The following is a 57,671-nucleotide window of genomic DNA, read 5'->3' on the forward strand; positions in this document are numbered from 1 at the left end:
TTAATGAAAGACATTTGTCCGTTCGCCTGCATGATTCGTGAGTTCTCGGCAACATTACCCAACTCGATGGTCTCATCGGTAATTGTTCCCGCCGTCCAGTCAAACATGGCCTGATAACGCCCTGTTGCAGTCACCCAATTAAACAACGGAAATTTATTAAGCGGCACCTGGTAGGTTGCATTAAAGCTATGGTGATACAAAATTGGACGCCCCAGGTCGAAGAGGTTTTTAAGGATTGAATCCTTTTTCATTTGATAGTCGTCATCATTGCGGTTCATCCGGCCCAAAGGCTCATCAATACGTGCCGTACCCTGCGATGAGAAATCGATTTTCAACGATCGGGTCAGGTTATAGCGAAGATCGAAATTCCGTCGCCAAATAAAGTCCTTCTCAACTGTCAGCGGAATCTTGAGGTCCGGATTTGAAACATTCCGTGTTTGAACTTCTTTGTAGTACCGATACAACTCGTTCCGGTACGAAATCTGCGTTGGCATCAGATAGAAGTTGAAGTCCCGCACCAACCTCAAGGCATCGCCCCGAAGAAGCTTCGATCGTTTGAACGGCTCATAAAGTGTCGGTCGATTATTGAAGTTATAGTTGAGTGCAACGCGATAACTCTTTTCAATGCTGTATGCGGTGTTCACATCACGCTCCCGTTGCTTATTCAGGGCAAATGAAGCTGAAAAGTTAGTTGGATCATACAGGCGTGGCTTGCCCGATTTATTCATTTTATCGACCTTCACATTGTTCAGCACAACGCTCGTTCGTTTGGTGAGATCCTGCGCCATATTTTTGATGGAATCCCGTTCTGCCTTTGAGCCGGCATTGGCCAATGACTGTTCCATGGTAATGTCCGGATCGAGCGGATTATATTTCGGATTGCTGACACTTTTTGAAACGCCAACATACAATGGAATCCGTACCTGTGCTTGTTTAGGGAAAAAACGCCCCAACTCAAAATTGGAAGAAATATCGTATTCAGTCAGGTCATCCATTGAGCGCTCGTTAGCACTTTGGTCAATACTACCAAAGCCAACTGAGCGGTGTCGACCAGCGACCACCACTGAACCGAAATCGGCCAACCGTGCCGAAACGCGCATATTGGCTGCCCAACCTCCTTCATTTTCAAGCTCGCTCAACCGCAGTTCATTCGCCCAAACCTCTACAGACATGGGAAGCTCTGTCAGATCGCCCGACTTATGCCGAATCCCCATCATCATCACCTCCACATCCCCCAGGTTGGGATTACCTTTTATTTTCACCCGGTTTTTATCGTCATTCCATCCTTCGTGAGCAAGCTCATAAATATCCGAAAATTGAATGGCCGATCCGGCTTGACGCATCTCTTCATTTCGCGCCAGTTTGGCCTCAGTAAACAGTGAAAGGGGGATATTAATTCTGTTCGCATCCGGCCAGACAGCCAGACGGTCGGCCTCAATATTACCGTTGTAAATGCCAGGATCAGTTAAGCTAAGCGGCAACTCGTATTCGTAATAATTGTAGTTGTAATCGGAACCAATGCGGATAAAGAACGACAGATCGTCGTCGCGCAGATCCGAACCTTCGATTGCTTCCGCGTGAACTTCGAGTTTCAGTCGTTTGTAACGACGGAAGTCCATATTGATTGATTTGTAGGAAGCACGAGCATCTCCTTGTTCCAGTTCCGATACTTTCAATGTCATCGACTGTTCATTCAACTGCAACAACTGCGCATTGGCCGGATCAATAACCCGATCAATCCCCGGAGGAAGCACGTAGTTAACTGGCTTCCGATCGCTGTTTTCTTCAATATTGACAGCCGAAATATCGAAGGTCGTATTCGTTCCCAGGTTATTGCTGTTCTCCTCCAAATCATCGGTATACCTGCGCCAGTCGGCCCGGACCAAATCCAACGTCGCAAAACGCAACACAACCGGATCCTTAAAACTACGCAGAAACATCCGCATAAAACGAATGGAGCTAAAGTCAGAAATATTACCAACTGCTTTCTGCGGCTGTTTGACCGGCACTTTAAATTGGTACCATTTAACTTCACCTACAGTTCCGTTGGCCAATGTAACACTCGCAGTACGAACATCCGAAATATTATTCTGCCCTAACTGCATATCTTCGGGGCGAATGCTGACGCGATACTGGTAATAGCGTTCGTATTCACTCAGCGTATTGTCATTATTAATGTCTTCTCCATCGGGTAAGGTTGACGATGAAGTCGTATACGATTCGGGGGAAAGGGATGCCGGTCTCGAGTTCCCTTCGGGGCCATTGTACTTTTTATACCGATCCAGGATACTGACTTCATTCTGATCGTAATCTGTTCCCCTGTAATAATGATAATCATCACCGGCTGGGTCTTCCAGAAAGCCATTAAAGGTTTCCGGATCCAATATGTTCTTGACTGCCGCCAGATACCCGTCGTAAAAGCTCTGCTCATCAGAACTCGACAATCCGTCAAAACCGACATCTTGCCGAAGAATTGCATCGGGATCCGTCACAAAACTGTTCGTAATTTGTGTTTTCGTTGAAACGCGTCCCCAAATGGTTGAATCCACATCTGTTATCAGGTCGGTTTCCGGCAAACCATTCTCAAACGATTTCCTTGAATCTTTCAACACATCTTCAGAAACATCACCAAGGTTGAAATATAAATCACCTCCGGCCATCTCATTCAAGGTATCATTTACAAATGGGTCCATCACCCAGAACTCGATATACTCAATATTGGCTGCTTCAAAATCGGTGGTTTCAATCTTCCGCATGATACCTCCCCAGCGAGACTCCGGATCAGCCAGACTACCGTCCAAATTGATCCCGGCAGAATAAAAGGAAGGATTTGTATCGAAATTATAAGGCCCTCTTTCTGACGGATGAAACTGCAAATCCAACACCGAAATATTTGTAGGCACACCAATCTCAACATCCTTATCAGGCCATATTTCCTGTTGATAAACCTCCCGCACTAAATGATTGGATTGCTGATCCTTATCTTGCTTAATATGACCTGGTGTTTGAGCGGTATTTCGCAAGAAAAGCGGATCAATGACATACCAGGAAAAGTTTGCCCGGTTATAGCCATAGGCTAAATCGTCATCCAAATCGCCTTCGGGAAACAAATCTGTCTGATTTTGAGGGGTACTGGCCAACATCCAGGCTTGCCGTGCCCGCAAATCGATTGACGTTTGAGTCGATTCAAAATCATCAATATATACCGTTCCATCTGTCACACTAGAGTTTCCAACAATCAACTTAGCAACTTCAGCCTCAACCGCAACTGTCGATTTTTCCTTGGTTTCAATAAATGGTAGCTTATCGACTAAGCGGGTCAGCAACTGCGATTCGGTATTATAACTCAAATCCATTCCGAGCATCGTATTCGAAATGGGATCTTCCCCATAGTTCACTTTTTGGGTCAATGGGCGTTCGCTCATGTGCAAGATCGTTCCACCCAGGTTGAAGTTATCCGAAAAGGCATAATTCGCATGGGTTCCCAATAACGTCTTTCGCTGCACCGAGAACAAATCTTCACTTTCGGTTGACACCTGCAAGGAAGTTCCCGATTCGAGATAAGTTGGGTTGATGATTTTCACCCGCCCCAACGTATAATCGACTGTGTAATCCAGCCCTTCTGTCAGCGTAATTCCACCGGCGGTGACGTTAACCGATCCTTGCGCCAGGTTAACTGTACCCAATGAGATTTCGGAACTTGAAGCCCCGCTATAGCTTCCCTGAAGCACATATTTGTTGTGCTCAGCATCTTGCTGAGCGTATGTTTTTGTTGAGTCGTACAAACTTTGGTAAACGAACTTGTCCTTGTAAACCTGGTCGGTGATTGAGTCGGCCAGGAAGGAACCAAAGGGCTCCACCGAAGGGAAAATAACGCGCCCCGTTGACGACTGCACCGTTACGCCTTCAATAAAGTCGAACAAACCGTTACTGCCGGGATCAAGCTGCGAATTCAGATTATCAAGATTCAGCACATTCAGTAAGATGTGTCCTTCCAGATTCGACGCTGGCAAATAATTCACCAAGGTACCGGTTGATTCATTTTGGTAAAGCACGTGCAATTCAAAATCTTCACTATTCAGGGAATAAGCATTCAGATTATACACGTTTTTCATCATCAGTTTCCAGGTCGGCAACTTCGGAGAAAGGTTGGTTCCCTTTAGCAATTTCAACACCAAAGTTTCAGGAGCATCAATTCCGTCGTTTGAAAATTCCCCAACCTGGTATGTTTTCCCATTAGCGGTATAGTTGTACGCAACCGCTAAAACCTCATCCGTATTTAAGGCCGAATTCAGCGAGATGTATCCCAATTGCAGGTTGACAGTATATTCAGAAGCACTCAACTTGCGAGCCTGTTCAATCTTTTCAAAATCCTGACCACCAACAAAGCCATCGGACGAAAAACTATTCATTGTCCGGGTAATTTTCGACACATCCCGAATATCAGAATAATTATCAATCAACTCCTTGTACATTTTATTCGCTTCACTGAATGGATAAATATTGTCAGGATAAGGCAAGCCGGTTTCACCCGCGAATGCCGGAACCCTATTGTAAATATTTTTCGTGTGTTCTGCCAGGTCCATTAACGCCAGAATATTCCGGGATTCGCTGTAATTTCCAGACTTATTGGTCACCCAAACTTCAATTTTATTGATGGTGATAGCCGATTGAACTACCGGTAAGTTTCTTAGCGCCTGGTCGTAGGTGTCGTGGAAATATTGAGAAAGGAAAAAATGTCGGTTGCCATCGTATTCTGAAGCTTTAAGCTCGAAAGAAGTTTTTTGTGCTCCACCTTCGATGTCCACGACTTTTGTTTCCCCTTTGTTTTGCGAGAAAACAGTTGAAACAAAAAGTTTCCCGAATTGCATATCGGTTTTAACCCCGAATAAATTGGTAGCCCCCGTTATTAAAGATCCGTTTAGCGGCAAAGAAACGTTTCCGGCATCAATCTTTTTAATGATCTCATCCTCATCGCCTGAGTACTCGAGGTTCATTTTATTCTCGTAGTCGAAGGTCGCCTCGGTGTTGTAATTCACCCTCATTTTCATCTTCTCGCCAATGCTACCATTGACATTCATCTGAATTTTCTGGTTGAAATCGAACGATGGAACTTTGCGCAATCGCTCCGGAATGGACGGGTTTTCAGTTGAATTCATTTGATAACCAAAACTCACTTCAACAAAACCCTGTGGGGTAATATCAATGTTGTTCCCGCCGAATATCCGGTTAAAAGCCTCGCCACCAACAGACAGTCGCGGAATTAATCCTTCGCGAATTTCCTGATCCTGATCGCTGGTCCGTTTTCGCCAGTAGTTTTGAATCGAATTTTGAAAGTCGTAACGAACGTATTCTTCCAGCGACATTGCTTTGGGGAGCCGATAATTGAGATCACCGATTTTCTCCGTCAAAATATACTGTCCGGTAACCGGATCGTATTCTACTTCAGTACGAATATTGGAAGGTTGTTTCAGAAAGAGGCCTGATTTTTTATCGGCATCGGAGTAATCAAATTCCTTTCGGTCTTCAAAAGGATAAACCAATACTCCGGTCGTATCAATATCGAGCGTGTCAACCCAACTAGTATCTGCAGGTACTGACGAGAATTCTCTTAATCGATCAGCGGGGTCAATATTAGGCACCGAAGTCCAGCCCATAGCCAGAACCCCTGAAAAAATGACCGTGATCAATGAATTTCTCAGAAATGTTTTCAATACCGCGTCTTATCAAAGTTACAGGCTCTTTAGGGCCGTTTTAATCATCTGCTCAACGGTTACTCCAGGATTTGATTTCAAAATTTTATCGATTTCCTTTTCCACATTCTTGCGAGTAAAACCGAGCATGACTAAAGCAGATAACGCTTCATCGCGGATAGTATTGTCTGCGCCGGTCATTAAAATTTGATCGCTGGCCGGCAGTTTGCCTATTTTATCTTTCAGATCGATGATCACTCTCTGAGCGGTCTTTGCGCCAATCCCCTTGATACTTTTCAGCAAATTGACATTTTCTTCTAAAATGGCTTTTCGGATTTCATCAGGAGTTAGCGACGAAAGCATCATCAGCGCGGTACTAGAACCAATTCCACTGACAGAAATTAATAGCCGGAACAACTCCCGCTCATCGTGATCGGCAAAGCCATAGAGCAAGTGAGCGTCTTCGCGAACGACCTGGTGAAGAAATAATTTAACGGTCTGCTGCCCGTTGACAGCAGAATAGGTATTGAGAGAAATATGGAGAAAATAGCCGATTGAGCCAGCCTCAATAATGGCAGTAGCCGGAGTCAAACCGGCTATTTTCCCGGAGATATATTCATACATAACAGAGCATTATTGTTGGAAGTAGCGAACTACTTCCATTATCGATTCATACGAATGAATGGTCGTGAAGAATTACTTCCACAGGAACCAACTAAAGCGTTGGTTCTTCATCCACGAAATCAACACTTTCGTCTACCTGATTCGGGTTAATTTCGTATCTTTTCAAGGGATTCTTGCTGATCTCACGATACAGTTCACGGCTTTTGTGAACATCGATTGCCAAGTACATCGCTTCGCGGAACGATTCCGGAGATGCTTTTCCTTCACCGGCAATATCGAAAGCAGTTCCGTGTGCAGGAGATGTCCGAATCACGGGCAACCCAGCAGTGAAGTTAACTCCCCGTTCAAATGAAATGACCTTGAACGGCGTTAAGCCCTGGTCGTGATACATGGCCAAAATCGCATCAAACTTCGTATAATCACCTGATCCGAAGAAACCATCACAAGGATATGGTCCAATAGCCAAAATACCTTCTTCTTTAGCTTGTTCGATAGCCGGAATGATAATCTCTTTTTCTTCCGAACCCAATAAACCACCATCGCCGGCATGCGGATTTAATCCCAAAACAGCAATCCGTGGTTTTTTAATGCTGAAATCCTGCTCCATCGAAGCAGAAATAATCCGTAGCTTCCGAACAATAGCCTCCTTGGTTATCAACTCAGTTACTTTAGTCAGCGGCACATGGCTTGTTACAACACCAATTTTCATCATTTCGCTAACCATCAACATCACATAGTTCTTCGTATCGAATTGTTCGGCCAAAAACTCGGTATGTCCGGGAAAATTGAATTTTTCGCTTTGAATGTTGTCTTTACTGATTGGGCCTGTTACCAAAGCATCAATATTTCCTGCCTTCAGGTCATTCACTGCAGCATCCAAAGCCATGTAAGACGCTTCACCGGCAACATCTGAGATTTTACCTAATTCAACACGGATATTGTCGTCGATGCAATTAATAATATTGGCTTTCCTGGAATCTGCTTCGCCGGCATGTTTGATGGAATTGAAGTTGAAATGATCCATATTCAGCGCCTTGCGGTGATAAGCTGCCACCTTTGGAGAACCATACACAATGGGCGTACACATTTCAAGGATCCGTGGATCGCTTAAGGTTTTCATAATCACCTCGTATCCAATGCCGTTTATATCCCCTTGAGAAATCCCTATTTTTATTTTATTTCTGCTCATTTTTACTTTTGCTATTCGTTATAACCACAAACTCACAATCCTTTTCGATTGTTTAGTACCGTGTAAATTTAATTCTAAAATCTACTTTATCAAAAAAGATTACTGAAGCACACTTTGTTGTTGCACTGAAGTCAGAATCTGACTAAAAACACATGCATTTTCGATCGGGCAACAAAGGCGCATCCCGACTATTCCGATCTATCTGTAAACTTATTTAAATGAATTTTCTCCCATTGTAAATCCGCAGCATCTTTAGCTTGACGCTCCTTTACCGGATACCCAATAGCGATGATGCTCAACACTTTCAAGTTTGAAGGAATTCCCAATAAGGACTGCACATAACTTTCGGCGTTCAGTCCTTCGCTGTGTTCCCGTCCGTGAATTTGAACCCAACAGCTACCCAAACCGAGAGATTGGGCAGTCATTTGCAAAAAAATAGATGCTACAGAACAGTCTTCAACCCAAGCTTCCGTTTTGGTATCGTCTGCAGCCACAACAACAGCCAGCGGAGCTGTTTCCAGAAATTTACTCCCAAATGGTTTTGATGCAGCCAGCCCTTGAATCAATTCCATATCCTGCACAAAAACAAACTCCCAGGCATTGGCATTTTTCGAAGCTGGTGAACGCAATGCCGCTTCTTGCAATAGTTTCAGTTTTTCGTTGTCAACAGTTTTTTCTGTGAATTTGCGGATACTCCGTCTTTGGCGAATAATATCGATCATGACTTTTGGTTCTTAATTTTGATTGACAAAACAAATACATTTCAACGACATATCCACATGTCAGCGATTGGCCGACAAAAAGGAAAGGAAATTTTAAAGGAAGAAGAGTTTGTTGGTCATTAAATCAGGACAAACAGCACAACCAACAATATAAACAGCATGAACAAAACCAACTGATTTCGAACAAACAGCCCGAGCAAGATCAATACTTCCAACTCTTCCGCATCAGCTGAATAAATATCAATCACTCCCCGATCTTTTGTAAGAAATTCGTGACTTTGAAAAACGATTATTTCTTGTCCGTTGTATTTCCACGACCAGCGCGATTGCCAGAAATTCTTTATTTCCAACTCAAAACGTTTTCCATTTAACACCAAATCGCTTTTGGGATTGAACAAGTTAATCATGATTGTCGCCAAATGCGCTTGGTTGGTGGCATCCGAAATCTCCAACTTCGACAGGAAAAAATCCCGACTCAACACAAATCGCCGCCCATTGATGGTGGCCAAAGCATCTGAGCTGAAAAAATTGTTCCAGTCAATCACCCCAATCTGATCACCATTGCGGGTAATTGTCAGTTTATTCTTAAATAATCCTTTTGACCAAACCAATCTATCCATATCATCCACTTTTTTTTGGAAAATGAACTGCAATTTAACTAATTTGAAACAAATCCAGATAAGGAAATTCAATAACTAAATGCTTAAAAATGTTAAAAATTGCCGTGAAAAATCGTTCAAAATGACTTTTGGTAATAGAATTCACCAAAATGTAATCCCGAAAATTAAGATAAATGCAAAAAAGCAGGCCCCAACAATAAGCGAAAAAGCGCCTTCATGTTTCAAGAAGAAGCTCATAGGGATATTTTCCACCTGCGGGAATTAACTCCTGTACCTCCCTTGCCGCTCTATCATCCAACCGGGATACTCGGGCGGCAATTTGCTAATGTCATTCAACTCTTCCAATTCCTCACCGCTCAACTGCACGTCAATCGCCTTTAAGTTGTCTTCCAGCTGACTCATTTTCTTGGCCCCTACGATCACCGATGTAACTACCGGTTGATGACGCAGCCAAGCCAATGCAATTTGCGCGACACTAACCTCTTTGCTTTCCGCTATCTTTTGCATGACATCAATGATGTCAAAAGCTCGTTCTTTATTTACCGGAGGGAAATCGAAATTAACGCGACGCCCTTCCTCGGTAGTGGCATTGCGACTGTATTTTCCACTCAGTAAACCGCCGGCCAGCGGACTCCAGACCATCAATCCCATCTTCTGGTCCAACAACATCGGAACGACTTCACGCTCCAAATCCCGACCTGCAACCGTGTAATAAGCCTGAAGCGAAACAAACTTCGCCAAGCTATTTTCTGCCGAAATACCTCGGGCTTTCATAATTTGCCAAGCCGCCAGATTCGAACATCCAATATGGCGAACTTTACCACTTTTCACCAGTGAATCCAAGGCATCCAGCGTTTCCTCAAATGGGGTGAACGGATCGAAACCGTGAATTTGATACAAATCGATGTAATCCATCTGAAGTCGTTTCAAGCTTTCATCAGCTTGCTGCAAAATGTGCTTCCGGCTCAAACCTGCCATGTTGGGCCCTTCTCCCATTGGTCCGAGTACTTTTGTGGCTATCACCAAGTCATCGCGATTCAAGCCCAAATCACGAATTGCCTGACCGGTCATGATCTCGCTTAAGCCTTCACTGTAAACATTCGCAGTGTCAATGAAATTAATCCCGGCGTCAACCGACGTTCTCACCAACGCATTGACCTCTTCCTGTGGTAAGGTGCCAATAGCCGTCCACATGCCACGACCTCCAAAAGTCATGGTTCCCAAACAAAGCTCGGACACCTGAAGTCCGGTGTTTCCTAACAAATTGTATTTCATTGTTTCGTGTTTTTTGTTTGTCAAACAAAGTTAAGGCAGAAAGAACAAACCACCGCTATCGTTTGCTTTCCGATTCCTGTCAAATTCCTCCCAGAACTGAGAAGAAAGAATTTCGCCAATAAAATTCTATGCTATTAGTTCTTTACCAAAGCCTTGGTCGATAGCAATCCACAAGCGGCATAAATATCCTGCCCGCGAGATGCGCGGATGGTTGTGGTGATGCCCTTTTTCTCCAGCCCCTCTTTGAATTCAACCAGCGTTGCTTCATCGGTCGCTTTCAGTGGAGTATCGGGAATCGGGTGAAAACGAATCAGATTGATACGACATTTGATGCCATCGAGCAATTTAGCCATCTCGCGAACATGCGCGGGTGTGTCATTCAATCCGTGGAAGACAATGTATTCGAACGAAACACGCCGTTGGCGGCCAAAATCCCAGTTGCGAATTTCATCCAACACTTCATCCAAGGGGTAAGCAATTTCCACTGGCATAAGCTTTTGACGTTCTTCGTGAAAGGGCGTATGCAGACTGATGGCCAGATGACATTCACTTTCATTCAGGAAACGCACCAAGCCGGGAACAATCCCGATCGATGAAACTGTGATTCGGCGCGGACTCATCGCAAAGCCCCACTCGGAGGTCATAATCTGGGTACTTTTCAACACTTCATCCAGGTTATCGAAAGGCTCACCCATGCCCATGTAAACGATATTGGTAACTTCTTCCCACTCGGGGATATTTCGGATTTGATTGACAATCTCACCAGCAGTGAGCTGCCCCTGAAACCCTTGTTTTCCGGTCATACAAAACAGACAGCCCATTTTACACCCAATTTGGGAAGATACACAAACCGTTTTGCGGTCCTTATCCGGAATCATCGCGGTTTCCACAAACTTTCCGTTACTTGTTGGGAACAAATATTTCTTGGTTCCATCGACGCTTTCCTGAACGCGGGTCGATTCAATCAAGCCAAACGTGTACTTTTCATCCAGAACCTCACGTGCTTTTTTGGAAAGATTCGTCATCTCCTCAATGCTCGACACGTGCTTTTTATAAAGCCAGTCGGCTACCTGCTTGGCTGCAAATTTCGGCAGTGCCAACTCGGCGCAAATGCCCTGCAATTCCTCTAATGTCTTTCCAAATAAAGCCTCTTTTGCCATCGTGTAAATTTTCTGCAAAGTTAGAAATAAATCTCCGCAATAATATTTTCATACGGAACACCTTTGTTAATCAACAAATCGCGCACCTCAACCACCATGATCGCTTTCCCGCAAAGAAAATATTGCACGTCCGTAGGCAGATCACTTTTGCCCTTCAGGAAATCAGTCACACGACCAGGGAACGCATCACACGATTTCTCGCGCGAACAACAGCGCTGGTAGTTCTTCCCCATTGCCCAGTCCAGCTCATCTTCAAAATAAAACTGGTTCAGGTAACTCACCCCGTGAATCAACATTTTATTGTCCGACAATCCGGATTGAAACATGCTGTAAAAAGGGGCAATTCCAGTTCCCGTGGCAATCCACCAAGCCGGTTTTTGACTACCAATAAAACTTCCGTAAGGCTCGGTCAGCAGTACTTTATCGCCGGGAATCAAGCTTGCAAGCTTAGGGGTCAGGTATCCATCTTCTTTAATATTGAAAAGAACGCGTAACTCCTCTTCGTGGTTGCCGCTACAAATACTGTAAATACGTGGTGGCTGAACCCGGTCAACAGCCAATTTCACCACCTGCCCGGGCAAAAAATCCTTTCTGCGCTTCACTGAAAGCAGAAAAACACCCGGCGAAATCTCTACATTTCCGACGACTGTATCCTCATACAGCTTGTGATCCTTCTTAATATACTCTTCGGCTTTGGCCATGTTTTCTATTTTGTCTGCCACTAAAACACGAAGACTCCCATTTGGTTCTTCGGGAAACACATTTTTCGTTTCGTTGAAACCATTCCATTTAATTACCTTTGCCAGCAAATCAGGAATAGATGCAGCGCGTGATTAGATTCATATTAAAGCTTTTGGGTTGGATTCTCTTGGTCCCGATCTACTTTTACCGGGGCGCCATCTCTCCGATTCTGCCCAACTCGTGTCGCCATGTGCCAACCTGTTCCCGATATGCGATTGAAGCCATCAAAGTCCACGGGCCATTCAAAGGTTTTTACCTCGCCACTAAACGCATTTTACACTGCCACCCTTGGGGAACACACGGCTACGACCCGGTTCCTCCCCGCGGACAGATTAAGGTGAAAAAGATGGATCTGAAAAAATAAACCGGGTTTGGTTTAACCACAGAAAACGCAATGTGATAAATTGTCGTTCCCTCTTTCAGGTTTATATCCACTTCATATTTCGCGACCGATCACTTTCTCAAAGCTCCGTCCCCCGAGATTATTGAAGGACACCCACAGCTTTAAATTTAACATTGCATTAACCATAAAATCTCTTTCCGAATTGCTTTTGACGAGGTATTAGCACTACCTTTGATACGCATTTATACTTACCGTATATTTTAAGCGATTATGGAATGGATAATTAGTGTTATTGTGATTCTGATGGCGTCTTTACTGAAAGGAATGACCGGATTTGGTTTCGCCTTGCTGGCTTTACCAATATTAACCATCTTCTTCCCCATGCAAGTCTTGGTACCGGCGATGACACTTTTCAACCTGTTTACCTCTTTATACATTCTGGCTAACATCAAACTAAAAATTGATTACAAATACCTCATTCCAATGCTACTGGCCAGCTTTATCGGGATACCGGCAGGCGTGCAAATTTTGCAATACCTGCCCGAGCGAACCATGGAATTGACCACCGGAATCTCAATTTTCTCACTCTCCATGGTCTTTTTGCTGAGTAGCAATAAAGAAGTTCCGGAATCGCGCAAAACGAAGCCAATTGTTTTCGCCGGCTTCCTAAGCGGATTAATGGGCTCAAGCATGTCAATCGGGGGGCCACCAATTGCGTTGGCGATGAACCGCAAAGGATACGCCAAAGAACGGTTTCGAAAAATGTTCGCTTTGATGAGCGTCATCAATGCTGTCATTGCCACGGTGCTCTATGTCTCCAAAGGAATGTTCCTGGCTTTTTCGCTGAAGTTCGCCATCTTTCTGTTTCCGGTGATGTTGTTGGGTTCGAAACTGGGCGATGTTCTTTCTAAGAAAATCAACCAGATCCAGTTCAAGCGCATGATCCTTTACCTGAATATGGTGTTGGGATTATTCATCGTTGCCCGCATCTTACTCCATCATTGAAAATCGTCTTCGTGTTCAACAAATCAGGTCCTTTCCGGTTAATAGTCGGGTGAACAAGATAATTCCATCCGACTTATTATCTTTGAATTGAAAATTGAGAACACAGAAAACATTCATGAGAAAACTTTTAGCCGTCATATTGATAGCCATATTGGGCTGTACCGGCCCTCAAAAATCGGATAAACCAACCGTTGCTGTTACCATTCTGCCGCAAAAATATTTTGTCGGGAAAATTGCCGGCGATCTGGTTGAAGTCAATGTTCTGGTGCCACCGGGAGCGAGCCCGGAGTTATATGCGCTGATGCCTTCGCAAATGACCGGTTTATCGACAACCCTGGCTTGGCTGGGAATCGGGAAAATCGGGTTTGAAGAGGGCTGGGTTGATAAAATACAACAGAGCAGTCCCAAACTAAAGTATTTTGATACCTCGAAACAAGCCGATTGGATTGCTGCGGAAGAAGAACAACATGGCGACCACGTGCATTTGCATGGTGTCGATCCGCACCTCTGGTCCGCTCCGGATGAAGTAAAAAAGATTGCCGAAGAAACTTACAAAGCCCTGGTTCAGGTTTTGCCCGGGCACAAACAAGTGCTCACGGCCAACTATGCCAAATTTCAAGCTGAAATAGACTCGCTGGATGCTGAACTGAAAGCCACCTTCGACCAATTACCATCGAAGAAATTCCTGATCTTTCACCCTTCCCTCACCTACCTGGCGCGCCAATACGGCTTGGAACAGGTGGCAATGGAACTGGACGGCAAAGAACCTTCACCCAAACACCTGAAAGATTTGGCTGAATTGGCGAAAAAAGAAAATATAAAAGCCATTTTTGTACAAAAGGAATTCAACATGGATAATGCACGGCAAATGGCCAACGAAATTGGCGGTGAAGTCATCCAAATTGATCCCTTAAATGAAAACTGGGCTGACGAACTGCGGAGCATCGCAAGCAAAATTGCCGAGGCAGAACATTTGCAGTGATCAATCGCATTAGCAGCAACAAGAAGCAAGCAACCAGCATGAACAAACTGCTCGAAATAAAGAACCTTACTGTCAGTTACGACCACGATGTGATCCTGAAGGATGCCAACCTGGTTGTTGAGAAGGATGACTTTCTGGGCGTGATTGGGCCCAACGGAGGTGGCAAAACCACGCTGATCAAAGCCTTGCTGGGCTTGGTAAAACCGGCGAAAGGGGAAATTGTGTTTCACATTCCCGAAACCCGCATTGGCTACCTGCCGCAAATTAACCAGATCGACAAGCGCTTTCCAATTACTGTGCTCGATGTGGTGCGTTCCGGCAAAACCGACCGCCGCAGCTTCAGTCTTTTCAGCAATAGTAAAGAAGAGATTTCCCACGCTGACAGCCTGCTCAAAGAGATGGGTGTGTTGCATTTGCGCGACAAAGCTATCGGAGAATTGTCGGGCGGACAAATGCAACGCGTGTTCCTGTGCCGCTCGCTGATGAACCGTCCGGAACTGCTGATCCTGGATGAACCCGACACCTTTGTCGACAACCAGTTTGAAAGCGAACTGTACGATAAGCTGAAAGAATTGAACGAGCGCATGGCCATCATCCTGGTGTCGCACGATGTGGGAACAATTTCCTACTATGTGAAAACCATCGCTTGTGTCAACCGGGGAGTGCACTACCACCCAAGCAACGTTATCAGCACCGAGCAGCTGGCCTCGTACAACTGTCCGCTACAAATTATCACACACGGCGAAATACCGCACACCGTATTAAGCTTGCACGAAAACCACGATCATAACCATGGGCACCATCATTGATTTATTTCACTACGACTTTTTCCTGAACGCCTTTTGGGCCTCGCTGTTCGCGGCGATTACCTGTGGTATTGTGGGAACCTACATTGTTGCCCGACGCATCGTTTTTATCAGCGGCGGTATCACCCATGCCTCGTTTGGCGGCATCGGAATTGGTTACTTTCTGGGCTGGAATCCGTTATTTGGAGCAGCTATCTTTTCGGTGCTTTCCGGGCTGGGCATTCAATATTTCACCCGGGCCGGGCGGCTTCGCGAGGACTCCTCCATCGCTATTTGGTGGTCGCTGGGCATGGCCATCGGGATCATTTTTATTTACTTGTCGCCTGGCTACGCACCTAACCTGATGAGTTACCTTTTTGGAAGTATCCTCACTGTTTCGTCAACCGAAATATGGATTATGGCCGGGCTATCGCTGGTACTGGTCGCCTTTTTCACCTTAATGTACCGGGCCATTTTGTATGTCGCCTTTAACGAAGAATTCGCCAAAACTACCGGATTACCCGTCAACCTGATCAACTACATCCTCATCAGCCTGATCGCTGTGACCATTGTGATGAACATCCGTGTCGTCGGCATCATCCTGATCATGTCGCTGCTGACATTGCCGCAAGCCACAGCCAACCTGTTCACACACGACTTCCGCCACATGATGCTCTACTCGGTCGGTTTCGCTTTTATCGGCTCGTTTGCCGGCCTGCTTTTCTCGTTTTATGCTGACATTCCTTCGGGCGCCTCCATCATTTTCACCCTCGTTTTGCTCTTCGGAATCATGAAAGGCGTAACTTTATTGCTGAATCGCCAAAAACGAAACCATGCCCGCTGACGAACATATCATTTGCCCGAACTGCGGAACCCAGTTCATGAAAGACGAACTGGAACGCGACTGCAGCAACTGCTTTGCCTGCACGGGTTGCGAATGCTACATCTGCTCCAATTGCAGACACGAGATTGTGGTGAAACCCGCAAAAAAACCGGGACTCAAAACGGATTAAAATCGCGCCGGCGATTGAAAACTTCAGCTTGATCTGGTTAAGCTTTAGCAGAATTTGGTAAATTCGGGCGACAAAAAGAATTACCAAACATACCCAACACAAACCCCATGAACATTTTCAAAGGAACACTCCTTATTGTGGCCGCTTTGCTTTTCGCGGCAGCATGTACCGACAAACACGATTTAGTTGTCAAGTATTCGAGCCCCAACATCGATTATTCGGGACGGATTGACACAACCACACACCCCGCTGCCGATTTATTCTGGTCGGGCACCAGCATCCGGATTAATTTTGAAGGTGAATCCATTTCAGCCTTGTTTCAGGAAGAGAGAGGCGATAACTATTACAATGTGTTCGTCGACAACGACAGTGCCTTTGTGCTGCGCCCGGATACAACGAAGCAATACTACCAACTGGCTTCGGGTCTGGCAGCAGGAAAACACACCGTAGAACTATTCAAACGTACCGAATGGGACCGCGGCGTGAGCACCTTCTATGGTTTTCGGATTAGCGGAAACGCGAAGGTGCTCCCCAAAGCCGACGCGAAGAAGCGGAAAATAGAGTTTTACGGCAACTCCATCACAGCCGGTTATGCCGTTGACGATTTCTCGGGGAAAGACCGTTCCGACAGCATCTTTACCAACAACTACGAGAGCTACGCACGGATTACAGCGAGCCATTTCGACGCCGACTACCGATGCATATGCAAAAGCGGCATCGGAATTACCGTCAGTTGGTTTCCGCTGATCATGCCGGAGATGTATAACCGCTTAGACCCGAACGATCCGGACAGCCGCTGGGATTTTTCGCAATACACCCCCGATGTGGTTGTGATCAACCTGTTTCAGAACGATTCGTGGATCGTGAACATCCCGGACAACGCGGAGTTTAAGCACCGCTTTGGCACAGAAGCGCCGAGCAAAGAATTCATCGTTCAGGCTTATGCCGATTTTGTGCGCTCCATTCGCCGGGAATACCCCAATGCCCAAATCATCTGCGCCCTGGGAACCATGGACGCCACCCGCGAAGGATCGGAATGGCCGGCTTATGTGCAGCAAGCCGTCGACCAATTGAACGACGCGAAAATATACACCCATTTCATACCTTTTAAAAAGACACCGGGACACCCCAGTATTGCCGAACAGCAAGAAATGGCCAACAGCCTCATTCAGTTTATCGACGAGCGTATTGCCTGGTAAACGGCAACACCGATAGCAACGGGAAAGGATCCGATCTTTGAAACAGATCGGATCCTTTTTGTTTCCTTCAACCCGATGCCCTAACCGGCCCCCGTAACCCATTCAACTCTTGTGCTATAAAACACAAATGGCCATTTTTCTGAATACCATGCCGCTAGTTTTGATAAATTAGACGTCAACAAACCGAAAAACAGTTCCTGAAGTTGAGAACAAATCAAACTAACCAATAAATCGCAATAATATGGTACGAAACTACAACACCGACAAAGAAGGGAATTCATGGTCGGAAGAAACAAAACGAGCGGTATGGGACAAAGGACGAAACATTCCGGAATTTGCACCCGACCAATGGAGATGGGACGTCGCCGGCAAGGTGATGAAATACGACGACTACGGCGACCGCCAGTCGGAATACGGATGGGAAATTGACCACATCGACCCGGTTGCAAACGGAGGTACCGACGATATCAGCAACCTTCAACCCTTAACCTGGAAACACAACACGCATAAGGGCGATATCCTCGACTGGACTGTTTCGAAAGGATAACAGGCGATTCGATTCGTTTAAACTAAATTTGCCTGATCATTATAAGTTAATCCCTCGCCAATTCGAACTGACGGCGGGGGATTCATTTTGCATTTTTGTTAACTTGCGCCGATTACATCAGTTAAAATAGCCAACGCCGAAACCACGCCATGTTTAAAGTTGAAACAAGCAAAACCATCGCCCCCGAAATGCTGCAAAGCGGCCGTTCATCACTTCCCGAACGGATCGGGGCCAAGTTGAAGGCAATCGGTTTCATCAACATTACGCAGCAAGGCAATAAAATTTCGTTTCACGCCAACCTGACAGATCCTGATGCGGAATCCTTTCAACGCAAATACGGCAACGGCGAGCTCTATATTTCCGACGGCGCGCAGCCCACGATTCGCGTGGTAACCGACAAAACCAGAGACGCCGTATATTCCGTTTTGCTGAGCCTGCTTATTTTTATCGCCGCTAACTACGGTTTCATTTTTCGTTCCGATGTTGGCCTGGCTTTCATCCTGGTGTTCAATGCTATTCTTATTCCGGTGAGCGTGATGCAGGTGCTGCGCAACCGCTGTAACTGCAAAGGCAAACAGGAAGAATTGCTCGATTTGCTCGAAGAAAAACTAAAAGCAGACAGCCAGCAGTAGCCAAGGCCGCAGAAATTCCCGTCAAGTTCCCCAAAATCATTGAAATAGCGAACGAATGTTTGCCCGGAAAAGGTGATTATTTTTTCGTTTATGCAGTCAAACGCCCTCTTCGTCACGCCAAACAGCTCGTTCATGAAAAAGACGATCAAACATAACTTAACCCTCATTCAGTTTTGATAAATTAGCTATAACAAACTGAAAGATAACAAACAGGACCAACCAGATGCTTTCCACATGCCCGAGATTAGACCACGAAAGCCGCATTAGCTTCTGAATTTTTCTGCCACGCACGATTTGAAGAGACGATTTTTCAGTTCGGATTAAACGTTTGCCCCAATTTCCGGGATCTCAATTTTTCATGAAGAGCAGTTTTAGCGCAAACAAGTCGCTGAAAATTTCGAAAACGCCAAAAGACGACGCGCGATGCTGTCGAAAATTTCGACAACACCAAATGGACCCTTTTGGCCCCGTCGAAATTTTCGACAGCATGAAATGGACCCATTTGGTGCTTTCGAAATTTTCGAAAGCATGAAAAGACTCCGATTGGCGCTTTCGAAATTTTCGACAGCATGAAAAGGACCCGATTGGCGCTTTCGAAAATTTCGACAAGAAAACAACGGTCGCAAACAACAACATTGAATTTTCAGGATTCCCGGCAGGGATCGATCTCTTGCCGTGAACCGCCATATTTTTTCACTTTAAAAAAAAGCACGATGGATATTAAAACTTTCTCCCCTTTGTATGTTGGCCGACTTGGCATTAATGATTTGTTCTCGCTCAACCAGGCAACTATTGATACAGCAAACCCGGTTATCGTAGAAATTGGAGGCATCCCCCAGGCAACATTGACGAACCTGGTAAACACCAACTCGGCAATGGGTGCCCGCATGAACAAAGCGCAACGCGAAGAACTCACGCCCAAAGTGAAGGCGGCCGACAAAGACCGTGACCAGTGTTTTGGCGAGATTAAACGCGAAATCTCCGCTGCGGTGAAGTCGCGTAACACAAGCAAAAGCGAAGCCGGTAATAAGCTGAAAATCTTCCTCGATCCGTATTGGGAAATTCATACCGGAGCAATGAACACCGAAACAGAAATTATTGCGGAAATGCTAAGCAAGTATGCATCAAACGACGAATTGAAGGCAGCAGCAGCGACATTGACTATCGATGACTTGTTTACCGAACTGGGTACGCTGAACGCGACTTTCAATGCCTTGTATACCCAACGGAACGCCACCGAAGCATCAGAAGCCGGTCCGTCGGCCAGTAACCTGCGCCCCGATGCCGAAAAGGCTTACGAACAGTTCTGCACAGCTATCGAACAGGCCGCGAACTTTACCCCATCGGCAACCATCACGACCCTGTTCAATCAGCTGGATGTTCTGCGGAAGAAATATGCGCCGCTGATCTCCAAGTCAAGTAATGGCCAACCGGCAAACCCGGCAGCAGAAGCAGCGGACTAAACCTATTTTTTTTTTGTACTGAACGACCTGCGAGCATCAATAACCCCGGCAAAAAACCGGGGTTATTGCATTTAGCCGGTTAAACCTGCGAGTAACTTTAGTCCCGCAACTCACGAAGCGGATTGATAAAAAAAACAGGACACCAGCCCGAGAGCCAATGTCCTGTTTCGATAATTAAAACTATTTCCTGTTACTCCCGGAAGTACTTTTCGCCGGGAAAAACTTCCAGCTTGTCGCTTCCGGGGCGTTTATAGCTCAGCTTTATGCTTTGCCCGTAAACGGTGTTGAAGTACTTCACTTTAACGGGGTAGTAGCCGGCTTTCAGTTCAACACGTCCCGAGGTCGTACAATCGTAGTTCAGCCCGTCGTTGTCAATCACCAGCTCATCACCAATGTACAATCCCGAACCGCAGGAACTGTTCAACTGGAAATAGTAGCTGCCGTCGGTTGGCACCGAAATGTATCCGTCGAACGCCCAGCCTTTCAGTTTACCCATAATCTCGGCAGGAATAACCAGCCAATCGACGGTTCCGGTTTTAATCGCCTCACCGCCTACATCGCGAAACGAGCGGAAAGCCGCATCATAAAATTTGTAATTCAAGCCTTTCTCCGGATTTTTCAGCTTCACCGGTTTCAGGTTGGCCGTTTTCAAAACCGACTTCACCGTATAGCTTTTGGTTCCGTCTCCCAGAAAACTCGTGGCCTTCAGCGTAAGGTCGCCATCCAGTTTTAGTTTGAAGGGCCCTGCGTACAAAGCCGAGAATTCGGTGGGTTCGCTACCGTCGGTTGTATACCTGATTTCGGCAGTCGCAGCAGCACACGAAAGCGTAATGGTTGCCTCCTTGCCTTCGTAAATCTGCACCGGGCTCAAGCCTTCGGGAGGCGGTACACGGAAATGAATGTCATTCCTGGCCAATCGCAGGTAATTCTCGTCCATGCGCAGTTCAAAATCAGCAAAATCTTTATTCGCAGGTTCTGTCCACTGCACTTCCGACAAGGCGCATAACCGGGGGTAGATCATGTACTCCAGTTGCTCCGAAGTGGGGATATATTCAGTCCACAGGTTTGCCTGGGCTCCCATAATCAACTTTTGTTTGTCTTTGGGCAAATGCGCCGGAACCGGATCATAGCTGTACACTTCGGCCAGGTCTGTCAAGCCACCAATAGCTGTTGGCTCGTTCGAATCAATCGACTGGTAATGGTCGAAATAGCACCAGTTTCCGGGTGTCATCACCACTTTGTGTCCCAACTCGGCCGCTTCAATGCCGCCTTTTTCACCACGCCACGACATCACCGCTGCATTTTCAGCCAATCCGCCTTCCAGTATTTCGTCCCAGCCAATCAGCTTCTTGCCTTTCGTAGCCAGGTAATGTTCCATGCGTTGAATGAACCAGCTTTGCAACTCGTGTTCATCTTTGCAACCTTCCTCTTTCATGCGCTTCTGGCACAACGGACATTTTTCCCAGTTCTCTTTCGGGCACTCATCGCCTCCAACGTGGAAATAAGTTCCGGGGAACAAAGGGATCACCTCGTCCAACACATCCTGAAGAAATTCGAAGGTCGATTCTTTACCGGCACAGTACACATTCTCCGACACCCCCCACAAAGGCCAAACCTTCAGAGTGTCGTCAAAACATCCGAGCCAAGGGTAAGCAGCCAAAGCCGCCTGCGCATGCCCGGGCATTTCAATCTCGGGAACAATGGTCACATGACGTGCAGCTGCGTAAGCAACAACATCTTTCACCTGCTCCTGCGTGTAAAAGCCACCGTGCTTTTCACCATCAAACCGGTGCGGATAATCAGCCATATGGCCCACAACGGTTTCGTCGCGCCAGGCACCAATCTCGGTTAACTTCGGATACTTTTTTATTTCAATGCGCCATCCCTGGTCTTCTGTCAGGTGCCAGTGGAAGGTGTTCAATTTATATCGCGACATCTGATTGATGAGCTTTTTCACCACATCAACCGAATAAAAATGACGGCACACATCCAGGTGCATCCCGCGCCACTCGAAGCGAGGTTCATCATCAATTTTCACCAACGGAAGAGCAATGTTGCCTTTCGCAGAAACCGGGATCAATTGCAGAAATGTCTGAATTCCGTAGAAAACTCCGGCAGAAGATTTCCCACTGATTTCATATTTATCCTCCGACGAGCGAATTGAGTAAGCCTCTTCCCCGGCTATTCCCTCATCCAGTTTTAGAATGATGGCACCTGTCGCAGGGGCAACATCGGCCACTGCAACGTTGAAGCCTGCGGCTTCAGAAAGAGCAGCCTGCAAGTAGTCAGCTTCCTGTTTCAAATTTTCGTCACTGCAAACAATTTGCACCTTTTCACTCAAATGAAACTCACCTGGCAGCTGCTCCAGATGGTTGGGTTTGGGCACCAAACTAAGTGGTGTCGCGTCTGAACCGGCTTGCAGTTGTGTCGTCACACCCAAACTGAAGACCAGCATAATCAAAAAATTCCTCATATCTAACTGTTGTGGTTTAAGTATTTTCTGCAATATAACATTTAATACAAGACAATGTGTGCGGACACACTACTCTCATTGACGAAAACAGTAAATTGCTGGCTAAAGTTCAACAAAAAACAATTTCTTCACACAGCTAATTGCATCAAACCAAAGCTTTTATATAAATTGCGTAAAAATTGCTTTCATGAAAATGCTGAGACGTAAGGGAATCTTTTCAATTTTACTGGTTTTATTCGGGTTAACGTCTATTCTGGCACAAAGTCGCCAGGAAATTCGAATCCCCGATATATTGGGATATCGAACGCTAAAGTGTGATTTTCACATGCACACCGTTTTTTCAGATGGTGAGGTTTGGCCCACCATTCGTGTTCAGGAAGCCTGGCGTGAAGGACTCGATGTTATCGCCATCACCGACCATATTGAGTACCGCCCACACTCCAGCGATATGGATGCCGACCTCAACCGTTCGTATGACATAGCAAAGCCATTGGCCGACCAACTGGGGATTGTATTAATCCGTGGAGTTGAAATTACCCGCAATATGCCCCCCGGACATTTAAATGCCATTTTTGTCAAAAATGCCAACTTACTGGAGCGTGAAGATTGGTGGGAAGCATGCGTGGAAGCCAAAGAGCAGGGTGCTTTTGTTTTCTGGAATCACCCCGGATGGAAGGTTCAGCAACCCGAGGAAACAGTTTGGTGGCCCGAACATACGCGGTTATTAAATGCAGGCATACTGAAAGGAATTGAAATATACAACCACCGGGAATTTTATCCCGAAGCTTTACAATGGGCACAGGAAAAAAATCTCGTGATTTTGGGAAACTCCGATATTCATGAGCCCATTTCGCAAGAATATGATGCCCCGCAGAAAAGGCCTTTAACCCTGGTATTCTCCCTCGACAAAACTGAAAACGGCATCAAATCGGCTTTACTGGATAACCGGACAGCGGTACTTTTTAATGATACACTGATTGGTGAACGTCGCTTTTTAACGCCAATCTTCATCAGCTCAATCCAGCTAAAAAGCAAAAAGTTGAATTTGCAAAATCAAGATATCAAGTACTTGCAGGTTTATAACAATAGTGATATCCCGTTTAAATTGGAGCAGCGTCAGCCATCTGTCGGGTTCTCCTGTCCAAAGGTCATTGTTCTTCCACCCAACCGAACAGTTTCGATCGAGTTGACGGGAACTTCAGACGAAGTGGCACAAATGCCGGTACTAAAAATGTTTTATGAAGCCACCAATCTAATTACCAAACGGGGAGAAAAACTACCGGTAAACATTGATGTTCCGAATAAATAAGCGGCGAAATTCAAGGAATTGATTTTCTAAAAGAGCACGTAAAAACATGACATAAAAAAAGCGGTGGAACCCATCCACCGCTTACCTCCAAACAAACAACTAAAATTACCTTTCATGCTTTGCAGTGCTCAACCAATCAACCCCAATAAATAATGATAAAAAAAGAATAAAAGAACTGCAAAGCTTTACCATTATTACGGATCAAATATTTTTTTAGTTTCAGCATAAAACATACTATAAAACACCATTTTTCTGCAAACAATATTTCATTATAAATTGTATACACCAGATCAAAACCAACTTAAAATTTGGTTTTAACTGAAATATTTCATTCTTTTACAACTCGTTTTTAGACTTAATGGATAAATACAATATGGCTTCCGTGGTGGGGTCTTCTTGCAATTAAGAAGTTTATAGCCATATTGGTATTTTTATAAAGATATTATCATGCATACAAGAATGACAACAATTTGGTGGTGGCGCAAAAACTTTTCACAATACCGTGGAGAGGCGTAGCTATCATGTTAATCATGTATGAAAAAGCGGCTTATCGGACACGGTAAGCCGCTTTTTTGTTTTTACACCGTACAATTTGAAAAATTACAAATATGAAACCTATTCAAGTTCAAGTAAACGTCAAGAAAATTTTGGGAGACACGCTGACCCCTGTTAGTGTTTACCTGAAGTTTCGCGACCTGTTCCCCAAATCAGTGCTTTTGGAAAGCTCTGATTACCATGGCAACGAAAACGCCTGTTCCTTCATTTGCATTAAACCACTGGCGGGCTTTGAAGTCAACGAAGGCGTAATCCGAATTGATTACCCGGGCGGTACACAAGAGGAAATGAAGGTTGAAGACCAGTTTACGGTTGCACGGGAACTCAACAATTTCTACAAATCGTTCCAGCTTTCGGGAGATGTAAAGGGTGTTCCGGCCAATGGAATATTCGGCTATTTAAGTTTCGACTCGGTCAAATATTTCGAGAAAATTCAAATCACCGCTGAGAAGAAGGAAGATTATGCAATTCCTGAAGTGAAGTATCATTTCTACAAATACATTCTGGCAATTGACCATTCGAAAGATATGATTTCGATTATCGAGAACCTGCCGGAAGGTGAAACTGCCGAGATGAGCCAAATTGAGTCGTTGCTAAAAAACCTATCTTTCCCAACTACCAGTTTCGACACAGTTGGCGAGGAAGTGTCAAACATTACCGATGACGAATACCGCCAAATGGTTACCAAAGGAAAACAACATTGTTTCCGCGGCGATGTGTTCCAGATCGTATTATCCCGTCAATTTTCACAACAATATAAAGGCGATGAATTTCAGTTGTACCGTGCACTTCGGTCGGTGAATCCATCGCCTTATTTATTTTTCTTCGATTACGGCAACTACCGGATTTTTGGATCCAGTCCTGAAGCTGAATTGCGAATCAAAAGAGATCGCGCGATCATCAACCCGATTGCAGGAACTTTTCGGCGTACGGGAAATGATGAACAAGACCGCCTCTTGGCCGAAAAGCTGTGTGCCGATCCAAAGGAAAATGCCGAACACGTAATGCTGGTCGACCTGGCACGCAACGACCTCAGTCGAAATGCCGACGATGTGCGAGTTGACAATTACCGGGAGGTGCAATACTTCTCACATGTCATTCACCTGGTTTCTGAAGTTTCAGGAAGGCTGCCGGACAATGCTAACATGGTTTCGGTTTTAGGCAATTCATTCCCGGCAGGGACACTTTCCGGGGCGCCCAAACACATGGCCATGACGCTGATCGACAGATATGAAAACCAACGCCGTAGCTACTACGGAGGAACCATCGGCTTCATCGGCTTCGACAATAGTCTGAATCATGCCATCATGATCCGCTCATTCCTGAGCAAAGGGAACAAACTATACTATCAGGCTGGTGCGGGCATTGTTGCCGGATCCGTTGAAGAAAATGAATTACAGGAAGTAAACAACAAGCTGGCTGCCCTAAAAAAAGCCATCGAAATTGCAAAAGAACTATAATCCCCCGCTGTTATGAAAATAGTAGTCATCGATAATTACGATTCGTTCACCTACAACCTGGTGCATGCAATCAAAAAAATATCAGGTCTTCCGGTTGACGTGATTCGCAACGACGAGCTGGAATTGAGCGACCTTGAAAAATACGATAAAATCGTACTTTCACCGGGTCCGGGTATTCCAACCGAAGCCGGCTTATTAATGGATATCATCCGTGAATTTGCTCCACGCAAAAGCATGCTCGGTGTTTGTCTTGGTCACCAGGCAATTGGTGAAGCGTTCGGTGCCAAATTAACGAACATGAGTCATGTTTTGCATGGCATCGCAACTCCAATTTGTGTAACTTCGCCCGACCCAATTCTATTTGAGTCACTTCCTGAAAAATTTGAAGTCGGACGCTACCATTCATGGATCGTCGATCAGGAAGGGTTGCCCGATAGTTTGGAGATTACCAGCCAAGATGAAAACGGACAAATCATGTCGCTAAAACACAAACAATATGATGTCCGCGGGGTACAATTCCACCCCGAATCAGTTTTAACACCGCTGGGAGAACAGCTCATTGCCAACTGGTTAAAGAATTAGCGATTCGCGAATTAGATAACAGATTTCAGACAACAACCAGCTTGAAAGCTGGAATTTGAAACAAGGAATTTTTATAAAGATGAAAGATACATTAAACTACCTGTTCGCAGGAAATAGCTTAAATAAAGATCAGGCTTGTAAGGTACTGACTAATATCGCTGAAGGCCAATTTTCGGAGGCTGAAATCGCTTCATTCCTGACGGTTTACCGCATGCGTCCGGTCAACGCTGAAGAGCTGAATGGTTTCCGTCAGGCCTTGCTAAATCTGTGCGTGAAAGTTGATTTCTCTGAATTCAACACCATTGATGTGGTGGGCACCGGAGGCGACGGCAAAAATACCTTCAACATTTCAACAGCCAGCTGTTTTGTACTGGCGGGCGCAGGATATAAAGTAACCAAACACGGAAACTACGGCTTATCATCTGTAAGTGGAGCATCCAATATGTTTGAATACTTTGGCTACAAATTCAGCAACGACATTGATAAACTGAGAAAAGAAGTCGACGAAATTGGCATCTGTTTTTTCCATGCGCCACTCTTTCATCCGGCCATGAAGAATGTCGGACCCGTACGTCGTGCCTTAAAAGTTCGCACCTTATTCAATATGATGGGACCAATCATCAACCCATGCTCACCAAAAAATCAACTGGTTGGTGTTTCCGATCTTCAAATTATGGATTTATACAACCAAGTGTTCAAGGATGGAGACCAGAATTACATGCTGGTTCACGCCCTGGATGGTTACGACGAGGTTTCCCTGACCGGCGATACTCGTTACATTGAAAACGGTTTTGAAGACAATCTATCACCTGCTGATTTTGGTTTTTCAACATTGCAGCAGGAAGAGCTTTCAGGTGGCAATACAGTGGAAGATGCGGCTAAAATATTTAAAAACATCATGCAAGCTGAAGCTACCGATGCCCAGCAAAATGTGGTTATCGCCAATGCTGCTTTGGGTATAAAATGTATGTGCCCCGAGAAATCACTGTCTGATTGTGTTGCTGAAGCCAGCGAAGCACTGAAAAGTAAAAAAGCATTGGAAGTCTTCAATAAATTGATGGCAACCAGCTAAACGATCGGTTGCAGTAATTAAAAACCCGAAATTTGGAAATTTACCCATGACAATACTTGATGATATAAACAATAATAAGCGCCGCGAAATAGCTGAAGCTAAATCTAAAATCAGTCTGGAAGACTTAAAGAAATCACCTTTTTTCAAACGTCAGACAAACTCATTAAAAGCCGCATTGAAGCAGGCCGGAGCGAGTGGCATTATAGCCGAATTCAAAACAAAGTCGCCTTCGAAAGGCGTGATAAACGAGGAAGCTGAGGTAACCGAAGTAACCTCTGGTTATGTCGCTGCAGGTGCGAGTGGACTATCTGTTTTGACCGACCGAAACTATTTTGGCGGTTCATTTGAAAACCTGGCCAAGGCACGGTTCACGAACCCTCAAACACCGATCCTGCGCAAAGACTTCATGCTTGATCCGTACCAGGTATACGAAGCAAAAGCACACGGTGCTGATTTAATTTTGTTGATCGCAGCCAGCCTCAGCAAGGATGAAATGCTAAAACTAACCGAATTAGCTAAAGAACTGGATTTGGAAGTTTTGGTAGAAGTGCACACGGAAGAAGAAATTGAAAAACTAAACCCGATGGTAGATCTAGTTGGCGTAAACAACCGCAACCTGAAAACCTTTGAGGTAGATATTGAAACATCTATTCGTTTAGGAAAATTACTCCCGGAAGACATGATCCGAATCTCAGAAAGCGGCCTGTCATCCATTGAGAACATTCAATATCTGAGAGCTAATGGCTATCAAGGATTCCTGATGGGGGAAAATTTCATGAAAACTGATAATCCGGCGCAAGCTTGCATCGACTTCATTGCAAAACTTAACGCTTAGACTTAAACGAAATGGCCAGTTTAAAGATAAAAGTTTGCGGCATGAGGGAACCGGGAAATATTGACGCCATTTGCTCGTCAATGCCCGATTATTTGGGATTCATTTTCTACCCAAAATCCAAACGCTTTGTCGGTGAAAATCCGGATAAAATCATTTTTGACCGCGTTCCGCCCTCCATTCAGAAAGTGGGTGTTTTTGTCAACGAAGAACCGAAGAAAGTGATTGAAATTTGCCACAGCTACAAACTCGCTGTCGCCCAGTTGCACGGCCAGGAATCTCCTGAATACTGTCAAAAAATCAAGGACTCCGGCGTCAAAGTTTTTAAGGCATTTTCCATTGACGAGAACTTCGACTTCAAGCTATTAAATAAATACGAAGACATGATCGACTATTTTTTATTCGATACAAAAGGAAAATTACCTGGCGGAACCGGAGAAAAATTTAACTGGCAGGTTTTAAATCAGTATAAGCTAAATACACCCTTCTTCTTAAGTGGAGGAATAGGGCCGAAGGACTGCGAATACATCATATCGCTAGGATCTAGAGCGCTATTCGCAGTTGACATCAATAGTGGATTTGAGACGCAACCGACAATAAAAGAGCCAAATAAGGTTGCCGATTTTATTCAGAAAATTAGAAACTAAAAAAACGTACAATATGAGCTATCAAGTTAACAGAAAAGGATATTACGGAGAGTTTGGAGGTGCATACATCCCCGAAATGATGCACCCAAACATTGAAGAACTGCAGGAAAAATACATGGAGATTATCAACTCTTACAATTTCAAGCAAGACTTCATCAACCTGCTAAAACATTATGTAGGCAGACCTTCTCCACTTTACTACGCCCGCCGGATGTCGGAACGCTACCAAAGTCACATTTTTCTGAAACGTGAAGATTTAAACCATACCGGTTCGCACAAAATAAACAATACGATCGGACAAATTCTGCTGGCCAAATCATTAGGCAAGACCCGCATTATCGCTGAAACCGGTGCCGGACAACACGGTGTTGCAACAGCAACAGTTTGTGCTTTGATGGATATGAAATGTATTGTTTACATGGGGGCACTGGACGTACAACGCCAAGCTCCAAACGTAAAAAAAATGCGCATGCTGGGTGCCGAAGTGATTGCTGCTGAATCGGGTAATAAAACGCTGAAGGATGCAACTAACGAAGCCATGCGCGACTGGATTAATAATCCGGTCGACACTCACTACATCATTGGTTCTGTTGTTGGTCCTCATCCGTATCCGGATATGGTTGCCCGCTTCCAGTCGGTGATTAGCGAAGAAATAAAATGGCAATTGGACGAGCAGTTGGGACGTGAATTGCCTACCCGTATTTTAGCATGTGTTGGAGGAGGAAGCAATGCTGCCGGTGCTTTCTATCATTTCTTAGACGATGAAAGTGTTGAGTTAATCGGTATTGAAGCTGCCGGCAAAGGTGTTGATACCGACGAAAGTGCTGCCACACTAACCCTTGGAAAACCTGGAGTACTGCATAGTTCAAGATCATTTGTCATGCAAACGAAAGATGGACAAATCATTGAGCCGTACTCAATCTCCGCAGGCTTGGACTATCCCGGAATCGGGCCAATGCACGCAAACCTTTTCGCCACCAAACGTGCCAAATATTTGTGGGCGACTGATGACGAAGTACTGGAAGCAGCACTGGAGTTAACCCAACTGGAGGGAATTATTCCGGCACTGGAATCGGCCCACGCTTTGGCCGCACTCAAAAAAATCGACTTGAAACCGGAAGATGTAAACGTAATTAACCTTTCGGGCCGTGGCGACAAAGACATGGAAACCTATTTAAATCATTTTGGCTATTGATTTGGTTTTAGCGAGCGTGCTACTTTGTATAATCCCCTCGCTGAAGATCACAAAATATCATCACAATGAAAAACAGAATTAATCAACTATTTCTAGATAAAAAGGAGAATATCCTTTCGGTATATTTTACTGCCGGTTATCCACAACTAGACGATACAGTTTCAATTATTGAAAAACTGGTTGCCAGCGGTGTTGACCTGATCGAAATTGGAATGCCATTCTCAGATCCGGTGGCCGATGGTCCGGTCATTCAAAATAGCAGTCTCGTCTCACTCCGAAATGGGATGAGCATTGAAAAGCTATTTGATCAACTAATAGGAATCCGGGAAACCGTATCGATTCCTCTTATTTTGATGGGTTACTTAAACCCGGTCATTCAATATGGTTTGGAAGCATTTTGCAGAAAATGTGCAGAGGTTGGTATCGACGGATTGATTTTACCGGATCTGCCACTAAACGAGTACCAGGAAAATTACCGAGAAGTGTTTGCCCGCTACAACCTGCACAACATCTTGCTTATCACACCACAGACATCTGATAAACGATTAAAAGAAATTGATGAAGCTTCAAGCGGATTCATATACATGGTATCCAGTTCATCAACAACCGGTGCAAAAAGCAGTGTCGCTGACTTCCAGAAAGATTATTTTGAACGTGTTAAAGCGATGGAACTGACGAATCCAAGATTAATTGGTTTTGGAATTTCAAACAAAGAAACCTTCGATAATGCCTGTCAATACGCAGAAGGAGCAATCATTGGAAGTGCTTTCGTAAAAGCACTCGATGGTAATGAAAGCCTGGACGTTAAAATTTCAAATTTTGTTAATCAAGTTGTAAAAGGTGTGTAATCTCAGTAGCGTTACTTTGGTCCGGAATAAAAATTTTTAATGTTTTATAACAAGCAGAATTTGTCCATAACGAAAGAGCGTTGTCTTACAAAGAATTAATGCGCCCTTCGCACTTTTCAAGGGGTTAAACATTGTTAAGACTCATTTTTCGGTGTTGGATAAACGACTTCAACCTATTAAATTTACAAGTGAAAAATAAAATGTTCAGACCATGAATGAGTACGCAAAAGTGATCCTACCGAAGGTAAGTTTCAGTAAGGACTTGTTCCGAAAAGAACTTTCAAAGTGTGTAGGCTGGGTTGAGGAACCCAGTGAACTGGATGAATTAATCAAGTGGTGCTACGCAAATTTTGGGGAAATGTACCCTGAAATACTTGATGAAGTTTTTTCACAAAATGCAGCATAACCTAAAGGCTCCGTTAATACGGGGCCTTTTTCATGTAAGCTAAAACCGAGATCTCCCGAATTTATATTGCACTGTGCAGAACATTCCGGGGTGTTTATGTGTCTATTTATCGAAGATTGCATTGCAAATGACACAAATCCTTCGGATATCAGTACTAGTTTGGATTTACTTTGTGCTTGTTTTCACCGCACAAATTTCAGATCAAAACGAGCATAACACAACGTTACTGCAAAGTAGTTCTCATGCGCTTTTCACAAAATATTCACCAAACTCGCTACTCCTGCTGACTGAAGAAATCAAGGAAGAAGCAAGGACAAACGAAAAGGTTCCATTTCAGCCAACAAAACCAGCGACAAGCAGATCAACTCAGGCATATTACCTGCCTGTCATTTTAAGTCATTTAAACGTTCAATATCACACACACAAGGCACTTGTTCCTTTGTACATTAAGGATCAAGCGCTGCTCTGTTAGCATTTCCCGACTACCATTTATCAGCACCAACTCTCACAACATTAATATCCTAATGTTGTAATACATTACGTGAATTTTCTTTTCATTTAAAAAATTAATGGTATGGAGAAATACATTAATGAGGAGAAAGAGCAAGAAAAATCAAACGATTTCGTTTGGAAGCTCTTCGACTCCATTATTGAGAATGCCGTAAGCATCTTCCGATAATATCAAAGCCATAACCAATACGAAGCAATCTGTATGAAGCGCCCACTTATGAAAAGAATTTACCAAATGGAAATCGATCACAAAATCAAAAGACCATTGGGTTTATAACTTGCCCAGCCAAATGATCTATTTCTAAAACTAACTGGCACATTATCAATTATTTTTGTTGAATGAATAGAAGCTGTTTCGCGGGGAACAGCTTCTTTCTATTTCTTATACCCGGATGTACATTTTCATTTAACGGCAAAAACAACAACTAAATGACATTACTTGTTTCCACTTAACCATTTTTCCCTAAGCGCTTGTTCACTTGTGGTCAATTCATCGATTGAGCTAATCTTGAAGGAACGTTCCTTCTTTTGCTTCAAAATTACCGGGATCTTTTTCAAACCACCATCCGACTGAACTTCAAGCCAAACTGTATCTCCCGCTCCTACGTTCTGAAGGACCGGCCTCAACTTTTTAGGCGAAAATCCCTCCGATGAAACCAAGCAATGATTTTTCCGCAAACCTGCATCCCATGCCGGCGATTGCCATTCTACGGAACCTATGAAAACCGAATCGTTTTCAATGTTGACACTCGCTCCAAACCAAGCTCCCGATAGGGTCTGCACGGTCGTATCAACTTGGTATCCTCCCCCCGAAAGATATTTATTATAGTCCAATGCCTTAGTCGTGTATATGTAATCGAACAGGCTATCCATTGGTTCTCCAGCTGTTTCTTCTAAAACAACCCGCAATTCGTCTTCTGTGAAACCCCGTTTTCGGCCTTTGTAAAAATCAGTGTACAACCTACGCATCACATCATCCATCGACTTTGTATTACCGGTGGCTTCTCTGATTTTAAAATCGAACAACCATCCCACAACAGGCCCTTTCTGGTAATACGAAATCGTTTTATTAACCTCATCATCAATTCTCCCAAAAGGGCCATCGCTCCATGTTTCGTAACTCGACTCCGCCAGGGTTTGAAACAATCTTCCCGGCGATCGCTCAACGGCCAGCAAATCATTCTGCAGAGCCTGCAACAAATCATCTTCGGTAAACAAACCGGCGCGCGTCATGACCAGGTATTCGTAGTAAACGGTTAGTCCCTCCGACACCCAAAGCAAATTGGTTCGGTTTTCTTTTTCGTAATCAAAGGGGCCGAGTTCAATCGGCCGGATACGTTTCACGTTATAGTGATGAAAATATTCGTGCGCCAGGAACGATAAAATTCGCAGTCGCTCCTGCCGTGAATTTAAACCGTCGCCGGTAAAACTTACCGATGTCGAGTTCAGGTGCTCAATTCCGCCCCGACCGGGACCAATTCCAATAAAAGTATATTGCTCGTATGGAATATCACCAATAATTTCGGCAGCCGCCTCAATCACCTTTTTCAGATCATCCATAAAAGCCTGCTCCTCGAATTTGCCCATTTTATAGCCAACGAAGTAATGTGGAATTCCCTTAACATCGAAAGATGGTAAAGATTTCAGATCGCCGATCAGTAAGGGGCTATCATATAAAACGTCGTAATTATCGGCAGAGAACACAAAGCCACTATCGCCAACTTTCTCCAATCCGGTTGCCACATCTTTCCATCCGTTCCCTGGCTCGATTTTAATCTGAACGGGACTTTTAATTTCGTCCTTCGGATAGAGAAACAAAGCTCCGGGAATAATATAAGCCCGCTCTTCGTCCAGCCACGGTGTTGCCACAAACTCACGCTCGCAAATAACATCGTAATTCAGGATAACCTTTGCAGCATCTTGATTTTCAACCCGCCAACTGTTTTTATTTACCTTTTCACAAGGCAAAGTCTCACCATGCTCATTCGTTGCTGTCAGCCCGTCCACCTGTTTTGCGAAATCCAACATCTGATAATACCCGGGTGTCCATGCCGGCATCGTAAAAATCAGCTCACTCGCATTGGGTTTGCCGTAGATCATTTCAACCTGAAATTGATGATTTTCTGGATGTTCCATTCGGACAGTGAACTGGATCGCACTTCCGCCAGCAAAAGCTGAAGCAGAGTCTAATACTGAAATCACAACCAATAGGAAAACTGTCCGGAATACCGCGGCAATCTGAAGATGCAACTTGATGAAAACAGGCATAATTGAAACTGTTAAAAGTTATTGGCTTAAAAGTAGCTCGAAAAACGCACAGCTACTGTAACGCATGTTCAAAAGATAGTCACTACAAAAAAAACCGATCGACTAACAAAAAAAAGAGCTGCTTCATCCAGAAACAGCTCTTTTGTATTGCGTTTTATTCTGCGTTAAGGTTGCAACGCATAAGTCATATTCGATTGCACTTCCTGCTCCATGGCTACCGGATCGAATCCTGGTTGAACTTTCATTTCGTGTCCATCAGGATAATACAAGTTGTACGAAATCACTTTTCCATCCTCGATGTCAACTGCTACAACTTTCTGCAGTTTTTTACCTTTTTTCAGGTACCAGCTATTATCATCTTCACGGAAAATCAATTCAGTCTTAGCATGTGAACCGTCCATTTCTTCAATGGTCATTTTATACTTTTCAGCTGTTAATTGGTATTGTTTACCATCAATCTCGACAATCTTCTTTTCCTTCTCTCCTTCTTTCATACTCATTGGGTTGCCACCTCCCCAAAACTCGATTGTATTCAACACAACGGCGTCAACCAAGGTCGTAACTCCATAAACCGGAATAATTACGAAGGCAAGAAAAACCAATTCATTTGCAAATTTAGATCCTACTGTCCCGTTCCAGTCCCATAGCGATCGGGTTAGTTTAAAGCTGCCGTAGCAACTACTCAGCAATACTGCAACCAGCAATAATGCAATTGTCTTTTTCATTTGTTTCATAAAAACCATTTTATTAGGTTAAAACTAAAATTCGAGAAAAATCTCCATAAATAAAATTACGGCACATCATCTTTTTATCAAAATTTATTTTCAAAATAAATAAGTTTAATTTTTAAGATCCTCAAAATCGACAAATCGACGCCGGGTAGGTGATTTTTTATTTAATCGTTTTCTGTTATCGCTTTTTGCATATTTTTGAAACATGAAAATTGAAGGAAATTATCTACCTGCAGAGTGGGTTCATCAAAGCGGAGTGCAATTGACATGGCCTGATTCTGAAACAGATTGGTGCGATATACTGGATGAAGTTATTCCGGTTTATGAGCAAATGGCGCAAGCTATTTTGAAGCACCAAAAACTATTAGTTGTTTGCAGAGACAAGTCAATGCTACCCGACTTCCTGAAGGCAAACGACGAGCGTTTACTTATTCACGAAATGCCAGTGAATGACACCTGGGCCCGCGATCATGCAGCTTTGACTATTCTGGAAAAAGGAGAACCTGTTTTGCTCAATTTTCGCTTCAATGGCTGGGGTATGAAATTCGCGGCTTGCCACGACAATCAGATCACCTCAAAGTTATATGTACAAGGCGCTTTTAAGTCAGGAATTCCAATCGCTGATTATTCCTATTTCACGTTCGAAGGAGGTGCGGTGGAAAGCAATAATAATGGCTGTTTGTTAACGACCAGCGAGTGCTTACTTTCCAAAAACAGGAATGAGCACCTCAGCAAATCGGAGGTCGAATTTTTTCTAAAGAACAGCCTTCATGCTGAAAAAATACTGTGGCTCGACCATGGTTTCCTTGAAGGTGATGATACCGACAGTCACATTGATACCTTGGCCCGTTTTTGCAGCGAGGACACCATTGCCTACGTAAAATGCGATGACGAACTGGACATTCATTATGACGCATTGAAGAAGATGGAAGCACAACTATTGGAGCTGACTGATCAAAATGATCAGCCTTTCAAACTGGTGCCACTCCCCTTCCCTGATCCTATTTTTGATGAAGAGGGGCAACGATTGCCAGCAACTTATGCCAATTTTTTAATCATTAACGAAGCTGTTTTGTTCCCTGTCTATGGAGTGCCTCAGGATGATGATGCTCTTCGGGCTATTCAAAATCTTTTTCCGAACCATGAGATCATCCCGATCAATAGTGTACCCCTGATTAAACAGCACGGATCAATTCATTGTATCAGCATGCAGTTCCCCGAAGGTGTTTTATAAATATAAAAAGAAGTCCCCATGTCAAAAAGAGAAATATCAGTTGGACTAATCCAACAAGGCAATACTTCCGATATTGAAGCCAACAAAGCAAAATTGGCTAAAAACATAGCCGACTGTGCAGCTAAAGGTGCAGAACTCGTTGTTCTTCAGGAACTACACAACAGCTTGTACTTTTGTCAAACCGAAGATGTCGAACTGTTTGATCTGGCAGAGCCAATCCCGGGCCCGTCAACCGATTACTATAGTGAGCTGGCAAAAAAACACAGGATTGTTTTAGTTACTTCTTTGTTTGAAAAACGCGCACCGGGATTATACCACAACACAGCAGTTATCTTTGAAAAGGATGGTTCGCTGGCTGGAAAATACCGAAAAATGCATATTCCGGACGATCCCGGCTTCTACGAGAAATTTTACTTCACCCCCGGCGATCTTGGCTTTCACCCCATCCAAACGTCAGTCGGCAAATTAGGTGTGCTGGTGTGCTGGGATCAGTGGTATCCTGAAGCTGCCCGCCTGATGGCTATGGCGGGTGCCGAGATGCTGATCTACCCGACTGCTATAGGCTGGGATCCGCGCGATACCGAAGACGAAAAAAGCAGACAGCAAAATGCCTGGATCACCATTCAACGATCACATGCAGTAGCCAACGGCATTCCCGTTATTAGCGTTAATCGTATTGGTCGTGAGAATGATCCCTCCGGAAGCTCGGAAGGGATTCAGTTCTGGGGTAATAGCTTCGTTGCCGGCCCTCAAGGTGAAATTTTGGCGAACACCAGTAGCAGTGAAGAACAAAACCTTCTGGTGAAAGCCGACTTATCCCGCTCCGAAGATGTACGTCGCATTTGGCCTTTTCTCCGCGACCGTCGCATCGAAAATTACGGTGATATCACCAAACGATTTTTAAATGACTAGTTTCAACTTATACAAAAATAAAAAAGCCCTGTAGTATTTTTCAACTACAGGGCTTTTCATTTATCTGATATCTTCCGTTAAAAGAAGTCCTCAAACTCAGCCGGTTTTTCACTCGAATCGTTGACATCATCACAATCCAGGTTCATTATAAAGTTCATCGGCTTCTCAAATTCATGATCCGGTTTATACTCCAAACTTGGATCCGCATAAACCTTCTTCATAAACCGACCCCAAATTGGTAAAGCCATATTCGCCCCCTGACCGTATTTAATGTTATCGAAGTGTATACTTCTCAAATCGGCGCCAGTCCATACTCCGGCAGCCAACTGCGGTGTTACACCCATGAACCAACCATCAGAATGGTTCTGTGTTGTTCCGGTCTTGCCTGCAATCGGCCCCTCTATTTCCCCATACACCGGATGCCAGCGGATTCGGGTACCTGTTCCGTGGTCAATTACACCACGCAGCAGACTGATCATCAGGTAGGCCGTTTTTTCATCAATAGCATCATGCCTTTCGGGTCGGAAAGTGGCGATCACATTACCGTACTTATCCTCAATCCGGGTAACAAAAATAGGTTGTGTATAAACACCCTTATTGGCAAACGTCCCATAAGCTCCAACCATCTCGTAAAGAGTAATATCTGAAGTTCCGAGGAACATTGACGGTACCGGATCAATATAACTGTAAACACCCATTTTGTGCATAACATCAGCTACCGATTGCGGATTGAACTGTTTCATCACCCACGCAGAAATCTGGTTCACCGAGTTTGCCAAACCCCATTTTAAGGTAACCATCTTTCCATCGTATTCCGACTCTCCCGAGTTTTTGGCCTCCCAGACCGTTCCATCCCCAAGGATAAATTGCTGCTTAACATTGGGAACTTTTGTACAGGGTGATAAGCCATTCTGCATGGCCAAAGTATAAAGGAATGGTTTCACGGTAGAGCCAACCTGGCGTTTACCACCCAAAACCATGTCGTACATAAAATGTCTGTAGTCCGGGCCTCCAACATAGGCTCTCACCTGACCGGACTCCAAATCCATAGCCATAAATGAAGATCGAAGAAATCCTAAATAATAGCGAATAGAATCCATCGGACTCATAATAGTATCCCGGTCTCCCTTCCATGAAAAGACGGTCATTTCAACCTTCTCTTTGAAGTTCTTTTTTATCTGATCCGCATTCTTTCCTTGTAATCGTAAAACACGATACCGCTCGCTTTGCCGCATCGAAAGATTAAGCAGATGCTCCACATCTTCATCGCTCATATCATTTGAGAACGGCGGATTTCGCAACTCTTTTTCGTGCCTTTCGAAAGCCGGCTGCAAGTCCAGTCGCAAATGATCTTCCAGTGCTTGTTCGGCATAAAGTTGCATCCGGGAATCGATGGTTGTGTATATTTTCAAGCCATCTTCATAAAGATCGTAATTTGTGCCGTCGGGTTTGAAATTCTTTTTACACCAACCGTAAAGCGGGTTAGTTTCCCACGCCACCGAATCCTCTTTATATTTTACCGTTTGCCACGAGGCATATTTTGATCGATCAGGTTTTCCTGACCCCATCGCAACCCTCAGATATTCGCGAAAATACGGGGCCAATCCTTCTTTAAAGTCTTCGCGAGTGAACTCCAGCTCCATTGGCAAAGCTTTTAGTGAATCGAGCTCGGCATCCGTCACATAGCCATAGCGATGCATTTGAGCCAATACAACATTCCGACGGTTTTTGGTCAACTCGGGTCGACGTACCGGATTGAACAAAGCTGAGTTTTTAGCCATCCCAACCAACATGGCCGATTGCTCAATAGTCAACGAATCAGGAACAGTATTAAAATAAATTCGTGCTGCAGATTTAACTCCAACAGCCAGATTAAGGAAATCGTACTTATTTAAATACATGGTGATAATTTCCTCTTTGGTGTAACTCTTTTCAAGCTTAACCGCAATCACCCATTCTTTAAACTTCCGAAAAACCAGATCAGATTTACTTTCAAACTTATCGCGAGGAAAAAGCATTTTAGCCAGCTGCTGGCTCAAAGTACTCCCACCGCCACTACTACTATCACCGGTTAAAACACCTTTCAATACCCGAAACAGTCCCCGAAGGTCAATTCCGGAGTGCGAATAAAAACGAACATCTTCGGTAGCAACCAATGCTTCGATCAAATTATCAGGCAATTGTTCGTAGTTCACAAACGTACGGTTCTCTCTGAAATAGCGACCAATAGAAACATTATCGCGTGAAATCACCTCAGAAGCTAACAAGCTCTGCGGGTTTTCAAGATCTTTGAAAGAGGGCATCTCTCCCATTTTACCTTCTGCAATCAGGTAAAACATGAAAGCAATTGCCAGAATACCAATCGCAAAGAGACTCCAGAAGCCAATAACGAATTTTCTAAATCCCGTTCTATCTTTTTTCATCAAAGGTCATTTGAATGTTAAGCGACAAATATAACGAAAGGATTAAAACTATTATTTCAGCTAATTCGACAGTTTTCCGGAAGCCATTTAATCGACTGATTTAAGAGACATTTTAAAGCGATCTGCAGTACCAGCAAAATCGACATTCAACAGCCTGTTCCACTGCTTGATATCCATCGACCAAATCAACCCCTAAATTGACCAAAAAACAGCAGGCAAAAACAATAAAATAATCATTTTCAAAGATATAAAGACAAAAAAATTATTCCCCCAAAATTTGACGATAGCCCGACATTTTCTTTTATTTGCAGAAATTTTTATAGTCTGGAGGATATTATGCAAGAGAATTTGGTCATCGTTGAGTCTCCCGCCAAAGCAAAAACTATCGAAAAATTTCTTGGAAAAGACTTTTTGGTAACGTCGAGTATGGGACATATTCGCGACTTGGAAAAGAAAGATGCTGGGATTGACATCGAAAACAACTACGTACCGAAATACATTGTTTCGCCCGACAAGAAAAAAATCGTTACAGAGCTCAAGAAACTAGCGAAAGATGCCAAGCTGGTCTGGATCGCATCCGATGAGGACCGCGAGGGAGAAGCAATTGCCTGGCACTTGCAAGAAGTTTTGAAGCTGAAGCCTGAAAAAACGAAACGCATTGTTTTTCACGAGATTACCAAAGAAGCGATCCTCAAAGCGGTTCAAAATCCCCGACCAATTGATACGAACCTTGTTAATGCCCAGCAAGCCCGACGAATACTCGACCGCCTGGTAGGTTTTGAGGTTTCGCCGGTCCTTTGGAAGAAAGTGAAACCTTCTCTTTCGGCCGGCCGTGTGCAATCTGTAGCAGTTCGGTTAATTGTTGAACGGGAACGGGAAATCATCAATTTTGAAGCCACATCGGCTTTTCGGGTAACAGCCGTTTTCCTGGTACCGGATGATCAAGGCAATACCGTTGAACTAAAAGCAGAATTAAATAAACGTTTCGAAAACAAAGAACAAGCCCATAAATTCCTTGAGAAATGCCAGTCGGCTGAGTTCAGCATCGCTGACATTCAGACAAAACCTTCGAAGCGGACACCGGCAGCGCCTTTTACCACATCAACCTTGCAACAAGAGGCGAGTCGTAAACTGGGTTTCTCGGTTTCGCAAACCATGTCGGTTGCCCAAAAATTGTACGAATCAGGTAAAATTACCTACATGCGTACCGACTCGGTTAACCTGTCTGATTTGGCAATCAACACCTCCAAAAGCAAGATTATTAGTTCACACGGCGAGAAATACCACAAATTCCGCCAATACATTACGAAATCGAAAGGAGCTCAGGAAGCGCATGAGGCCATCCGCCCAACCTACATGGATCAGGAAGACGTTTCGGGGACCAACCAGGAAAAGCGTTTGTACGAGTTGATTTGGAAACGGACTATCGCATCTCAAATGGCCGATGCCCAACTGGAACGGACAACTGTTTCAATCAAAGTATCCAATGCAAGCGAAGTGTTTCAGGCAACCGGAGAAGTCATCAAATTTGACGGTTTCCTTCGCGTTTACCTGGAGTCGACCGACAATGAAGATGAAAGCAGCGATGCTAAAAGTCTTCTTCCTCCTGTAAAAGTAAACCAGATTTTACGCACCGAATTTATTGATGCCACTCAACGGTTTAGTCAAAAACCACCAAGATATACAGAAGCAAGCCTTGTAAAAAAACTGGAAGAGCAAGGTATTGGACGACCTTCAACTTATGCACCAACTATTACCACCATTCAAAACCGTGGTTACGTGGTTAAAGAGGATCGCCCCGGCGTTGAACGCCAATTCACACAGCTTTTACTGAAAAAAGGAAAGCTTACCGATCACGAAAAAACAGAAACCACCGGAGCGGAAAAATCAAAATTATTCCCAACCGACATCGGTATGGTCGTGAATGACTTCCTGATCAAGTATTTTGATCAGATCATGGACTTAAGTTTCACGGCCAAAGTCGAAGTTGAGTTTGACGAAATTGCTGACGGGAAACGTGTTTGGAACGAAGTTATCGACGAGTTTTACAAGCCTTTTCACCAACATATAGAAAATGCGCTGGAAGTTTCAGAACGCACTAACGGCGAACGTATTTTGGGCGATGATCCCCAAACCGGTCTTCCGGTATCTGTAAAAATCGGTCGTTATGGTCCACTTGCTCAATTAGGTGAAGCAACCGAAGAAGGAGAAAAACCTCAGTTTGCCAGCTTGCGAGCCGGACAGATATTGGAAACAATCACATTGGAAGAAGCCCTGGACCTGTTCAAACTTCCCCGTGATTTAGGACAATACGAAGACAAGAAAGTAACCGTTGCTATTGGACGCTTTGGCCCCTACGTGCGCCACGACAGTAAGTTTGTGTCGCTCGAGAAAGATGTAGATGATCCGTACACAATTGAACTGCCGCGAGCGATTGATTTGATCGAAGCTAAACGTGAAAAAGACCGCAACGCTTTAATCAAAACATTCGAGGAAGAACCGGAACTTCGTCTGCTGAATGGACGATGGGGACCATACATTTCCTTCAAAAAGAAGAATTACAAAATTGCCAAAGATACAGATGCAACCAAGCTCACTCTTGAAGATTGCATGAAAATAATAGAGGCCGGACCTGCTCCGAAGAAAAGTCGGAAGAAAAAATAAATGAAAGGCAAACAACATGATTGTTTGCCTTTTTTGTTGAAAAGACTAATTTCAAGCATTGAAATAATAACCCGATGAACCTCGAACTTTACCTTAAGCCGGTTGACTTTTCCGGATTTGAATTACCCAAATGGGCACAAAAAAAATATGCACTGAGCACATTGCTTGAAAAAAACAGGGATAAGATTCCGGTAGACAAAGCCAAGATTGTGCTTATTGGTGTTGAAGAAGATCGCAATGCGATTAGCTACGGCAGCGCTGTTTCCCCAAATAAAATAAGGGAACACCTGTATGCATTAAACAGAATCGCTCCTCGTTTTAAAATATTGGACTTAGGCAATTTAATTGTTGGCCAAAACCCCAGCGATACATACTTTGCGCTGAAAGATGTTTGCGAGTATTTCCTGGAAACGGGAATCACGGTGGTTATATTGGGCGGTTCTCAAGATTTGACCTTTGGCATTAGCAAAGCATTTGAAGATCGTTTTTTCAATTTAGTAACGGTTGACCCGAAGCTGGATTTCCAAAAAGGAGCCAAAACCATCGATTCTGAGAATTATCTGAATTTTGTTTTCAAGAAACATCCGAATCTTTTCTCCCACGTAATACTCGGTTATCAAAACTATTTTGCCGATGCGCTGGAACTAAACCATGCCACCGATTTAAATTCGGACACCCGCCGTTTGGGACAGGTTCGGTATAATATGTCCGAAATCGAACCCTACATGCGTGGTGCCGATATCTTTAGCTTCGATTTAAATTCGGTTCGGCAAATTGAAGCCCCAGGACAGTACTTCGCATCGCCAAACGGGTTTTATGCCGAAGAAGCCTGCCAAATAGCTCATTACGCAGGCATGGCAGACCTACTGAAAATAGCTGGGTTCTTCAACCTAATTCCAGCACTCGACAATGACGAGCTAAGTTCGAAATTGATGGCACAAATCGTTTGGCATTTTATTGAAGGTTATTATTTCAGGGTTGTTGAAGACCCGGAAAACAAACCGCAGGAGTTTAGTGAATTCATTATTGAAATGGATGACATTGACCTTCCGCTAACCTTCTATCAAAGTCGTAAGACGGGCCGTTGGTGGATGAAAGTATACAATCAGAATAATGATACTGACCATGTTTTCCCCTGCTCTCAGGAAGACTATGATTTAGCCTCCAGGTACGAAATACCGGACCGATGGTGGAGAAACATCAGAAAATTAAACCAATTAGCAAAATAAACTGAAGTATTGTAGCGTTCAAAGAATTGCATTGACCAATATAATGTGCGAAAAATAGGCTGATCGTATTTTTACATTTGCTTATTTATGTACTGTAAAAAGGCAACATTAGCCCATTTATGAAAAATAAAGTTTGCTTTTTATTTTTGTTAATAATAGTTAACTTAGCCGCAAAAGCACAGCAGGACCCGCAATTCAGCTTCTACGAGCAAGCGCGATTGACATACAATCCGGGATATGCAGGAACCAGCCGTGCGATTTCAGGCTTGATTCTAAACCGAACCCAATGGAGTGGCATGGACGGCGCTCCAACAACAATGGTGTTTAGTGCAGAATCTTCAACTGAGTTATGGGGCATTAAGAGTGGCATTGGCCTGAATATAATCAGGGATGAGCTTGGTTTTGAGAAAAATACGCTGGTAAATTTAAATTACGCTTACCTCGCTCAAACTGATTACGGAGACTTAGGAATTGGAACATCGTTAGGTATATTCAATAAAGCAATTGACGGTAATTGGTATGTGCCGGACAACAGTAGTTATCACAACCAAAACGATGGACTCCTCCCTTCAGAAAGTGTCAGCCAAGTAGCCCTTGATATTGGATTTGGTTTATTCCTGAAATCAAACAATTATTTCGCAGGAATATCCGTTACACATGTTAACCAAGCCAAGATTTCGTTCTCGGATGACGCTTATACATTTTATACCCGCCATTATTATTTTTCAGGTGGATATACTATTCAAACGCCAAATCCGTTATTCTCTTTGCAACCTTCTGTTTTATATAAAACAGATTTAGCCGGATCTCAATTGGATCTGAACGCAGACATAATTTATAACGAGCGCTTTACAGGCGGATTAGGTTATCGGTTAAACGATGGTTTGATTTTCAGGTTTAGCGTTGATCTGCGGAATGGTTTAACTGCCGGTTACGCATATGATTTAACAACGTCTGCTCTTGGAGCGTATAACTCGGGCTCGCATGAATTGTTTTTAAGCTATTCATTTGCGATCCAAAAGATTAGAAATAAGAAATATAAGAGTGTTCGGTATTTATAAGAATTCTAAAAGTAAGCAACATATATCATCGTTATGAAAAAAATACTCTCTCTGTGTTCGATGACCTTACTGTTCCTGTCGATGATTAGCTGTAATAAGTCGGGAAGCAATGGTGAACTTACCGGTGTCCACGGACGAGGTAAATGGTTTGAACCCGCACCGTACGGGATGACATTTGTTCACCGGGGTAGCTTAAATGTCGGCCCTAGTGATCAGGATGCAAGTTGGTCTGAAACACCGACAAAAACGGTTTCTGTGGATGCATTTTGGATGGATGATACAGAAATTACCAACAATGAATATCGTCAGTTCATCAACTTTGTACGCGACTCAATTGCACGAACAATGCTTGGCGAACAATTTCCCGAGTTTCTAATCACTGAAGATCGTGACGGCAACCCTGTTGACCCTCCCCAATTGAACTGGGATGAACGATTGGAATGGGACAATCCGGACTATACCGATGCCTTGGAGCCAATGTACTATTCCGAGAGCGACCGGATATTCAACAAAAAGGAAATCGACAGTCGCAAACTGTTCTACACCTACTATTGGATTGACTATCAACAAGCAGCCAAACGGTCGAACAAGTATGACTATGAAACGCAAAGTTATCACGGTGTTGTTTACGACAAAACCGGTGCTTCAAAACCAATTGAAAACAGATCTTCGTTTGTTTTCAGCGAGTTGGTTAATGTATATCCGGATACACTTTGCTGGATTCGCGATTTCACGTATTCGTATAATGAACCATGGGCGACACGCTATTTTTGGCATCCTGGATTTGATGAATATCCGGTAGTTGGTGTCACCTGGACTCAGGCGAAAGCTTTTTGCCACTGGAGAACACGTTTGCACAACGAATATCTGTTGAGCAAGCGCGAACAACCATTACAGGATTATCGCCTGCCTACCGAAGTGGAATGGGAATATGCAGCCCGTGGAGACAAGCAGGTTTCCATGTATCCGTGGGGTGGTTATTACACCCGAAATGAGAAAGGCAAGTTCTTAGCCAACTTCAAGCCGCTACGTGGTAACTACATTGAAGATGGTGGTATGGCTACCATGAAAGTTGGTAATTACGATGCTAATAAATTCGGACTTTACGACATGTCGGGTAACGTGGCTGAGTGGACCATTACTGCCTACGATGAGTCAGCTTATATGTACATGCATGACTTCAACCCAAATTTCGAATACAATGCAAAACCAGACGACCCTCCAACGATGAAACGTAAAGTTGTGCGTGGTGGCTCCTGGAAAGATATTGCAACGTTTGTTCAAACGTCAACACGTAGTTATGAATATCAGGACTCAGTAAAATCATACGTTGGATTCCGCTGTGTCCGTTCATCATTTGGAAACGAGTTTTAAACCCTTAATTGTGATCATATGAGTTTTGGTGAAATGTTACATAGTAAACGCTGGAAAGTATTTACTGGTTATGTGTATAATATCGGTGCGTCGGTAGTTTTGTTAGGTGCTCTTTTCAAACTTCAACACTGGGCATTTTCAGGTCCTCTTTTGGTATTAGGACTTTGTACAGAAGCTTTTATCTTCTTTATATCCGCATTCGAGCCACCAATGGAATTACCTGAGTGGTCTAAAGTTTACCCGGAATTAAGAGAAGATTTCGTTGCTGATGACGATGATGATTTGGCTAAAGATGATCAGTTTAGCAAATTGCTTGGACAAGCAGACATTTCTCCCGAGTTACTTTCGAAAGTATCCAAAGGGTTGACCGACCTAAGCAATACAGCCTCATCAATCAGCGATATCAGCTCTGCAACGCTGGCAACTGATGTTTACGTGAAAAACTTGAATTCGGCCTCTGAATCGATGAGCACGTTTGCTGAGATTAACGGAAAAGCGAACAATAATATCGCCCAGTCTGTCAATGTTTTGGTTGAATCGTACACCAATACAGCACAACGTTTAAGTTCTAAAGGTGACGAAATGCTGAATAAAATGGCCGTGTCAAGTGAAGAATTCACGAATGTTCTTTCGACTTCAGGTAAAAAATTAGTCGGTTCGTACGACAAAGTTGCCGAAACGATCGAAAAAGGATTTGGAGACTTGGGTGAAAAATCAAGTGATTACAGCAACAAGTTGTCGAAATTAAATGAAAACCTGGAAGCGCTGAATGCTTCTTATACTACACAATTAAAAGGAACCAACGAACAATTGGCTGCATCTCAAAAATTCTTTACGGAAATGACTCAGATGAATCAGGTGATTCAAAACTCAGTTGAAGAAGTGAAGAAATACCAATCAAACGCAGCTGAATTGAACAAACATCTAGAAGCACTAAATTCAATTTATGGCAATATGCTTGGTGCCATGAATTATAAAAAATAAAACGCCAGGATATGGGAACAAAGAATTGCCCGGAAACGGCGAGGCAAAAAATGATCAACATGATGTATCTGGTTCTGCTGGCGATGATGGCTATGAACGTCGCCGCAGAAGTTCTTGATGCATTCCGTGTTGTCGACTCCAGTCTCGTACAAACTTACGGCACACTCCAGAAAAAGAGTAACCAACAATACAGCGCATTTGAAGCTGCCTTTCAGATGAACCAGGACAAAGTAGGTCCTTGGCTTAATCTCGCAAACGAGGTTCGAAGTCGGGTGGATACACTTCAGAAACTGATCTTCGATATCAAAGAAGATTTGGTTATCCGAGGTGGAGGTGTTAAAATCGCCGATATTGATGGCTATGAATACGACCCCGAACGTTCCTATGTGCAAAACTATCAGGGAGATTCGCTACTCATAAAAAAAGACGATGAATTAAACGTTCCGTCTGAGTTGATGATCCGATTGAATAGAGGTGTGGAATTACGCAGCGCGATTGAAAAAGCGAAAGCAGAATTGGTTGCAATGGTAAAAGATACTGATGCTCCAATCCGTGAAGCAATCATGCAGGAATTGGCAACGCCAAACCCAAAACGGAACTTGAAAGAAGGTGGCGAAAATCAAACTTGGGAAGAGCAAAATTTCGAGCATAAACCCATGATCGCCGTGATTACCTTGTTGAGTAAAATGCAGATTGACGTTAAAAATACGGAAGCGAACTTACTGAACTACCTTTACAGCCAAATTGATGCTAGTTCCTTTAAGTTCAACAAACTTTCGCCCGTTGTAATTCCCAAATCCTCCTATGTATTAGAGGGTGATGTTTACCAGGCCAAAGTATTCCTCGCGGCAGAGGACACAACGCAGCAACCGGAAATAATTGTCAATAATAACGCTTTATCAATCGTTGATGGCAAAGGGGTTTATGAAGTACCCACGACTAAAGCCGGAACATACACTTGGAAAGGTGTAATCAATTTTAAAAATCCGGACGGCGGAATCAATACCTACAATTTCGAACAAGAATATCAGGTTGGAAAACCTAGTGTTACTATTTCACCGACCAAGATGAATGTTTTCTACCTGAATATTCCGAACCCAATCAGTGTCTCAGTTCCGGGTGTTCCTTCTGCGAACCTAAAAGTTAGCATGTCAAACGGAACGGTTGAAAGACGTTCAGATGGATTGTACGTATTTCCGGCGAAGGAAGACATCAATGGTAAAAAAACCCAGGTAATTGTAGACGCCACCATTGACGGGAAAACAAAACGAATGGGATCGATGGTTTTCCGGGTGAAACGCGTACCTGACCCTGTTGCCCAAATTGCTGAGAAAAACGGTGGTGTATTGCGCAAAGAAGATCTAATGGCCGAACAAGGTATTTTTGCAGCCTTAATCGACTTCGATTTCGACCTAAAATTTAAAGTTACACAGTTCGACGTTACGATAACCGGAGCAGGAGGCTTTAACAACACATGGTCGTCAAAGTCGAACATGTTTTCGGCCGATATGCGGAAACAATTTGGCAATTTGCAGCCGGGAAGTATTATCTATTTCGATAATATCATGGCTCATGGAGATGATAAAACAGACCGTTCTTTATCTCCGATTAGTTTTAAAATTCGATAATAAAATGGCTGGTTATGCCGGCGCAACGATCGCATAGCCGAAAGGCAAGGAAATTAAAACAGGATTATGAATTGCTTCAATGTGACAATTGAACCAATTTTTCTCCCGGCAAAGCGGGAAACGGAAATTTAAATTAAAAGACAGATGAAAAAGCTAATAGTAGCAATTGGATTAATAATTTGTGCATGCTGCTTCTCAGGCAACACTGTACAAGCTCAAATTGTAGACGGGGCATTTCAGCGGGTTGATATTAGCAAGAAAAAGCCCATGCAGTTCCCTTATGTTCGCGAGGCTGATGTAATGTGGTCCAAGAAAATATGGCGCATTATTGATTTGCGCGAAAAGATGAACCAAGTGCTCTACTTCCCTACTGTGGAAACAGAAGGAAGGAACAGCTTGACTAATCTGATGCTGAAAGCCATTGAAGATGGTTTATTAACCGCTTACGATGCCCGTACAGATGATGAATTCAAAATTCCGTTGACCTACGATCAGGTGAAAGAAGCTTTTGGGGCAACAACCCGCACCCGAAGAGTCCGCAACCTGGAAACCGGAGAATTTGAAGACCGTGTTATCGCCGGAGAAATCCGGGGTGAAGAGATCAAACAAATCATGGTCAAAGAAGAATGGTTCTTCGACAAACAAACATCAACCATGAATGTCCGCATTATTGGGTTGTGCCCTATTCAGGAATACTACCGTGATGAAGATATCAACCGTGAGAACGTGCAACGTCGTCAGGTATTCTGGATTTACTATCCGGAAGCCCGCGAACTGCTCGCATCCAATGCCATAATGAATACGCACAATACAGCTTACAACATGTCCTTTGACGACCTTTTCATCAAACGCCGCTTCAATAGCTATGTTGTTAAAGAAAGTAACGTATATAACAACCGTGCAATCAGCCAATACCTCACTGGTAGAAACGCGATGTTAGAGTCGAAACAAATTGAACAAAAAATCTTCAATTACGAACAAGATCTTTGGGAATACTAGCCTTTACGGCTTCATCAAAAAAAAGCCTTCTGAGGAATTCCCTCAAAAGGCTTTTTTTGTTAACAACAACAATATTATCCTGATGCCATCGTTTTTTAAACTGCATGTGCAGGTTTAAACTATGAGAATATATAACATCATCCTTACTGCTTGTTTTCTCGTGCTCTTCACTTCGTGTGAGAAGAACGAATTGGCTCAGTATGCGGGGAATAACAAGGCAAAACCCTATTTCGAGCCAGCCCCCTTTGGTATGTCGTATATCGATAGGGGAACTGTCATTATCGGTCCGGATGATGAGATCTATCAGGAAGCAAATGATGCCAAACGCGTATCCGTCGAGGCATTTTGGATGGATGAAACGGAAATAACCAATAACGAGTACCGCCAATTTGTTTATTGGGTCAGGGATTCAATTGCGCGCACAATGCTGGCTGATCAGTTTCCCGAATTCATGCGGACTGAAGATGATCGCGATGAACCGTTGCAAAATCCTCATTTGAACTGGGAAGATCCGATAGAATGGGATAACCCGGATTTCCAGGAAGCCTTACAAAATCTTTATTTAGCCGCAGACGATCGTGTATTTTTCGAGAAGTCAATCGATTCCCGAAAATTAATATACGATTACCAATGGGTTGACTATAAACAGGCAGCTAAAACCCAAAATAAATACAACTTCGAAACACAATCTTACAACGGTACGGTTACCGATATTGATGGCAATGTAAAGCCCATTCAAAACCGGGCTTCATTCATTTTTACCGAATCAACGCCTATTTACCCCGATACACTATGCTGGGTACGCGATTTTACCTATTCGTATAACGACCCCATGACTGAGAAATACTTCTGGCATGTTGCATTCGACGACTATCCGCTAGTTGGCATTACCTGGAAACAAGCTGAAGCATTTTGCAACTGGCGTACAAAATTGTATAATGACTATCAAAGACAAACCAATAGTGTTGATGTATTTGATTATCGTTTGCCAACAGAAGTTGAATGGGAATACGCAGCTCGTGGAGGAGAAGAGCGTACCCTTTATCCATGGGGAAGCTATTATATCCGGAACCAAATGGGATGTTTCATCGCAAACTTCAAACCCCGCAGGGGGAACTATGTTGCCGATAGCAAGTATTCAACGACAACAATGCCGGTAGGTAGCTTCGCCCCGAACAACAAAAGGCTATACGATATGGCTGGTAACGTTGCCGAATGGACCAGTACTGCTTTCCACGAATCGAGCTATGAATTTATGGGAGACTTCAACCCTACTGTCCAGTATAATGCACGCCCCGATGACCCACCGGTTTTAAAGCGCAAAGTCATTCGCGGAGGTTCATGGAAAGATATTGGGTACTTCTTAAGAAACGGTACGCGAAGTTTTGAATACCAAGACTCAGCAAAGTCTTACATTGGGTTTCGTTGTGTCAAAACATCCTTTGTCGATGAGTTTAAACAGAAAAAATAACAAAAGACTAACTAGTCTGATTTACAACTTATTGCACTAAACAAAGCCTCCTGATTAACGAATTAATAACAAAAAGATCCTTTTATTTCGATTAATTTAACACGTTTCAATTTTGTTTGCCATATATTTGAAAAACAAAGTCAGGTGAAGAAAGCCTGAGAAAACATCCATATTTCTTCTGTTCAGAGTCAATTTAGACTGTAACTGAATCGGCGAAGCCGTACAAAGCAATAAAATTTACCCCATTCGAAATTACCTATACACTTAATCTGAACCCGGTTTCAGTATTGTAGTTTCGTACACCATTCACATAAGCTTGTCGACAAAAACAAAAATGCTCAACGTACTGTACAATCCAAGGAAAATGCAAATCGTTACAATTTCAATTAAACCCTAAAAATAAAATATTGACAACAAAGCTCAAGAATACTCTAACAACTTGATTGGCCATTTCATCTTAAGATCAGCACAATCGCAATATCTCCCCAAAACAAGAAACCGTAAAAAAAATCGAAATTTTGGAATCTATATATAATCGGAAAACCCGCTCGATTTTCTGTCAATATACCAGTTATCGAAGACTATGAATAGAAAGATACATTCCTTTGACATCATTTGAAATATCTAATTCAAGGCGTGATAAAAAATTGAGTCTTTCCGGAATTTAATCAAATAAAAAACTTTTATTGAATGAAAATCGCTTACGTTATAGGTCCGACCACCCCAATCTCCGGGAATTCAAACGGAATCAAAAGCCAAGCGCTAACATGGAAGTCTATGATTGTAAAATCAGGATATACTGTTGACTTGATAGAGTGCTGGGGAAACTATGATTGGTCAAGTTACGATTTGGTACATATTTTTGGGAGAGGCCTATGGCTAATAGATTTCATACCTAATTTAGCATCAAAAAATCCCAATATTGTCATCTCCCCAATAATAGATTCCATTGAAAGTGTTTTCCTTTACAAGTTGACCTCTTTTTTAGGCAATGAGAAACTTCGAATGTATTCTCTCACTTATGGGTTACGAAAAATATTTCCTCAAATAAGCGGAGTATTTGTGCGCTCTGACTATGAAGCAAGGTATATTAGGAATTCGCTAGGACTACCATCTAATAAAATTTACAAAGTACCGCTCTCTCTATCAAAAGAAATTAACATTTCTCACCACGAAAAAGAAAACTTTTGTCTCCATGTTAGTTCTATCTACCATGACCGAAAAAATGTAATCCGACTAATTCAGGCAGCGAAAAAATACAAATTTAAGCTCGTTCTGGCAGGATCTAAAGGAACCTCAAAACAATACGCGCCAATTAGAGATGAAATTGGGAACGCAACCAATATAACTGTACTAGGATTTGTGACTGATGACGAATTAGACACACTTTACAAGAAAGCAAAAGTATTTGCACTTCCAAGTATCTCAGAGGGCGTAGGGATTGTGGCGTTAGATGCCGCGGCATATGGCTGTGAAATAGTAATTACCAACATAGGTGGTCCAAAAGAATATTATACCGAAATGGCCGAGATTGTCGATCCTTTCTCAATCGATAAAATAGGAAATGCAATTTCAAAGCTTCTTAATGGGAAGTCACATCAACCAAATTTACAAAAACACATTAATAAATTTTACCAACCTAATACAATCGGAGAAAAGCTAATTCAAAGCTATCTCGAAATAATCAACGCATCAAAATTATTATAATTCCTTAATATCGAAACCAATATTATACAATATAAAATCTACTGGCATGACTACAACAAATATTTTAATGAAGAGAAGGAATGTTAGTCAAAAATCAGAGTACTCAATTTATTTTCAATAAAATCATTTGAACGTATTATCACTATTTGTCGGAAATTCTAGCACTCTTTTTTAAATACATATTTTATGCAAACAATCAATACGATCCTTTTTTGGTATTCGCAGCTGTCTCGTCATATGAACTTTTTATTGGAGACAAAAAAGCACATTCGATTAATAAGTTATTATGGCTATATATTTCCGCATTTTCGCAATTTTCATTAAATAATCATACGCGGGGCTCCACTGTTCCCAAAAAACTATTTCTGATTGCGAACGGATCTCGATCTCGTCTGTTCCTAGTCAATCCAGCCTGCAACTGAAAAGGCAAAGCTGCACGATATTCCGTTAAATCTATCACCAAAAAATTATTGATATTATTACGCCGACTTTTTAATCTTAGGGAAACCTAGTAAAATATATCATTTCTGTCTATAATGATCTCCCGCTATCTGTTCCAACCCAAGCTTGAACTCAACACAAACATATTATGAGAAATTACAACAAAGAAAAAATACAAAATCTCAGATCACTGATCGAGCACTCTTTGACTCCGTTGATCGATAATGATTACATATATCTTGATCTTCCGTACCACAACAACATTGGCGACATATTAATATGGAAAGGGACTGAAGAATTCCTAACGAAAATCAATCACAATTGCCTGTACAGGTGTGACTTTGAAACATATAAGAAGCCAAAAGTCGATGACAAAGTAGTAATTCTACTACACGGAGGAGGAAATATTGGAGACATCTGGCATGTCCACTCAAAATTTAGAAAAACGATTATTGAAAGTTTCCCAAACAACAAAATCATCATTTTACCCCAGACAGTTCATTATGAACATATTTCAAACTTACAAAAGGATGTAGCTATTTACTCGAAGCATAAGCATATCACAATTTGCGCAAGAGACAATCACTCATATAGCATTTTGACAAAGAACTTTAACCAGAATAAAATTCTCAATCTTCCAGACATGGCATTTTGCATTTCTGAGAAATTTATCCTAAGCCATTACAAAGAAGACAATTTAGGACGAAACCTTTTTTTCAAGCGAAAAGACCGGGAGTTCAAGGACTATCCTTACGAATCATCCATCCCACAAAATATCAAGATATCCGAAAAAGAATGGCCAAGCATGGACCATATATCACTCCCACATGTTACAATGAGAATAATCCAAATAGTAAGCCATTTTATCGGAAATTTCTTTTTTACGCCTAATTTGTTAAACCGGATCGTAAACTGGTATGCGTACAAGGTATACATGCCGTTCTTATGTAAAATTGGAATAAAATTCATCTCCTCATACTCAAAGGTATATTCCACAAGACTTCACGGAGCAATACTTTCGATTCTTACAAATAGGCCCATAGTGATATTTGATAATTCCTACGGTAAAAATCGAAATTTCTGCGAAAGTTGGCTACAAGACTTTAACAATGTAGACTTTGTTTCTTTCAATAAAGATTAAAAGCAACATGAAAGTAAATCAATTAAAAGCTGGTGTATTTCTTGCCTATTTTGTAATAGGATTAAACGCATTAGTTGGTATAATGTATACTCCCTACATGCTTCGTAAATTAGGTCAAAGTGAATATGGCTTGTACTCTTTAGTCGCATCCATAATTGCATACCTAACGTTATTTGATCTTGGTTTTGGAAATTCAATCATCCGTTTTACAGCCAAGTACCGTGCAGAAGGAAGGGAGAAAGAACAAAGCGAACTATACGGTATGTTCATGATCCTATACTGCCTCATCGGTCTAGTGACGTTTATTTCTGGATTAGGATTATACTATAACACGAATCTAATTTTCGGCGAGACACTATCTGACGGCGAAATCTACAAGGCTAAAATTATGGTTCTCATAATGATCGGCAATTTAGCGATCTCCTTCCCTTTAGGGCTTTTTTCTTCAATAATACTCGCATATGAACGATTTATCTTCCAGCGAACAATTCAAACCATTCGCATCTTGCTCAATACTATAGTGATGATTGTCATACTGGAAGCCGGCTACAAAGCGATTGGGTTAGTTGTTGTATTATCAATATTTAATCTTTCAAGTTTACTAAGTCACATGATCTTTAGTGTTACTAAATTAAAGGTAAAATTTTCTTTCATGCATTTTAGGTTTAGTCTACTAAAAGAAATTACTGAGTATTCATTTTATATTTTCCTAAACTCGATAATGGATAAAATATACTGGAGCACTGGACAATTCATTTTAGGCGCATACAGCGGAACAAAAGCTATAGCGGTGTTCGCAGTTTCGATACAACTACAACGCATATTTATAATCTCATCACAAGCAATATCTAGTGTTTTCTTACCAAGAATTACCGGGTTGACGGTTAAATCCAATAATGATAAGAATATTTCTGACTTATTTGTTAGAACCGGTAGACTACAATTCATCGTAATGTCTCTCATTTTAATCGGTTTTATCGTCTTTGGAAAGTCTTTTATAAACTTCTGGGCCGGTGAAAATTATTCGGATGCATACTATATCTGTCTAATTCTATTCATCCCATTAACCATACCTTTAATCCAAAACCTAGGGATCACAATCCTTCAAGCCAGAAATCAACTAAAATTCAGGTCTATACTGTACGTGGTTATTGCTGGGTTAAGTTTACTCATTCAAATCCCCCTAGCAAAGAGATGGGAAGGAATTGGTGTTGCGGTTGGTGTTTCATCTGCTCTAATCCTTGGTAATATTATCATAATGAACATCTACTATTATAAGCGACAAAATATTAATATTCCATACTTTTGGCGGTCAATCGTGCAGATGTCAACCATACCACTATTATTCGGAGTAACAAGCTATTTTGTAATTTACTATTGCCCCGCTGCCAATTTCATTCAATTACTCCTGCAAATAGGCTCATTCGCGGCTATTTACTTAGCGATAATCTGGTTTTTCTCAGCAAATCAGGAGGAAAAAAATCTCTTTATACAGCCGTACCTAAAATTGTCAAAATTAATCTCTAAAAAATGACACAATAGGATGACATAAAAACAAACATCATTAAAGTGGAACTGCTACATTTGACTGGACGGTAGGTTAAGTATAATTTATTTACCTACATTATGGGTCCTATGAGAAAGAAGTTTGACAAAGAATTTAAGAAAAAGGCAGTCGAATTATCCTATGCCAGAGGGAATGCCAGTGAGATTGCAGATGAACTGGGGATCGCCCGAGCATTACTCTATCGATGGCGTAAGGAATTTAGGCAGTATAAAGACAATAGTTTTCCGGGACACGGAACCCCAAAGATGACGGATCTGGAACGGGAAAATGCTCGCTTGCAGAAAGAGCTTCGAGAAGCCAGGATGGAACGGGATATCCTAAAAAAGGCAATCAGCATCTTCTCCGCGAACGATGGGAAATCTACCAGTTTATAAATGATCACCGCAGTCGGTTTTCTATCGAGATGATGTGTAAAGTATTCAAAATAAGCAAAAGCGGTTACTACCACTGGCTTCAGACCGGAGATTCTGGTCGTTGGCATGAAAACCAGAAGTTATTAGTAGAAATTAAACGGATTTTTCAATATAGTGGTCAGAGCTATGGAAGCCCTCGGATGACAGAGGAACTCCGCTCTTTGGGACACAGGGTTTCACGTCCGCGCACAGCACGAATGATGAACGCAGCAGGACTGCAAGCCAAGCGGAAACGAAAGTTCAAAGCGACAACTGACTCCAGACATAAATATCCGATTGCTCCCAACCTGTTAAATCAGGATTTTTCGGTTATGGCTCCAGCCAAGGTTTGGGTTTCCGATATCACCTATATCAGAACAAACAAAGGCTGGATGTACCTGACTGTCATTATTGACTTATTTGATCGTAAAGTAATTGGCTGGGCCATGAGCAAGGGCTTGAGCGCAGAAGAAACAAGTATTCCTGCATGGAGAATGGCAGTAAAGAACCGTCCGATTACAAATGAACTAATCTTTCATTCTGACCGTGGCATCCAGTATGCCTGCAATGCTTTCACCAATCTTCTGGGATGTGAGAAGTTAGTTAGCCGAAGTATGATCAGAAAAGGCAACTGCTGGGACAATGCTGTTGCCGAGAGCTTCTTTAAAACGATTAAAGTTGAACTGGTCTATCACCAAAGATTCTTCGACCAGGAACACGCCAAGTTAGCTTTGTTTCGGTGGATCGAAACCTGGTACAACAAAAGAAGAAGGCATTCTGCTTTAGGATACAAAACAATAACAGAATTTGAACAACTAAATAATAATCAAAGAATAGCAGCGTAGCGCTTATCTAGCCGTACAGTTTTTTGTTGCATTTCCACTCTTACAAATACCTAATATCACGGATAATGAAAATAGCAATTTTAACTCAGCCATTACACACAAATTATGGAGGTCTATTGCAGGCATTTGCCTTGCAAGAAACTCTTACAAAAATGGGGCATGAAGTATTAATAGTAAATCTACCATTCAAACCTCAAACAATATTTGGAGTACTCAAGATTATTATTTTTCAAATTAGCAGATACCTACGAGGGCAAAAAGTAGACCACCTTATACCATTAAATCCAACCCAAGAACAAAATAGAATTATCGCAACACATACTAACCGATTTATACATGAGAATATTGCCCAAACAGAGTATATTCATTCTACAAAGCGATTAGATAAGTTGGGAAAATACAACTTCGATGCGTATATAGTTGGAAGCGACCAAGTTTGGCGCCCTCGCTATTCACCTGGAATTAGTGCATTCTTTTTAAATTTTTTAAATGGAGACTCCTCTTCAAAGCGACTATCGTATGCAGCTTCGTTTGGCGTTGAAAATTGGGAATTCAACCGGCGCCAGACAGAACAATGTAGAAAACTTGCTCAAAAATTTAACGCAATCTCTGTGCGAGAAGATTCTGGGATAAACCTTTGTAAAGAATATCTGGGTGTCTCTGCGACGCAGACTCTGGACCCAACTCTACTTTTAGATAGAATTGATTACGCTACTTC

At 43.0% G+C, this 57,671-nt stretch carries 45 protein-coding genes (2 of these 45 only partly in view); 33 read left to right on the forward strand and 12 right to left on the reverse strand.

The features are described 5' to 3' along the window. From sov to GJV22_RS06555, 8 genes are all read right to left on the reverse strand, one after another. On the reverse strand, positions 1 to 5,714 hold the 5' portion of the coding sequence (gene sov / locus GJV22_RS06520; protein ID WP_163710410.1) for a T9SS outer membrane translocon Sov/SprA. 1,831 nt of this gene lie to the left of the window's left edge; 5,714 of the gene's 7,545 nt are visible here — the first part of the coding sequence; it begins with the start codon at positions 5,712 to 5,714; its stop codon lies beyond the left edge, outside the window. A gap of 18 nt (positions 5,715 to 5,732) precedes the next feature. After that, the gene (gene ruvA / locus GJV22_RS06525; protein WP_163710413.1) at positions 5,733 to 6,317 is read right to left on the reverse strand and encodes a Holliday junction branch migration protein RuvA; all 585 of its coding nucleotides are present in this window, start codon (positions 6,315 to 6,317) and stop codon (positions 5,733 to 5,735) included. Between the two features lie 91 nt (positions 6,318 to 6,408). Further along, positions 6,409 to 7,506 carry a 4-hydroxythreonine-4-phosphate dehydrogenase PdxA gene (gene pdxA / locus GJV22_RS06530; protein WP_163710416.1) on the reverse strand — a complete coding sequence of 366 codons (1,098 nt, stop codon included), beginning with the start codon at positions 7,504 to 7,506 and terminating at the stop codon, positions 6,409 to 6,411. 188 nt (positions 7,507 to 7,694) lie between these two features. After that, positions 7,695 to 8,228, reverse strand: a complete 534-nt coding sequence (locus GJV22_RS06535; protein ID WP_163710419.1) for a nitroreductase family protein — start codon at positions 8,226 to 8,228, stop codon at positions 7,695 to 7,697. A 119-nt stretch (positions 8,229 to 8,347) separates the two neighbouring features. Continuing rightward, complete coding sequence (locus GJV22_RS06540) at positions 8,348 to 8,848, reverse strand: hypothetical protein (RefSeq protein ID WP_163710422.1); 501 nt, start codon at positions 8,846 to 8,848, stop codon at positions 8,348 to 8,350. A 261-nt stretch (positions 8,849 to 9,109) separates the two neighbouring features. Continuing rightward, positions 9,110 to 10,123 (reverse strand): aldo/keto reductase, encoded by a 1,014-nt coding sequence (locus GJV22_RS06545; protein WP_163710424.1) that lies wholly within the window; start codon positions 10,121 to 10,123, stop codon positions 9,110 to 9,112. Positions 10,124 to 10,257: 134 nt separating this feature from the next. Further along, positions 10,258 to 11,283, reverse strand: a complete 1,026-nt coding sequence (gene rlmN, locus GJV22_RS06550) for a 23S rRNA (adenine(2503)-C(2))-methyltransferase RlmN (RefSeq protein ID WP_163710427.1) — start codon at positions 11,281 to 11,283, stop codon at positions 10,258 to 10,260. A gap of 20 nt (positions 11,284 to 11,303) precedes the next feature. Next, positions 11,304 to 11,984, reverse strand: a complete 681-nt coding sequence (locus GJV22_RS06555) for a ferredoxin--NADP reductase (protein WP_163710430.1) — start codon at positions 11,982 to 11,984, stop codon at positions 11,304 to 11,306. 128 nt (positions 11,985 to 12,112) lie between these two features. On the opposite strand from GJV22_RS06555, the gene yidD reads away from it, so the two are divergent. The 9 genes from yidD (at position 12,113) to GJV22_RS06600 (ending at position 19,993) form a co-directional block, all read left to right on the forward strand. Then, complete coding sequence (gene yidD, locus GJV22_RS06560; protein ID WP_238480289.1) at positions 12,113 to 12,388, forward strand: membrane protein insertion efficiency factor YidD; 276 nt, start codon at positions 12,113 to 12,115, stop codon at positions 12,386 to 12,388. Between the two features lie 249 nt (positions 12,389 to 12,637). Then, positions 12,638 to 13,372 (forward strand): sulfite exporter TauE/SafE family protein, encoded by a 735-nt coding sequence (locus GJV22_RS06565; protein ID WP_163710433.1) that lies wholly within the window; start codon positions 12,638 to 12,640, stop codon positions 13,370 to 13,372. Positions 13,373 to 13,487: 115 nt separating this feature from the next. Continuing rightward, positions 13,488 to 14,354 (forward strand): metal ABC transporter solute-binding protein, Zn/Mn family, encoded by an 867-nt coding sequence (locus tag GJV22_RS06570; protein ID WP_163710438.1) that lies wholly within the window; start codon positions 13,488 to 13,490, stop codon positions 14,352 to 14,354. 38 nt (positions 14,355 to 14,392) lie between these two features. Then, complete coding sequence (locus GJV22_RS06575; protein ID WP_163710442.1) at positions 14,393 to 15,163, forward strand: metal ABC transporter ATP-binding protein; 771 nt, start codon at positions 14,393 to 14,395, stop codon at positions 15,161 to 15,163. After that, entirely contained in the window at positions 15,147 to 15,983 is an 837-nt protein-coding gene (locus GJV22_RS06580) for a metal ABC transporter permease (protein ID WP_205461758.1), read from the forward strand. The genes GJV22_RS06575 and GJV22_RS06580 overlap by 17 nt, the downstream gene beginning before the upstream one ends. Positions 15,984 to 16,259: 276 nt before the next feature. After that, a complete protein-coding gene (locus GJV22_RS06585; protein WP_163710446.1) occupies positions 16,260 to 17,351 on the forward strand; it encodes an SGNH/GDSL hydrolase family protein in 1,092 nt (363 codons plus the stop codon). A 241-nt stretch (positions 17,352 to 17,592) separates the two neighbouring features. After that, positions 17,593 to 17,898: an HNH endonuclease signature motif containing protein gene (locus tag GJV22_RS06590; RefSeq protein WP_163710449.1), complete on the forward strand. Its 306-nt coding sequence runs from the start codon at positions 17,593 to 17,595 to the stop codon at positions 17,896 to 17,898. Between the two features lie 149 nt (positions 17,899 to 18,047). Then, positions 18,048 to 18,530 (forward strand): hypothetical protein, encoded by a 483-nt coding sequence (locus GJV22_RS06595; protein WP_163710453.1) that lies wholly within the window; start codon positions 18,048 to 18,050, stop codon positions 18,528 to 18,530. A 713-nt stretch (positions 18,531 to 19,243) separates the two neighbouring features. After that, positions 19,244 to 19,993, forward strand: a complete 750-nt coding sequence (locus tag GJV22_RS06600) for a DUF6261 family protein (protein ID WP_163710456.1) — start codon at positions 19,244 to 19,246, stop codon at positions 19,991 to 19,993. A 190-nt stretch (positions 19,994 to 20,183) separates the two neighbouring features. Here the strand turns inward: GJV22_RS06600 and GJV22_RS06605 are convergent, their stop codons facing one another. Then, positions 20,184 to 22,466, reverse strand: coding sequence for a family 20 glycosylhydrolase (locus GJV22_RS06605; RefSeq protein ID WP_163710459.1), 2,283 nt, complete (start codon positions 22,464 to 22,466; stop codon positions 20,184 to 20,186). A 187-nt stretch (positions 22,467 to 22,653) separates the two neighbouring features. On the opposite strand from GJV22_RS06605, the gene GJV22_RS06610 reads away from it, so the two are divergent. From GJV22_RS06610 to GJV22_RS06650, 9 genes are all read left to right on the forward strand, one after another. Further along, positions 22,654 to 23,775: an Sb-PDE family phosphodiesterase gene (locus GJV22_RS06610; protein WP_163710462.1), complete on the forward strand. Its 1,122-nt coding sequence runs from the start codon at positions 22,654 to 22,656 to the stop codon at positions 23,773 to 23,775. Positions 23,776 to 24,383: 608 nt separating this feature from the next. Beyond that, the gene (locus GJV22_RS06615) at positions 24,384 to 25,790 is read left to right on the forward strand and encodes an anthranilate synthase component I family protein (protein WP_163710463.1); all 1,407 of its coding nucleotides are present in this window, start codon (positions 24,384 to 24,386) and stop codon (positions 25,788 to 25,790) included. Between the two features lie 12 nt (positions 25,791 to 25,802). Next, the gene (locus GJV22_RS06620) at positions 25,803 to 26,372 is read left to right on the forward strand and encodes an anthranilate synthase component II (protein ID WP_163710467.1); all 570 of its coding nucleotides are present in this window, start codon (positions 25,803 to 25,805) and stop codon (positions 26,370 to 26,372) included. A 79-nt stretch (positions 26,373 to 26,451) separates the two neighbouring features. After that, the gene (gene trpD, locus GJV22_RS06625; protein WP_163710470.1) at positions 26,452 to 27,444 is read left to right on the forward strand and encodes an anthranilate phosphoribosyltransferase; all 993 of its coding nucleotides are present in this window, start codon (positions 26,452 to 26,454) and stop codon (positions 27,442 to 27,444) included. A 46-nt stretch (positions 27,445 to 27,490) separates the two neighbouring features. Next, positions 27,491 to 28,279 carry an indole-3-glycerol phosphate synthase TrpC gene (gene trpC, locus GJV22_RS06630; protein ID WP_163710473.1) on the forward strand — a complete coding sequence of 263 codons (789 nt, stop codon included), beginning with the start codon at positions 27,491 to 27,493 and terminating at the stop codon, positions 28,277 to 28,279. 41 nt (positions 28,280 to 28,320) lie between these two features. Next, on the forward strand, positions 28,321 to 28,923 hold the full coding sequence (locus GJV22_RS06635; protein WP_163710476.1) for a phosphoribosylanthranilate isomerase: 603 nt from the start codon (positions 28,321 to 28,323) through the stop codon (positions 28,921 to 28,923). A 13-nt stretch (positions 28,924 to 28,936) separates the two neighbouring features. Next, positions 28,937 to 30,118, forward strand: a complete 1,182-nt coding sequence (gene trpB, locus GJV22_RS06640) for a tryptophan synthase subunit beta (RefSeq protein WP_163710479.1) — start codon at positions 28,937 to 28,939, stop codon at positions 30,116 to 30,118. A gap of 65 nt (positions 30,119 to 30,183) precedes the next feature. After that, positions 30,184 to 30,966: a tryptophan synthase subunit alpha gene (trpA, locus tag GJV22_RS06645; protein WP_163710481.1), complete on the forward strand. Its 783-nt coding sequence runs from the start codon at positions 30,184 to 30,186 to the stop codon at positions 30,964 to 30,966. A gap of 211 nt (positions 30,967 to 31,177) precedes the next feature. Beyond that, on the forward strand, positions 31,178 to 31,372 hold the full coding sequence (locus GJV22_RS06650; RefSeq protein WP_163710484.1) for a hypothetical protein: 195 nt from the start codon (positions 31,178 to 31,180) through the stop codon (positions 31,370 to 31,372). Positions 31,373 to 32,317: 945 nt separating this feature from the next. Here GJV22_RS06650 and GJV22_RS06655 read toward each other — a convergent pair. Beyond that, a complete protein-coding gene (locus GJV22_RS06655; protein WP_163710487.1) occupies positions 32,318 to 34,150 on the reverse strand; it encodes a M61 family metallopeptidase in 1,833 nt (610 codons plus the stop codon). Between the two features lie 164 nt (positions 34,151 to 34,314). After that, positions 34,315 to 34,884 carry a DUF3332 domain-containing protein gene (locus GJV22_RS06660; RefSeq protein WP_163710490.1) on the reverse strand — a complete coding sequence of 190 codons (570 nt, stop codon included), beginning with the start codon at positions 34,882 to 34,884 and terminating at the stop codon, positions 34,315 to 34,317. Positions 34,885 to 35,086: 202 nt separating this feature from the next. Here GJV22_RS06660 and GJV22_RS06665 point away from each other — a divergent pair, with 202 nt between their 5' ends. Then, entirely contained in the window at positions 35,087 to 36,115 is a 1,029-nt protein-coding gene (locus GJV22_RS06665; protein WP_163710493.1) for an agmatine deiminase family protein, read from the forward strand. Positions 36,116 to 36,133: 18 nt separating this feature from the next. After that, a complete protein-coding gene (locus GJV22_RS06670) occupies positions 36,134 to 37,027 on the forward strand; it encodes a carbon-nitrogen hydrolase (protein WP_163710496.1) in 894 nt (297 codons plus the stop codon). A gap of 77 nt (positions 37,028 to 37,104) precedes the next feature. Here the strand turns inward: GJV22_RS06670 and GJV22_RS06675 are convergent, their stop codons facing one another. Beyond that, on the reverse strand, positions 37,105 to 39,450 hold the full coding sequence (locus tag GJV22_RS06675; RefSeq protein WP_163710499.1) for a transglycosylase domain-containing protein: 2,346 nt from the start codon (positions 39,448 to 39,450) through the stop codon (positions 37,105 to 37,107). Positions 39,451 to 39,786: 336 nt separating this feature from the next. Here GJV22_RS06675 and topA point away from each other — a divergent pair, with 336 nt between their 5' ends. From topA to GJV22_RS06740, 13 genes are all read left to right on the forward strand, one after another. Then, positions 39,787 to 42,114: a type I DNA topoisomerase gene (gene topA / locus GJV22_RS06680; RefSeq protein WP_163710502.1), complete on the forward strand. Its 2,328-nt coding sequence runs from the start codon at positions 39,787 to 39,789 to the stop codon at positions 42,112 to 42,114. 74 nt (positions 42,115 to 42,188) lie between these two features. After that, positions 42,189 to 43,343, forward strand: a complete 1,155-nt coding sequence (locus GJV22_RS06685) for an arginase family protein (RefSeq protein ID WP_163710505.1) — start codon at positions 42,189 to 42,191, stop codon at positions 43,341 to 43,343. A 119-nt stretch (positions 43,344 to 43,462) separates the two neighbouring features. Next, the gene (locus GJV22_RS06690) at positions 43,463 to 44,404 is read left to right on the forward strand and encodes a PorP/SprF family type IX secretion system membrane protein (protein WP_163710508.1); all 942 of its coding nucleotides are present in this window, start codon (positions 43,463 to 43,465) and stop codon (positions 44,402 to 44,404) included. A gap of 33 nt (positions 44,405 to 44,437) precedes the next feature. Beyond that, on the forward strand, positions 44,438 to 45,778 hold the full coding sequence (porK, locus tag GJV22_RS06695) for a T9SS ring complex lipoprotein PorK/GldK (RefSeq protein WP_163710510.1): 1,341 nt from the start codon (positions 44,438 to 44,440) through the stop codon (positions 45,776 to 45,778). 18 nt (positions 45,779 to 45,796) lie between these two features. Further along, complete coding sequence (gene porL, locus GJV22_RS06700) at positions 45,797 to 46,762, forward strand: type IX secretion system motor protein PorL/GldL (protein WP_163710513.1); 966 nt, start codon at positions 45,797 to 45,799, stop codon at positions 46,760 to 46,762. A gap of 11 nt (positions 46,763 to 46,773) precedes the next feature. Continuing rightward, positions 46,774 to 48,390, forward strand: coding sequence for a type IX secretion system motor protein PorM/GldM (porM, locus tag GJV22_RS06705; RefSeq protein WP_163710515.1), 1,617 nt, complete (start codon positions 46,774 to 46,776; stop codon positions 48,388 to 48,390). 144 nt (positions 48,391 to 48,534) lie between these two features. After that, on the forward strand, positions 48,535 to 49,389 hold the full coding sequence (gene porN / locus GJV22_RS06710) for a type IX secretion system ring subunit PorN/GldN (protein WP_163710519.1): 855 nt from the start codon (positions 48,535 to 48,537) through the stop codon (positions 49,387 to 49,389). A 121-nt stretch (positions 49,390 to 49,510) separates the two neighbouring features. After that, positions 49,511 to 50,860 carry a T9SS ring complex lipoprotein PorK/GldK gene (porK, locus tag GJV22_RS06715; RefSeq protein ID WP_163710522.1) on the forward strand — a complete coding sequence of 450 codons (1,350 nt, stop codon included), beginning with the start codon at positions 49,511 to 49,513 and terminating at the stop codon, positions 50,858 to 50,860. 777 nt (positions 50,861 to 51,637) lie between these two features. Beyond that, the gene (locus GJV22_RS06720; RefSeq protein ID WP_163710525.1) at positions 51,638 to 52,567 is read left to right on the forward strand and encodes a glycosyltransferase; all 930 of its coding nucleotides are present in this window, start codon (positions 51,638 to 51,640) and stop codon (positions 52,565 to 52,567) included. A 589-nt stretch (positions 52,568 to 53,156) separates the two neighbouring features. Further along, positions 53,157 to 54,149 (forward strand): polysaccharide pyruvyl transferase family protein, encoded by a 993-nt coding sequence (locus tag GJV22_RS06725; RefSeq protein ID WP_163710528.1) that lies wholly within the window; start codon positions 53,157 to 53,159, stop codon positions 54,147 to 54,149. Between the two features lie 7 nt (positions 54,150 to 54,156). Beyond that, the gene (locus GJV22_RS06730; RefSeq protein WP_163710530.1) at positions 54,157 to 55,683 is read left to right on the forward strand and encodes an oligosaccharide flippase family protein; all 1,527 of its coding nucleotides are present in this window, start codon (positions 54,157 to 54,159) and stop codon (positions 55,681 to 55,683) included. A 92-nt stretch (positions 55,684 to 55,775) separates the two neighbouring features. Then, positions 55,776 to 56,953 (forward strand): IS3 family transposase gene (locus tag GJV22_RS06735; RefSeq protein ID WP_163710533.1). Its coding sequence is split into 2 segments (ribosomal slippage): positions 55,776 to 56,034 and positions 56,034 to 56,953, totalling 1,179 coding nucleotides; the frame shifts between segments, so codons are not numbered across the junction. A gap of 65 nt (positions 56,954 to 57,018) precedes the next feature. After that, on the forward strand, positions 57,019 to 57,671 hold the 5' portion of the coding sequence (locus GJV22_RS06740) for a polysaccharide pyruvyl transferase family protein (protein ID WP_163710535.1). The gene runs 487 nt beyond the window's last position; only the first 653 of its 1,140 coding nucleotides appear in the window; the start codon lies at positions 57,019 to 57,021; the stop codon falls past the right edge of the window.

It is taken from the genome of Mangrovibacterium lignilyticum (genome assembly GCF_010882175.1).
Taxonomy (GTDB): domain Bacteria; phylum Bacteroidota; class Bacteroidia; order Bacteroidales; family Prolixibacteraceae; genus Mangrovibacterium; species Mangrovibacterium lignilyticum.

What these genes read in the sequence shown, in the direction of transcription:
- ruvA (WP_163710413.1), bottom strand. Translation starts at nt 6,317, where the DNA reads ATGTATGAATATATCTCCGGGAAAATAGCCGGTTTGACTCCGGCTACT.
- pdxA (WP_163710416.1), bottom strand. Translation starts at nt 7,506, where the DNA reads ATGAGCAGAAATAAAATAAAAATAGGGATTTCTCAAGGGGATATAAAC.
- GJV22_RS06535 (WP_163710419.1), bottom strand. Translation starts at nt 8,228, where the DNA reads ATGATCGATATTATTCGCCAAAGACGGAGTATCCGCAAATTCACAGAA.
- GJV22_RS06540 (WP_163710422.1), bottom strand. Translation starts at nt 8,848, where the DNA reads ATGGATAGATTGGTTTGGTCAAAAGGATTATTTAAGAATAAACTGACA.
- GJV22_RS06545 (WP_163710424.1), bottom strand. Translation starts at nt 10,123, where the DNA reads ATGAAATACAATTTGTTAGGAAACACCGGACTTCAGGTGTCCGAGCTT.
- rlmN (WP_163710427.1), bottom strand. Translation starts at nt 11,283, where the DNA reads ATGGCAAAAGAGGCTTTATTTGGAAAGACATTAGAGGAATTGCAGGGC.
- GJV22_RS06555 (WP_163710430.1), bottom strand. Translation starts at nt 11,984, where the DNA reads ATGGCCAAAGCCGAAGAGTATATTAAGAAGGATCACAAGCTGTATGAG.
- GJV22_RS06565 (WP_163710433.1), top strand. Translation starts at nt 12,638, where the DNA reads ATGGAATGGATAATTAGTGTTATTGTGATTCTGATGGCGTCTTTACTG.
- GJV22_RS06570 (WP_163710438.1), top strand. Translation starts at nt 13,488, where the DNA reads ATGAGAAAACTTTTAGCCGTCATATTGATAGCCATATTGGGCTGTACC.
- GJV22_RS06575 (WP_163710442.1), top strand. Translation starts at nt 14,393, where the DNA reads ATGAACAAACTGCTCGAAATAAAGAACCTTACTGTCAGTTACGACCAC.
- GJV22_RS06580 (WP_205461758.1), top strand. Translation starts at nt 15,147, where the DNA reads ATGGGCACCATCATTGATTTATTTCACTACGACTTTTTCCTGAACGCC.
- GJV22_RS06585 (WP_163710446.1), top strand. Translation starts at nt 16,260, where the DNA reads ATGAACATTTTCAAAGGAACACTCCTTATTGTGGCCGCTTTGCTTTTC.
- GJV22_RS06590 (WP_163710449.1), top strand. Translation starts at nt 17,593, where the DNA reads ATGGTACGAAACTACAACACCGACAAAGAAGGGAATTCATGGTCGGAA.
- GJV22_RS06595 (WP_163710453.1), top strand. Translation starts at nt 18,048, where the DNA reads ATGTTTAAAGTTGAAACAAGCAAAACCATCGCCCCCGAAATGCTGCAA.
- GJV22_RS06600 (WP_163710456.1), top strand. Translation starts at nt 19,244, where the DNA reads ATGGATATTAAAACTTTCTCCCCTTTGTATGTTGGCCGACTTGGCATT.
- GJV22_RS06605 (WP_163710459.1), bottom strand. Translation starts at nt 22,466, where the DNA reads ATGAGGAATTTTTTGATTATGCTGGTCTTCAGTTTGGGTGTGACGACA.
- GJV22_RS06610 (WP_163710462.1), top strand. Translation starts at nt 22,654, where the DNA reads ATGAAAATGCTGAGACGTAAGGGAATCTTTTCAATTTTACTGGTTTTA.
- GJV22_RS06615 (WP_163710463.1), top strand. Translation starts at nt 24,384, where the DNA reads ATGAAACCTATTCAAGTTCAAGTAAACGTCAAGAAAATTTTGGGAGAC.
- GJV22_RS06620 (WP_163710467.1), top strand. Translation starts at nt 25,803, where the DNA reads ATGAAAATAGTAGTCATCGATAATTACGATTCGTTCACCTACAACCTG.
- trpD (WP_163710470.1), top strand. Translation starts at nt 26,452, where the DNA reads ATGAAAGATACATTAAACTACCTGTTCGCAGGAAATAGCTTAAATAAA.
- trpC (WP_163710473.1), top strand. Translation starts at nt 27,491, where the DNA reads ATGACAATACTTGATGATATAAACAATAATAAGCGCCGCGAAATAGCT.
- GJV22_RS06635 (WP_163710476.1), top strand. Translation starts at nt 28,321, where the DNA reads ATGAGGGAACCGGGAAATATTGACGCCATTTGCTCGTCAATGCCCGAT.
- trpB (WP_163710479.1), top strand. Translation starts at nt 28,937, where the DNA reads ATGAGCTATCAAGTTAACAGAAAAGGATATTACGGAGAGTTTGGAGGT.
- trpA (WP_163710481.1), top strand. Translation starts at nt 30,184, where the DNA reads ATGAAAAACAGAATTAATCAACTATTTCTAGATAAAAAGGAGAATATC.
- GJV22_RS06650 (WP_163710484.1), top strand. Translation starts at nt 31,178, where the DNA reads ATGAATGAGTACGCAAAAGTGATCCTACCGAAGGTAAGTTTCAGTAAG.
- GJV22_RS06655 (WP_163710487.1), bottom strand. Translation starts at nt 34,150, where the DNA reads ATGCCTGTTTTCATCAAGTTGCATCTTCAGATTGCCGCGGTATTCCGG.
- GJV22_RS06660 (WP_163710490.1), bottom strand. Translation starts at nt 34,884, where the DNA reads ATGAAACAAATGAAAAAGACAATTGCATTATTGCTGGTTGCAGTATTG.
- GJV22_RS06665 (WP_163710493.1), top strand. Translation starts at nt 35,087, where the DNA reads ATGAAAATTGAAGGAAATTATCTACCTGCAGAGTGGGTTCATCAAAGC.
- GJV22_RS06670 (WP_163710496.1), top strand. Translation starts at nt 36,134, where the DNA reads ATGTCAAAAAGAGAAATATCAGTTGGACTAATCCAACAAGGCAATACT.
- GJV22_RS06675 (WP_163710499.1), bottom strand. Translation starts at nt 39,450, where the DNA reads ATGAAAAAAGATAGAACGGGATTTAGAAAATTCGTTATTGGCTTCTGG.
- topA (WP_163710502.1), top strand. Translation starts at nt 39,787, where the DNA reads ATGCAAGAGAATTTGGTCATCGTTGAGTCTCCCGCCAAAGCAAAAACT.
- GJV22_RS06685 (WP_163710505.1), top strand. Translation starts at nt 42,189, where the DNA reads ATGAACCTCGAACTTTACCTTAAGCCGGTTGACTTTTCCGGATTTGAA.
- GJV22_RS06690 (WP_163710508.1), top strand. Translation starts at nt 43,463, where the DNA reads ATGAAAAATAAAGTTTGCTTTTTATTTTTGTTAATAATAGTTAACTTA.
- porK (WP_163710510.1), top strand. Translation starts at nt 44,438, where the DNA reads ATGAAAAAAATACTCTCTCTGTGTTCGATGACCTTACTGTTCCTGTCG.
- porL (WP_163710513.1), top strand. Translation starts at nt 45,797, where the DNA reads ATGAGTTTTGGTGAAATGTTACATAGTAAACGCTGGAAAGTATTTACT.
- porM (WP_163710515.1), top strand. Translation starts at nt 46,774, where the DNA reads ATGGGAACAAAGAATTGCCCGGAAACGGCGAGGCAAAAAATGATCAAC.
- porN (WP_163710519.1), top strand. Translation starts at nt 48,535, where the DNA reads ATGAAAAAGCTAATAGTAGCAATTGGATTAATAATTTGTGCATGCTGC.
- porK (WP_163710522.1), top strand. Translation starts at nt 49,511, where the DNA reads ATGAGAATATATAACATCATCCTTACTGCTTGTTTTCTCGTGCTCTTC.
- GJV22_RS06720 (WP_163710525.1), top strand. Translation starts at nt 51,638, where the DNA reads ATGATTGTAAAATCAGGATATACTGTTGACTTGATAGAGTGCTGGGGA.
- GJV22_RS06725 (WP_163710528.1), top strand. Translation starts at nt 53,157, where the DNA reads ATGAGAAATTACAACAAAGAAAAAATACAAAATCTCAGATCACTGATC.
- GJV22_RS06730 (WP_163710530.1), top strand. Translation starts at nt 54,157, where the DNA reads ATGAAAGTAAATCAATTAAAAGCTGGTGTATTTCTTGCCTATTTTGTA.